The organism is Stenotrophomonas lactitubi (assembly GCF_002803515.1).
Classification (GTDB): Bacteria; Pseudomonadota; Gammaproteobacteria; order Xanthomonadales; family Xanthomonadaceae; genus Stenotrophomonas; species Stenotrophomonas lactitubi.
In genome coordinates, this window is the sequence record NZ_PHQX01000001.1 from 3,860,843 (window position 1) to 3,918,513 (window position 57,671).

The window sequence follows — 57,671 nt, forward strand, 5'->3', positions numbered from 1 at the left end:
GGAAGCCCACGCCGGAGGAGCCGCCGGTGCCGCGCTTGAAGCCGATCACCCGCATCACCGTGCGCATGTGTCGGAACCGCCACAGCTGGAAGGCCGTTTCCAGGTCCACCAGGTCCTCGCACAGCGCGTACTCGCGCCAGTAGCGGTCAGTGTCCTGGTAGATGCGTTCAAAGACCGGCTGCAGTGCGTCATCGGCCACATGCGGCTGGGTCCAGTCGTGCGCCTCGTACACCGCCGGCACGGCGTGGCCGAAGCGGGCCAGGTACTTCAGGAACTCCTCGTACAGGCTCGGCGCCTCCAGCACGGTGCGCAGCTGCGCCTGCCCGGCCGTGTCGTGCTCGAACACCTGCAGCATCTGCGCGTTCTTGTTGCCCAGCAGGAACTCGATGTAGCGGTACTGCAGCGACTGGAAGCCCGAGGACGGGCCCAGCACGTCGCGGAAACCCATGTACTCGGACGGAGTGAGCGTCTCCAGTACCGACCACTGCTCGGTCAGCTGGCGCAGCACCTGCTTGCTGCGCGCCAGCACCTTGCGGCACTGCCAGACCTCGTCGCGCTGCAGGAAACCGATTGCCGCACCCAGCTCGTGGCCCAGCAGCTTCAGCCACAGCTCGGAGGTCTGGTGCTGGATGATGAAGAGCATCTCGTCGTGATGCGGCGGACTGGACAGCGGCTGCTGCGCGCTGAGCAGCTGGTCCAGCCGCAGGTAGCCGCCGTAGGTCAGCCGCCCCTGCAGATCGGTGTGGATACCGGCTTCGAGATCGCGTTGGTTGTTGTCGACGGACATGGGCGGGACCAGATCGGGGGCGGCAAGGGTAGCGCGTTGCTGCCGCGCTGGCAGCCGCGATGACCGTACCGGGGCGTGCGGCGCGGCTGTGGAACGGCCGTTGCGCGTGGAACCGTTTGCGCCGTTCTACTGGCGCTCAGCCCAGGGCCGTTTGTGATGCTTTGCAGCAATGGCTGAATACGCTGAAGTTATTGGCATCAAGCACCCGGAAGGGGGTACAAAGGCCGGCAGGCCGTGCTGCGCCGCAGGAGAGCTTTTTCGTACGCATTCCTTAACATGGCGATTCATATCATTTGTAACTTCTCTGTCGAAGGTGCAGTACGCAATGACGGTTGCCGCTGAGTTCAAGATCGAATACCTGCAGTATCTGGACACGGACGGCACGCTCGTCCGCGATGATCTGCCCGAAGCCCTGCGCGACCCGCGCGCGTTGCTGCCGATGTTCAAGCAGATGCTGTTCGTGCGCGTGTTCGACGGCAAGTCGATCGCGCTGCAGCGCACCGGCAAGCTGGGCACCTACGCCGCCTGCCTCGGCCACGAAGCCGCGCATGTGGGCATCGGCGCCTCGATGCAGAAGGACGACGTGTTCGCACCGTCCTACCGCGAGTACGGCGCGATGTTCATGCGTGGCGTGCGCCCGCACGACGTGCTGATGTACTGGGGCGGCGACGAGCGCGGCAACGACTACGGCGGCAATGCGGCCAAGGACTTCCCGTTCTGCGTGCCGATCTCCACCCAGTGCCTGCACGCCGCAGGCGCTGCGCTGAAGTTCAAGCTCAACAAGGAACCGCAGATCGCGGTGGCCGTGTGCGGCGACGGCGGCAGCTCCAAGACCGACTTCTACGCTGCGCTGAATTCGGCCGGCGCCTACAAGCTGCCGCTGATCCTGTGCATCGTCAACAACGGCTGGGCCATCTCGGTCCCGCGTTCGGCGCAGACCGGTGCCGAGACGCTGGCACAGAAGGGCTTGGCTGGCGGCCTGCACTGCCTGCAGGTGGACGGCAACGATCTGATCGCGGTGATGGCGGCCATGCTGCAGGCGCGCGAACGTGCGCTGGCCGGCGACGGCGGCACCGTGCTGGAACTGATGACCTATCGCCTGTCCGACCACACCACCGCCGATGACGCGCGCCGCTACCGCGACGACGCCGAAGTGAAGGATGCCTGGCAGCGCGAGCCGATGCTGCGCCTGCGCAAGTACTTGACCAACGCCGGTGTCTGGAGCGAGGAAGAAGAAGCTGCCTGGACCGCCGAGTGCGGCAAGCGCGTGGACGAGGAAGTGAATCTGTACCTCAACACGCCGGTGCAGCCGGTCGAGGCGATGTTCGATTTCCTCTATGCCGACCCGCCGCAGGACCTGCTGGCCCAGCGCGCCCAGGCGATCGCCCTGGAGCAGCGCCATGGATGAGATCAAGAACGGCGCGTCCAGCGCGCACACCAACGCCGCCGACAGCGCTGCCGTCGCGCGCGGAGAACAGAACATGACCGACACCCCGATCACCCTCATCGAAGCCATCACCCAGGCACTGGCCTGGGAGCTGGAGCACGACAAGTCGGTGCTGGTGCTGGGCGAAGACGTGGGCGTCAACGGCGGCGTGTTCCGCGCCACCGCCGGCCTGCAGCAGCGCTTCGGCGCCGACCGCATCCTCGACACCCCGCTGGATGAAACCACCATCGCCGGCCTCACCATCGGCCTGGCCGCGCAGGGCATGAAGCCGGTGGCCGAAGCCCAGTTCGATGGCTTCATGTACCCGATGGTCGACCACATCATCTGCCACGCCGCGCGCCTGCGTTACCGCACCCGTGGCCGCCTGCACTGCCCGATGGTGCTGCGCGTGCCGTGGGGTGGTGGCATCCGTGCGCCGGAACACCACAGCGAAGCCAACGAAGCGATCTTCACCAACGTGCCGGGCCTGCGCGTGGTGCTGCCGTCCTCGCCGCAGCGCGCCTATGGCCTGCTGCTGGCCGCGATCCGCGAGCCGGATCCGGTGATCTACATGGAGCCCAAGCGCATCTATCGCCAGTACAAGGAAGTGGTCGTCAACGACGGCGAAGCCTTGCCGCTGGACGTGTGCTTCGTGCTGCGCGACGGCACCGACGTGACCCTGGTGACCTGGGGTGCGCAGGTGAAGGAAGCGCTGGAAGCGGCCGACAAGCTGGCCGGCGAAGGCATCAGTGCCGAAGTCATCGACGTGGCCACGCTGCGTCCGCTGGACTTCGCCACCATCGCCGAGTCGGTGGCCAAGACCGGCCGCTGCGTGATCGTGCAGGAGGCCCCGAAGACTGCGGGCTTCGGCGCGGAAATCGCCGCACGCCTGGCCGAGGAATCGCTGTACGACCTGCTGGCTCCGGTCGAGCGCGTTACCGGCTACGACACCCACATTCCGCTGTTCCGCCTGGAGATGAAGTATCTGCCGAGCGTGGAGCGGATCGTGGCGGCGGCAAAGCGCGCGGTGGCGGCAGGCTGACATGCGGGCCCGCCTTCTCGGGGCTTACCGCAGCCAGTATCCCAACCCGCTCCGGTTCCGCACCGGCCAGATCGTCGAAGTAGGCGTACGTGACGAGGAATGGCCGGCGTTTGCCTGGGTGCGCACCAGTGATGGGCGCGCCGGATGGGCACCGGTAGCGTGGTTGCAGCTGTTGGACGATGGTCGCGCAGAAGCCCTGCGCGACGATGACGCCCGCGAGCTGGATGTGGAGAACGGCGAGATGGTCAAGCTTCATCACGAACACGGCGGGTGGTGGTGGTCCGAGCGCGCCAATGGCGCGACGGGCTGGTTGCCTGCCCGCGAACTGGAACTGCTGGAAGAGAACTGCAAATGAGCCAGACCAAGAACTTCAACCTGCCCGACCTGGGCGAAGGCCTGCCGGACGCGACCATCGTCGAGTGGTTCGTCAAGGAAGGCGATGTGATCAAGCTGGACGAGCCGCTGGTCTCGATGGAGACCGCCAAGGCCGTCGTCGAAGTGCCCTCGCCGTTCTCCGGCACGGTGCTGAAGCTGTCCGGCGCTGCCGGCGACATCATCCCGACCGGCGCGGTGCTGGCCAGCTTCGCGCTGGACCCGAACCTGCCGCAGCGCGCTGACGGCCAGGACACCGGCCACAGCCACGGTCATGCCGCTCCGGCGGCTCCGGCCGCACCGACGCCGCCGCCGCTGCCGACCGCAGCCGCCCCGGTAGCTGCTGAAGAAGCCAAGCCGGCGGCCGCCGAGCGTGATGACGCCGGCACCGTGGTCGGCGCGATGCAGAGCTCCAACGCGGTGCATGCCGAACAGGCGCTGGCCGTTGGCGGCGTCAAGGCCGTACCGGCCGTGCGTGCCACCGCGCGCAAGCTGGGCGTGGACCTGAGCCGCGTGCGTGCCACCGGCACCGATGGCGCGGTGACCATGGCCGACGTCAAGCAGGCCGCTGCCGATGGCAGCGCGAAGATCGGCGCCGCACCGGCAGCGGTTGCTGCACCGGCTGCTGCCGCACCGGCTCCGGCGCAGGTGGCCGCGCCGGTACAGTCCGACGCACGCACCCCGCTGTCTGCCGCTGGCAAGCCGATGCGCACCCAGCCGCCGGGCGTGGTCGCCAAGGGCCAGCCGGAACCGCTGAAGGGCGTGCGCCGCAACATGGCCCGCGTCATGGCCGATGCGCACAGCAAGGTCGTGCCGACCACGCTGAACGACGACGCCGACATCCACGCCTGGCTGCCGGGCAACGACGTCACCGCGCGCCTGGTGCGCTCGATCGTGGTCGCCGCGCAGAAGGTGCCGGCGATGAACGCCTGGTTCGACGGTGAAGCGCTGACCCGCACCCTGCATGCGCAGGTGGACATCGGCATCGCCGTTGATACCGACGACGGCCTGTTCGTGCCGGCGCTGCGCAATGCCGACATGCTGGATGCCCGTGGCATCCGCGAAGGCGTGAACCGTCTGCGCGAGCAGGTGGAAGCGCGTTCGATCGCGGCGTCGGAACTGAGCGGCTACACCATCTCGCTGTCCAACTTCGGCATGTTCGCCGGCCGCTACGCGACCCCGGTCGTGGTGCCGCCGTGCGTGGCCATCGTCGGTGCCGGCCGTGCCCGCCACCAGATGACCCCGGTGATGGGCGGCGTGGAAGCGCACAAGGTCATTCCGCTGTCAGTGACCTTCGACCACCGCGCCGCCACCGGCGGTGAAGCGGCCCGCTTCCTGCGCGCGATGATGGATGATCTGGCGCTGGCAAGCTGATCCGGCAGGTGCCAACCTTGGTTGGCACATGAATGGAAAACGCCGGGCAATGCCCGGCGTTTTTTTGTGTCCGCTCCACTGTAGTGCCGAGCCATGCTCGGCTGCTTCTTGCTGGTCAACCGAAGGTGCGCGCAAGCACATTTGGGAATAGTTGCATGGACTTCCACGCCAGGCTCCTTAGCATCGAGCCTCCAGACCTGTCTGTTCTGCCATGTCAAATCCAACCACCATCATTGATGCGTTCCTGGCCAAGGGCGCCCAGCTGTTTCGCGAGCGGCCCTTCGGGCCATTGCCATCACCGGAAGAAGCACTGGACGACCTTTCGATTCCAGCACTGGTCTATCTGCGATGGTTGGCTTCAACGGGCGCCTTCATCGATCAGGCGGTGGGATCGACCATCGCTCGGTCAAATTCCCCAATGGAACTCGTCGCAAACCTGCACGCGGCATTTCACGGTGAGATTCCCGGCAATGCTCTCAGTGAGGATGCACTGAGCTTCACTGTCGAGTACTTCAGTCCGCACGCCGTCTACCTCTCTGACTTCTTCTCGCTTTTCCCGGAAAGTCCCCCTCCATCGCAGAACGATATGTGGTTCGGGCAGGAGAAGATGTGGAAGCTACTGGACTCACGCCATATGACATGGCGCAACGGGAAGTCCGTGCGTCGAGGACTCATCGCCGATGATGAACAAGAGGGCCAGAACAATCAGACTGCCCCGGTTGCACCGATGGACGCCGATGTCTGGATCTCGACCCTGCATGACCTGTCGAATGCAGTCGTGGACCAGAAGAGCTGCTGGGCCTATGCAGACCACTTCTACACACCGTTGAAGGATGCGCCGTCAGAAGAGGTCATCCTGGCGGTCATGAGCGAATTTCTTCGGAAACCGCCACATGATGGGTCGATCATGTGTGCAGCGGAGAACTTCCTGTCGGATATTCCATTCCCCCGCTACATCAAAGCCTATTCCATCCTCGCGCCGGACCTGCTGGACCTTTCATCGGACGCCGCGCTAAGTCTCTTCAATTATCCAGGTTGTAAACTGACGCCCCGTCATATCCGGCAATTCATCAAGGAGCTCAGGCGGTGCAATCCAGGCCGCGATGTGGTCGGAGAGCTTGCCCAGCTGGCCATTGAATGGAATTCGGAAGACGACGAGACATTTTCAATCGTCATCGAAGCAGCACAGAAGCAAGGGTAGGTCCAGGAGCCGGCAAGTACCGGCGCCCTCCCTGAATCAATTCCGCGCGACCATGCCCTCGGCGCGGCTGTAGACACGCAGGCGGTGGCCATCGGGATCGACGCCGACGAAGGTGTGGCCAAATTCCAGCGTCACCGGTGCCTGGGTGATCTGCACGCCAAGCGCGCGCCATTCGTCGTGCATGCGATGCACCGTTGCTGCATCCGCCACCACCATCGCCAGCTCGGCTGCACCTGCCTCGGCAGTGACAGGCGGCTGCACGTCATCGCGTTGCCACAGGCCCAGTGCGGCGCCATCACCAAGCAGGAACAGGGCGAAGCCGGGCGACTGCTCGACCGGTGGTTTGCCGAGGATGCCGCTGTAGAAGGTGGCGCTGGTGGCGACGTCGCGCACGTACTGCAGCAGGGTGCTGGGCTTGAACATGGGGAAGCTCCGTTGTTGGGAGCATTCATGGTGGCCCTGCCCTGCTGACAGTTCCTGTCAGCAGTGTTGAGCCTACTTTGCTGGTGTTGCTCCAGCTCCGGTAGATGTCGAGCTTGTTCGACTGCTGTTGCCCTGGCTCTGGTAGAGGTCGAGCTTGCTCGACTGCTCTCCGCGAACAGCAAGAGCAGTCGAGCAAGCTCGACCTCTACCAAGAGCAAAGAGCAAAGAGCGAAAGCGACGAGCAAGCTCGACATCTACCGAGAGCGGAGAGCAAAGAGCAAAAGCGTTGAGCAAGCTCGACCTCTACCAAAGCTGGTACGTCACGAACGGTCCAGCCAATCCGGGGCGATGCCCTGCGCCTTTTGCCAGCGCCGTAGCAAGGTGGCGCGCGGCACAAGATAGTGATCCGGCAGTGCGCGCACATGGCGGATGCGATCCAGGCGGAAATGGCGGAAGTCCTCGCGGCCCTCACACCACGCCGCCAGCATCGGCACTTCATCGAAGTATCCCAGCGCGAACGGCCAGACCACGCGCTCGCTGCGCCGCCCCTGTGCATCTTCATAGGCGAACTGCAGCCGCTGCTGCGTGCCCACGGCTTCGCGCACGGCCTGCAGGCGCGCCGGGGGCACCTTCGCCGCCGTACGCGAAGGACCCACCCGCAGGCCGCTGTCACGCAGTGCTTCGCGGCGTGCTGCCGGCAGCACGTGCGCGATGCGTGCCAACGCATCACGCGCGGCCTCGGCCAGCGCCGGCTCGGTGCGTGCCGCCACCCAGCGCAGGCCCAGCACCAGCGCGTCGATCTCCGCCGGTGGCAAGGTCAGCGGCGGCAGCACGTCGCCGGGTTCCAGCTGGTAGCCGACACCGGCTTCCCCGCGCAGGTCGGCGCCCTGTTCGCGCAGCGTTTCGATATCGCGGTACAGCGTGCGCAGGCTGACGCCCAGTTCATCGGCCAGCGCCTGCCCGGCCACCGGCCGGCGATGGCGGCGCAGCACCTGCAGCAGTTGGGTCAGACGCAGCGCGCGCGACATCAGTCCACCAGGTCTTTCGAAGCCACCACGTGCTCGCCCGGTGCCGGCGCCAGTGCCGCGTTCACCAGCGCCCGCGCAATACGCGTGGCCGGGTTGATACGCCACGCACGCGGCAGCACCGGCCGCAATGCACCCAGCACCTGCAGGGCGAACTGTTCGCCACGGCGCGCCTGTGGGCGGTGGCCGCCGATCAGGCCCGGCCGGACCAGAGTCAGCGAAGCAAAGCCCAGCGCGCGCAGGTCGCGCTCCAGCTCGCCTTTTACCCGGCTGTAGAAGATGGCCGAACCCGGATTGGCACCCGCCGCCGAATTCAGTACGAAGGCACGGGCGCCCTGGGTCCTGGCCAGGCGGGCGAAGGCGAGCGGGTAGTCGTGGTCGATCCGGTAGAAAGCCTCGCGGCTTCCCGCCTGGGCCATCGTGCTGCCCAGCGCGCATACCACCGCATCCACCGGTGCCCAGCCCGGCGCATCCGGCAACTGATCGAAGTCCAGCACCGGGGCGTGCAGTTTCGGGTCACGCAGGTCCAGCGGCCGCCGGGTCGGGGCCACCACCGCGCGGCAGCGCGGGTCGTCCAGCAGCATCGGCAGGGCCAGCCCGCCCACCAGTCCGGTCGCCCCCAGCAACATCACACGCATACCCACCTCCACTGCGGCATCCTGTCGCCCATCCTATCGGTTCAAGCCACCGCCAGTTGCGCCGATATGCTGTGACCAGCCCCCCTGCCACCCCAGGATTTGTTCCATGACGGACCAGCCCGACCCCCGCCCTGCCCCCGGCACCGCCATCGGACCGCCCGCGCGCGTGCGCGCGGTTGTCGATGACGGGCGCGGCGATCGGGTGGTACTGCAGGGAGGGAACAGCGTGGCGTTGCAGCAGCTGTTTGCCGGAGCCGATGCACCCGAGCCACTGCTGGCTGCCTTCGCCAATGGCATGGCCACCCTGCCCGGCGAGCTGGGCGACATGGGCGACCGCCTGCAGTCGGCGCAGGCCAGTGCCGACTGGCCGCGCTATGGCCGGGCGATGCGGCAGCTGATCGACAAATACATCCGCACCATCGACCAGCATTCGCCCGATGGCCAGCCCGACAGCCTGCGCCTGTCCGAACAGCTGCGGTTGCTGCTGGGCGGCGCGGTGGTGGCGCTGCTGCAGCACGATCCTGATCTGCGCGAGCAGGCGCAGGCGTTGGCCGTGCGCCTGCGCCAATGGCAACCGGGCGCGGCACTGGAGCCGATCGAACAAGGTGCGCGCGAGCTGGGTCACCAGATCGGCGTGCGCGCCGAAAGCTGGCAGGAACAGCAGGCGTTGTTGCTTGAGTTGTTCGCACTGCTGCTGGAGAACGTCAGCGAGCTGCTGGATGACCGCAGCTGGCTGCAGGGCCAGATCGCAGCCGTGCGCCAACTGCTGGCCGGGCCGCTGGAAGCCGAATCTGTCGAGCGCACCCGCGCCGAGCTGCGCGAGGTGATCTACAAGCAGGGCCTGCTGCGGCAGGGAATCGACGATTCGAAAGCAGCCATGCGTAGCCTGATGGGCGAGTTCATCGAGCGCATGGACGGCATGGCTGCCAGTACCGGTGAATACCACGACCGCATCGGCAGCTACGCGCTGCAGCTGCGCGAGGCGCGCAGCATCGCCGACCTCAACCACCTGCTGCAGGAAGTGATGCAGGACACCGGCAAAGTGCAGCAGCAGGCGGCGCAGGCGCGCGATCACCTGGCCAGCGCGCGGCAGGAAGTGGAGCGCGCCGAGCAGCGCATCAACCAGCTGGAACAGGATCTGCGCGCGGCCGGCGATCTGGCACGTATCGATCCGCTGACCCAGGCCTTGAACCGGCGTGGTCTGGATGAACTGCTGCAACGCGAGCTGGCCCGCGCCGCCCGCAACAACTCGCCGTTGGGGCTGGCAGTGATCGATCTGGATGATTTCCACCAGACCAACGACGAACACGGCCACGCCGGCGGCGACGCGCTGCTGCAGCACCTGGTGTCGGTGTGCCGCCTGCTGCTGCGTGCCACCGATGGCATCGCCCGGCTGGGTGGCGACGAGTTCGTGCTGGTACTGCCGGAAACCCCCGGCGCGGACAGCATGGCCACGGTGCAGCGGCTGCAGCGTTCACTGGCGCATCGCGTGCTGACCGTGCAGGACCGGCGGGTACCGGTGCATTTCAGTGCCGGGCTTTCGCAATGGCAGCCGGGCGACGATGCCGATACGTTGCTGCGACGCGCCGATGACGCCCTGTATGTGGCCAAGCGCGAAGGCAAGAACCGGGTGCACGCCGGATAGTCCCCGGCGCGCCGGAAACCGCTTGGTAGGTGCCAACCTTGGTTGGCACGCGCAGCAATCAAACCGCCGACCAAGGTCGGCCCCTACCGGGCAAGGCGCCGGAAACCGCTTGGGTAGGTGCCAACCTTGGTTGGCACGCGCAGCAAACAAACCGCCGACCAAGGTAGGCCTCTACCGGGCAAGGCGCCGGAAACCGCTTGGTAGGTGCCAACCTTGGTTGGCACGCGCGACAAACAAACCGCCGACCAAGGTCGGCCCCTACCGGGGAAGGAGCTGGCGCTATTTGCCGCGCAGCTTCTGCACGCCGGTCACCACCGCCAGCACGATCGCACCGGCAATGATGCCGACCACCATGTTGCCCATCGCGTTGACCAGCCAGCCCCACTGGCCTTCACCGCCCAGCGCCTGCACCGCGTGGTGCAGCGCCGGCACGTTGTGCACCAGGATGCCGCCGCCGACCAGGAACATCGCCGCGGTTCCGGCCACCGACAGGAACTTCATCAGCCATGGTGCCGACACCAACAGACCACGGCCGACCGCCGCCAGCGCCGCGCCCTTGCGCGACAGGTACAGGCCCAGGTCGTCCAGCTTGACGATGCCGGCCACCAGCCCATAGACGAACACGGTCATCGCCAGCGCGATCACCACCAGGGTACTGACCTGGTTGATGAACGACGCCGTGGCGACCACACCCAGCGACAGCACGATGATTTCGGCCGAGAGGATGAAGTCGGTGCGGATCGCGCCCTTCACCTTGTCCTTCTCCCACGCGACCATGTCCACCTGCGCATCGGCCAGCGCCTTGCGCCGCTCAGCCTGGTGTTCGGCGTCCTCGTCGGCGGAATGCAGGAAACGGTGCGCCAGCTTCTCCACGCCCTCGAAGCACAGGAAGGCACCGCCGATCATCATCAGCGGCACGATCAGCGGTACGTTCCAGCCACGGCTGTGCAGCCAGGCTTCCAATGCGCTGATCGCCAGCGCAGCCGGCACCAGGATCACCTTGTTCACCAGCGAGCCCTTGGCCACCGCCCACACCACCGGCAGTTCGCGGTTGGCGTTGACGCCGGTCACCTGCTGCGCGTTCAGCGCCAGGTCGTCGCCCAGCACGCCGGCGGTCTTCTTGGCGGCGACCTTGGTCAGCACCGAGACGTCGTCGAGCAGGGAGGCGATATCGTCGAGCAGGGCAAACAGGCTGGCACCGGCCATGGGGGATCCAGTAAAGGGAATGAGCGGATTCTGACCGATCCTGCGCCGCCTGCGGTAGCGGGTTCACCGCGCGCCTACCGCCGCGCAGGGACACTGGCAGCGTATTCCGATCCCGCCGGGCATGGCCCGGCGCTACCCGGTCGCCAGATCACGGCCGCCGGGGCGTCGCTTTCGAGGAGTTCTGTTTGAGCAAGCCGCCCGCCGCCACAGGCAATCCCCCGCTGATCCGGGGCATGAACCGGCGCAGCCAGATCCTGCGCCTGTTGATGCGCTACCGCCATTCCGGCGTGTTCTCCGGCATGAACCTGGACGCTGCCGGCAGTCACACCGATGTGCCCCCCGACGGCAATCCCGAGCAGTTCGTCAGTGACCTGGAAGCGCTGGGGCCAACCTTCGTCAAGCTCGGGCAGATGCTGTCCACCCGCCCGGACATGGTACCGGTGGAGTTCGCCACCGCGCTGGAGCGGATGCAGGAGAAGGTCGCCGAGATCCCGGTGGAACGCATTCATGCCATCGTCGAACAGGAACTGGGCGCGCCTGTGAACAAGCTGTTCGCCGCATTCGATCCGCAGCCGCTGGGTTGCGCGTCGATCGCCCAGGTGCATCGCGCGGTGCTGCATGACGGCCGCGAGGTCGCGGTGAAAGTGCAGAAGCCGGAAGTGGCCGCGCAGCTGCGTTCGGATCTGGAAGTGCTGCGCAGCTTCGCCCTGGCCGCCGACCATCTGACCCAGATCGGTCGCCGCGTGCGCCTGCGCGACTGGCTCAACGAGTTCTCCAAGACCCTGATGCAGGAGCTGGACTACCACGCCGAGGCTGAGAACCTGTCGCGCTTCGGTCGCCATCTGAAGCCGTTCCGGCGCCTGTGGATTCCGCAGCCGCTGTGGGATTACTGCAGTCATCGCGTGCTGACCATGGAACTTGCCAGCGGCGTACGCGTGGATGCCATTCCCGATGTGCGCCGTACCGAACAGGCGATGGACCCGCTGGCGGCGGCGCTGATCCGCGGCTATCTGGACCAGATCTTCGTGCACGGCGAGATCCATGCCGATCCGCACCCGGGCAATCTGCGGGTACTTCCCGATGGGCGCCTGGCGATCTTCGATCTGGGCATGGTCGCGCACATGCCGCCGCGCCTGCGCGAGCGACTGCTGAAGATCCTGTTCGCCGCCGTCGATGGCCGTGGCGAGGAAGTGGCCGACGACCTGATCAGCATCAGCACCCGGCTGGAGGCGTTCGATGAAGAGCGTTACCTGCGCGAGACCGGCCAGCTGATCGCGCGCTATGCGGCCAGCGCGAATTTCTCCGAAGGACGTGTGGTGCTGGACATGGTGCGCATCGCCACCTCGTCCGGATTGCGTACGCCGCCGGAGCTGAGCCTGCTCGGCAAGGCGCTGCTCAATCTTGAAACCGTATGCCGCCTGCTGGCACCGGACCTGGATACGCGGCGCATCGTCGAGCGCCAGTTGCAGCATGTGATGCGCGCGCGCCTGAAGAAATCGCTGTCGGCGGCCAACCTGGCCAGCGAAGCCATGGAGGTGCAGCAACTGCTGCGCGACGGACCGCGCAAGCTCTCGGACATCATGGCGCTGCTGGCCGAGAACCGCCTGCAGATGAAGGTGACCGGGCTGGAAGAGTCGCGACTGATGGAGAACCTGCAGAAGATCGCCAACCGTGTTGCGGCCGGCATCATCAGCGCAGCGTTGATCATGGCGGCGGCGATGATGATGAAGATCGATACCGGCTGGCATGTGCTCGGCTATCCCGCCATCGCCTTGGTGCTGCTGTTGATCGGCGTGGTGCTTGGGCTGGGCATCGTGACCAGCGCATTGCTGTTCGATCGGCGTGCGCGTTCGCGCGAGGAACGTGGACATCGATAGCGTTGATGCATTGTCGTATCCACGCGTGTGGTGGATCTACGAAAACAGCGCATTCATGCGGTTTTTAATGCAATCGAGCGTGAGTTTTCACGCTCGATTTACGTTCGCGGCGCGATATCGCACGCGCGATTTCAACAAACATTTCAGTCAGGTTCGTGCATGCACTATCGGGTCATCGGCCTGTCATGCAGATGTGCTTGCAGCAGCGCCGGTCGGATGGACACGCGTCGGTACGACGTCCATCGCCACCCCGTCACTGCCGAAGCTGCCCATGCTCTGGATTCTGCTGCTGTCGCTGTTGTTGTTGTCCTGGTTGTTCCTCGCGTCCGCAAAGTGGGTGTGGTGGAAAGCCGGCTTGTTCTCGCTGTTGCTGCTGGCGCTCAGCGCCTGGTGGCTGATCGACAAGCTGTCCGGTGACGGACTCAACGCCGCTACCCTGTACCACCTGGGTGCGGACATGGAAGGCGCCGGTGTCGCCGACTTCAAGGGCTATATCGCCGGCTTCATCGTGCTGGCTGCTGTGTCGCTGCTGCCGCTGTTCGCGACGCGGGTGAAGCGTTGGCGCCGCCCCACGGCCGGTGGTGCGTGGTTTGCCGGTTTCGCCGCGCTGTGGGTGGCCACGATCATGATCAGCCCGCTGGCGCGCGATGGCCAACGCCTGTACCAGCAGCTGCGCCCGGTGGATTTCGCCCGTATCGCCCCCGAATACCAGGTGCCCACGCAGGCTCTGCAGCGCCCACGCAACATCGTCTGGATCTACGGCGAGAGCCTGGAGCGCACCTATCTGGATGAGGCCGTGTTTCCCGGCCTGATGCCCAATCTCAACCGCTTGGCGGCCAAGTCGCTGGATGTGCGCGGGCTGGCCTCAGCCGAAGGCGGCGGCTGGACCATCGCAGGCCTGGTGTCGTCGATGTGCGGCGTGCCGCTGACCACCTCGCAGGGTGATGAGAACAGCATGGACCGGATGGGCAGCTTCCTGCCCAAGGCCGTGTGCCTGGGTGACTACCTGAAGCAGCAGGGCTACACCAACCATTACCTGGGCGGTGCCAACGGCCAGTTCGCCGGCAAGGGCCAGTTCCTGGCCAGTCATGGCTTCGATGAAGTACATGACCTGGCCTGGTTCAAGCAGCAGAAGAAGATCGGCCGCATCCACTACTCGGCATGGGGCGTGCATGACGACGTGCTGCTGGACACTGCCTACCAGCGCTTCGAGCAGCTGTCGCGGCAGGACACACCGTTCATGCTCACCACGCTGACCATGGACACGCACCACCCGGCCGGGCATCTGCCGGTGGCATGCAAAGGCACGCGTTACCAGAGCCAGCACGGCAACATCAGCATGCTCAATGCGCTGAAGTGCACCGACCGCCTGATCTCGCAGCTGGTCGAGCGCATCCAGGCCAGTCCGTATGGCAAGGACACGCTGATCGTGATCGCTTCAGATCACCTGGCCATGCCCAATGACCTCAGCCATATCCTGACCAAGCAGAAGCGCGAGAACCTGCTGCTGTTCCTCGGTGACGGCGTGGCCCCGCGCCAGCTGGCGGCCGAAGACGGCTCGACGCTGGACTCCGGTGCCACCCTGCTCAGCCTGCTCGATCCGAACCTGCAGACGATGGGCTTTGGCCGTTCGCTGCTGGACGAAAAGCGCGCGCCGAGTGCCAGCGCCGCCGCACGCCACGATGGCGGCCGCGACTATCCGCAGTACCTGGCCTTCGCCCGCTCGCTGTGGCTGGGTGAACCGACCCGGCAGCTGAAGATCGACGGCGATGACCAGGTCGTGGTCGGCCTGCAGCACGTGCAGCCGCCGGTGCTGCTGGAGTACGACAAGGACTGGGACCTGAAATCGGTGTACCTGGAAAACACCTCGCGCCAGTTCGACGATGCTGACCCGGACAACACACTCGCCTACGTCGATCGCTGCACCGCGTTCGAGGATGGCTCAGCCGACGGCGACTGGTGCGCACTGCTGGTGAACCGCGACAACGGCATCAAGCTGTACCGCGATGGCCAGCTGCGCACCGGCATCGACGTGGATGCGCCGCTGGATGCGTTCCAGGGCCCCCGCCCCAGCGTGCGCCAGGCACACATGATCACGCAGAAGGGCCGCCGTACCCGCGCCGGCCAGTACATGCTGCAGCTGGTGGCGAGTACGCGCCCGGATCGCGGCTTCTGGATCGAAGCGGTGTCTTCGCAGCGCAAGGTGGTGCTGGCCCAGCAGTGGGTGCAGCCCGATGCAGACGGCAAGATCAACGTGTCGTTCGGTCTTGACCACGAAGTGGACGATCTGGAAATCCGCGCGTGGTTGAACCACGCCGAGAAGCTGGCAGTGGATACGTTCGCACTGGTGCCCTCACGCGGGCGACCGCGGGGGTAAAGGGGGTTCGGCAGGGCTGCGCCCTGCACCTGCAGAATCAACGGCAACGGCAACTTCAAAAGCGGGCAACCCGTGGGATGGCGGGGCACTGTGGGTTTGCGGGGCCGCCGCAAGTACGTCCGTGTAGGCTTGGTCGCCGCATCCATGCGGCTCACACCCCGCAAACCCACAGTGCCCCACCTTCGACAGTTTCCCGGTGGTCAGTAGATCCACGCCATGCGTGGATGAATGTCCATCGAAATCGAATATTTCGACAATTGAACGAAAAGAATCCACGCATGGCGTGGATCTACGTGTCGACCAAGGTCGACACCCACCAACCGCAGCGCGGTCGACACCCACCGAGAGCGCGCCGTGCCATTCCGACAGATCGCGGGAAACTGTCGAAGGCGGGGTGGGTCCGGTTGCGGGGGTGTAAGCGCCATGGATGGCGCGCCCAAGCCTACAGGGACGTACTTGCGGCGTCCCCCGCAACCGGACCCACCCCGCCATCCCACAGGAAACCCGCTTTTGCTTCGGCAGTTGCTGTTGCCGTTGCTTCGGCTTCGGCAGGTGCAGGGCGCAGCCCTGCCGACCCACCCTCTTACTGCTGCGGATCTCGGGTGATGTGGATGTCTGTTGGCGTGGACAACGGAATGTCCCGCTCGGCCAGGATCTGCAACAGGCTGAAATACAGATCACTGCGCGTGCCATACACCTGTCGCGGGCTGGCCACGTAGGCGAAGCTGTTGATGGTGATCTGGCCGCCAGCGATGCTGTCGATGTACACCGACGGCGCCGGCTGCTGCAGTACCGTGTTGTGGGCACCGTAGGCATCCAGCAGCGCCTGTCGCAGGCTCGCAACGTCGGTGCTGGCCGGCACCGCGAACTGGATCTGGATGCGGCCCTGGTTGTTGCCCATCGTCATGTTGCGGATGGTCTTGGTGATCAACTCGGAATTGGGCACGATCAAGGTGGATTTGTCGCTCACCTGGATCTCGGTCGAACGCACGTTGATGCGCTTGATATCACCTTCCTGGTCACCCAGCTTCACCCAGTCACCGATCTTCACCGGCCGCTCGGTCAGCAGGATCAGGCCGGAGACGAAGTTCTGGATGATCGCCTGCAGGCCGAAGCCGATACCCACCGAGAGCGCGCTGACCAGCAGCGCCAGGTTCTTCAGGTTCAGGCCCATCGCGGTCAGCGCCCACAGGCCCACCAGGATGATGCCGACGTAGCCGGCGATGGTGCTGATCGAATTTCGTGCACCCAGGTCGAGTTCGGTCTTGGGCAGGTAGGTATCGGTCAACCAGCGCTGCAGCAGTTGGGTCAGGCCCATGCCCACCAGCAGCACCAGCACGCCGGTGACGATGCGGCCCGGCTGCAGCGTCAGGTCCTTGTTGATCTCGATGCCATTGGCCAGCGAGGCAATGCGTTCAACGATCGTGCCGATGTTGCCGAACGGTGCGGCCAGCGCCAGCAGGGCGATCAACACTACCAGGGTGCGCAGCATCGCCGACAGCAGCACGCCCGCCTGTTCCAGCTTCGACACGCTCAGGCCGGTGCTGAGCAGGATGGTCTGGCCAACCTTGCTGTCGGCGTTGAGCAGCCAGGTGGAGAAATCGTCGACGAACTTGAACAGCAGCGTTGCCGCCAGCACCACGATGCTGCCGCCGATCAGCTGCTGGTTCACGAACTTGGCGAAGTTCACATAGCCCAGCAGGGTGGCGATGATCGCGGCGACCACGGCGATGTTGCCGGCCACGCGGGCCAGCACCAGCCAGCTGCTGCGTCGTACCGGCAGCTGTGCGCCAAGACCGTCGGCCTGTGCTTCCAGCTTCGCCTCGGCCTCGGCGGTCTGCCGCCGATGCAGGCGCGCCAGGGTCACCAGCATGGCCATGATCAGGCCCAGGTAGGTCAGTGCGATCACGCCGTCCAGCGCCACCGTGGTGACATCGCTGGTGCGCGTGGCGCGATCAAGTGCCACCAGCACCGTGCTCAACCAGGCCAGTGCCGCAGCACCCCAGGCGTACTTGCGCAGTTTCAGCGCGGCAGTGTCGTCGAGGTTCAGCAGCCGCCAGGAAGGCCGCTTGGGCACCAGCAGGCAGGCGCTGAGCGCGGAAATGAAGGCCGCCGCGAACGTCGCCGCCTGCACACCTTCAGCCACGCTCTGCAGTCGCGGCGGAATCGCGCCGATGGCATCCAGCGCGGCCACCAGCACCACCACGGCGTAACCGGGCAGCAGGGTGCCTACCAGCAGCAGCCACATGGCCAGGCCGGAGCGGCGCAGGCGGCCGTCGGGGGCGCGCTCGGACGCGGCGAACCGGCGCCCCAGCGCGCGCAGCCACAGGCGCAGCGGGAACATCATCACCAGTGCCGCCGCCAGCCCCAGCAGCAGCGTGCCCCAACCATGGGTGGCGATGGCCGTGGTCAGCGCAGCACGGCCCTGCTGGGCCAAGGGCGTGACGCGGGCGATGTCGTTCGGCAACTGGTCGGCCACCTGTCGCCACAGCGTTGGCGACAGCGGCGAGGCGACCTTGCGCCCCAGTTCCTCGGTGCGCTGCGCGTTGCGCTGCTTGTCGATGTCCGCGCTCAGCTGCTGCGCACGCACGGCGCTGGACTTCGCCTGGGCAATCGATGCCACCAGGGCATCGCGCTGGCGGGTCAGCGTGCGCCGCTGCGCGGCCAGCTCCGGCGGTTCAGTGGTGTCCTTGGGCGCATCGCCCAGCTGCGTCAGCTGCTCGTTGAGCTGGTCCAGCTGCGGCTGCAGGGTCTTTTCCAGCGCCTCGGCATCGCGCTTGGCCTGTGATGCAGTTTCCGAAAGCGTGCCCAGCGTTTCGGTGGCCTCGGCGTCAACGCGCTTGCGTGCAACATCCTTCAGCGTGCTGTCGATCTGCGCCAGCTGCTGCTTCGGTGTGGGGTCGTCATCCTGGGCCAGCGCCGGCACAGCCAGCAGCAATGTGCAGCACAACAGCAGGCCCAACCAGGGGCCACGCACCAGGATCGTTCGGAAGAAGGAAGACAAGCCAGCCACACCGGTTCACGCGGACCACCGCGCCTGCGCGCGACTATACGGCAGGTGCTGTAAACGGCGGATGCGCAGGCGCTGGCGGGGGCGGCGGCTCAGTACTTCAGCCGCAGCTCTTCCACCTGTGGCTGCTGCAGTGCGTACCACTCCTGGAATTCTTCCTCGGTGATCTCGTCCGGTGCGTACACCGCGATCGGGTGCCAGGCATGGTCGGTCGGCAACGGCTGGCGCGGCCCGGCGCGCAGGCTGTAGTCCACGCCTTCGTAGTCCACCAGATCGTCGACCTGCGGCCACTGCTCGCGGGCGAACTGGGTTTCACTCTTCAACAGGATCACCTGGTACATCGGCACCTCCACTGCGGTTGGATCGGAAAAACGCGGCGCTGGCGGAAGCATACCGCTGCGCCGATGACGGCACGCGCTCCGCCGGGGCGACGGAATGTTCTGGACATGGCCCTCGCCCCGGCTTCACCCGCCCGTGGCAGTGTCCTCGTCATCGTGGAGGCCCTCTCCTGCCACGCCTGACAATGACCGACCTGCCGCCCCTGAAGACCGTTACCGACCTCAAGCTGCCCCGCTACCTGGGCACCTGGTACGAGATCGCCCGCCTGCCGATGCGCCACGAGCCGGAGGGCTGCACCGACGTATCGGCGCATTACACCCTGCTCGACAGCGGCAACGTGGGTGTCACCAACCGCTGCCGCATGGACGGCGAGGTCGAGGAAGCCACCGGTGAGGCGTGCGCGATCGACAACGACAGCGCGCGGCTGGAAGTCAGCTTCCTGCCCAAGGGCCTGCGCTGGCTGCCCTTCGCCAAGGGTGACTACTGGGTGATGCAGGTGGCGCCGGACTACAGCGTTGCACTGGTCGGCAGCCCCGATCGCAAGTACCTGTGGCTGCTGGCGCGTGAGCCCCGGCTGGATGCCACCGTGCAGGAACATTATCTGGCAGCCGCACGCCTGCAGGGCTTCGATCTGTCCGAACTGATCCAGACCCCGCATACCGGCCACCCCACTGCCTGAGCACCAACGCGCATGGACCTGAAGAGTGGCTACCCGTGGTGGGCGGTGCGCAACGGCCTGATCCAGGCCTTTCCGCCGCTGGAACAGGATCTGCAGTGCGATGTACTGGTGGTCGGTGGCGGCATCACCGGCGCGCTGATCGCCGATGAGCTGTCGGCCCATGGGCACGACGTTGCAGTGATCGAGCAGCGCGACATCGGCTGGGGCAGCACCGCAGCCAGTACCGCGTTGCTGCAGTACGAGATCGACACCCATCTGCTGGAGCTGACTTCGCAGTATGGCGAAGACGCTGCGGCGCTGGCCTACCAGGCATGCGCGGATGCGATCCCGGCCCTGCGCCAAGTGGCACGCGGCCTGAAGGACGTGGATTTCAAGCAGATGGACAGCCTGTACCTGGCCAGTCGCCGCCGTGACGTACCGCGGCTGATGGCCGAAGGCGAGGCGCGCCGTGGCATCGGCCTGGATGCGCGCTGGCTGGACCGGGAGGCGCTGCAGGAACGTTTCAGCGTCGATGCCGGCGGCGCGTTGCTGACCCGCCAGGCCGCGCGCGTGGATCCGTACCGTCTGGCCTATGGCCTGCTCGAGCGTGTGCGTCGGCGCGGCGGCGTGGTCCACGACCGCACCGTGCTGCATGACCTCACCCCCAGCACGCGCGGCGTGACTGCGCGCACCGAATCCGGCATGCAGATCCGCGCCCGCCACGTGGTGCTGGCGATGGGCTATGCCAACCAGCAATGGCTGGACCCGCGCGTAGCCCGCAACCGCAGCAGCTACGCCTTCATCACCGACCCGATCAACGCCGACGAACTGGGCTGGCTGCAGCGCACGATGGTCTGGGAGAGCGCGCGTCCCTACCTGTACCTGCGCGCCACCGGCGACCGCCGGCTGCTGGTGGGCGGGCTGGACGATGCCATCGATATTCCCGCCCGCCGCGATGGCCGGGTGGAAAGCAAGGCCCGCAAACTGATGAAGCAGCTGCTGCAGTGGTTCCCGCACCTGCAGCCGACGCCGGCGTTCTCGTGGGCGGGCACCTTTGCCGAGACCGCCGACGGCCTGCCGTTCTTCGGGCCGCATAAGCAGTGGGGCCCGCGGGTGCAGTTCGCCATGGCCTACGGCGGCAACGGCATCACCTATTCAATGATCGGTGCCGGGCTGCTGCGGGCCGGGATCGAGCGGCGCCGACACCCGCTGCAGGAGCTGTTCGGATTCGGGCGGTTGTAGCGTGCAGCCAGGCATGGCCTGGCTCTACCGCAAGCGGGCGCCGACAGGCATCATTCAAGCAACGCCTGCTAGCGTCGGCCTGTACCGCCGCGTGCTGCGCGGCCCCTCTCCGTTGGAGCGCCGTCATGATCCGCCCCCTGACCCTGCTGCTGTGCCTGGCCGCCCTGCCCGGGACCGCGTTGGCGCAGTCCGCCGCCGGCGCCACCGCGCCGCAGGCCTCCGGCCTGGACCTGTCCGTGCCGCAGACGCCGATCCGCTATCTCAACGATCCGACCCTGCAGCAGGATCCGCCCGGCACTTTCTACGGCGACAAGACCGGCCCGCGCGTGAATGGCGACGGCAGGATCGCCGACGTGACGGATGACAAGGTCAAGGTGTCCGGCAGTTTCACCACCGGCATCGGCTACGCCAAGAATTACGGCAACACGCATTACAACGCGGCCACGCTCAACCTCAGCAAGAACTACACCAACGATGAAGGCAAGACCCGTGGGGTCAACGTCAACATCCACGTGAGCGAAGGCAAGGGCCCGGGCTTCTTCGGGCCGTATGGTGGTGGTGGCTACTACGGTGGTGGCCCGGGCTACTGGGACTACCCGCCGCCTTACGGCTGGTAAGGGCTTGGTAGTGCCGGCCGCTGGCCGGCAACCTCCGGATGTCGGAAACACCGTGCAGCCGCCGGCCAGCGGCCGGCTCTACCCGCCATCAATCGGTAGGTGTCGACCTTGGTCGACACGCTCTTCCGGCCCTGTGCCGACCAAGGTCGGCATCTACCGAAGCGCAGCTCAATCCGGCCAGCGGCCGGCTCTACCCGCCATCAATCGGTAGGTGTCGACCTTGGTCGACACGCTTTTCCGGCCCTGTGCCGACCAAGGTCGGCATCTACCAAAGCGCAGCTCAATCCGGCCAGCGGCCGGCTCTACCCGCCATCAATCGGTGGGGGTCGACCTTGGTCGACACGCTTTCCGGCCCTGTGCCGACCAAGGTCGGCATCTACCGAAGCGCAGCTCGACCCGGCCAGCGCCCGGCTCTACCCGGTAGCTGTTGACCTGGGTCGACACACCCACCCCAGCAGGCATCAATCCAGCCAGCCATCGCGCTCGCTGTGCAGAATGCGGCCGTCATACCCACTCAGGCGCACTTCCACGCGCTGGTTGCGGGCATTGCGGGCTTCCAGCGACCACGTCGCACCGTCGCGTTCCAGCGAATGGATCTCACGCAGCCCCTGCGACTGCGCCTTGGCCAGCATCTGTTCGGTACTCAGCAATGCGCGGCTATCGTGCTCGTCGAAGATCTCGCCGGTCTTCGGGTCCACGTACACCTCGCTGAAGCGGCCGTCGGCACGGCTGACATCGGCTTCCCACAGGCCGTCATCCCGCTCGATCTCATGGATCTGGGTGTAGCCGGCCTTGCGCAGGGTCTGTTCGACCTGGGCCATGCCCAGCGGTGCGGCCTGGGCAGCGGGAGTGACGGCGAACGCGACGACAGTGGCGAGGGTGAGCGACTTCAACATGGGGGTTCTCCTGTTTGGTGCCGGACCATCCCGGCAACGCCACGATGCGCCGCGCGGTTAACAGCCACTTAGCCAGCGCTGTTAGCCAACCGTTAGTCGGCGGCGGCACACTCGCGCCTGTTCCCCATTCCCCATCATCCACGTGCCGATCCTGTCTTCCCTGTCCCTTCTGCTGGCGCTGGCCAGCGCCCCGACCGCCACCGGCCCTGCCCAGGACCCGGCGCAGCAGGTCGCGCGCCGGGCCGTGCAACAGGGCCGCTACGTGCCGCTGGAAAGCGTGGTGCGCGATGCACTCAAGCGCCACCCCGGCCAGCTGCTGGAAGTGGAGCTGGACGATGGCGTTTACGAAGTGGAGATCCTGCGCGCCGACGGCGTGGTGGTGGAGCTGGACTATGATGCGCGCAACGGCAGGCTGCTGAAGACGGAGCTGGACGACTGATGCGCATCCTGTTGGCCGAAGACGATGCTGCATTGGCCGAGCGCCTGCAGCCGCTGCTGGAGCAGGCCGGTTACGTGGTCGACGTGGTTGCCGATGGTCGCCAGGCCGAGGAGATCGGCCAGGTGGAAGACCTGCAGGCCGCCATCGTCGATCTGGGCCTGCCCGGGCTGGATGGCCTGAGCGTGATCGAGCGCTGGCGCGGCAATGGCCGCGACTTCCCGGTGCTGGTGCTGACCGCACGCGGACGCTGGCACGACAAGCTGGCCGGCTTCGATGCCGGCGCCGACGACTACCTGACCAAACCCTTCCAGGCCGACGAACTGGTGCTGCGCCTGCGCGCGCTGATCCGTCGCAGCCATGGCCACGCCAGCCCGCGCCTGCAGTGCGGCCCGCTGCAGCTGGACGTCAATGCCGGGCGCTTCGACCTGGACGGCCAGGCACTGGCGCTGAGCCCGCAGGAGTTCCGCCTGCTCAGCTACTTCATCCACCACAGCGGCCAGGTGATCGGCCGCGACCGTCTGGGTGAGCACGTGTTCGATGGCGGCCACGATCCCGATTCGAATGCGCTGGACGTGCTGCTGGGGCGCGTGCGCCGCAAGCTCGGCACCGACCTGATCCAGACCGTACGCGGCCAGGGCTGGCGGTTGGCCGCGCCGTGAGCCGGCAACCGTCACTGCGACGCCGACTGCTGCTGGCCGGTGGCATCGGCCTGCTGCTGGTCTCGGCACTGGCCAGTGCGCTGCTGGGCGAACTGTTCAAGCGCAGCGCGCGCGACCGCCTGGACAACGAACTGCAGCAGGACATGCTGACCCTGCTGGCGCAGGCCGAGATCGATGCCGATGGCCAGCTGCAGCTGCGCCAGGAGCCCAACGACGCGCGCTTCCAGCGCGTGTTCTCCGGTGCTTACTGGCAGATCGCCGATGGCAGCGGCAAGGTGCTGCTGCAGTCGCGTTCGCTGTGGGACGAGACGTTGCCCGTGGCCGCCAATGGCGCAGCCGTGCGCAATCTGCCTGGCCCGCTGCAGCAGTCGCTGCGCGCGCGCGTGCAGCAGGTGCGCCTGCCACGCGCGAACGAACCCTATGTCGCCGTGGTCGCCACTGATCGCAGCGCACTGGACGCGGATGTGGCCTCGTTCCGCCAACGCAGCGCGATGGCGCTGGCGGTCTTGGTCGCCGCGTGGCTGGCGGTACTGGCCAGCCAGGTGCATTTCGGCCTGCGCCCGCTGCAACGTCTCGGTACGCAGCTGGAGCGTGTGCGCCGCGGCGATGCACAGCGCATCGATACGGCGGGGCTGGGCGCTGAAATCGCGCCGCTGGGTGACGAGCTCAATGCGCTGCTGGACCACCAGCTACGAATGGTGGCGCGCGCACGTACCAGCGCACAGGACTTGGCGCATGCGCTGAAAACACCGCTGAGCGTGCTTGCCGCCGAAGCCGATGGTGAAGGCCGCGAATGGCGTACCACGCTGCGTGAGCAGGGCGCGCGCATGCAGGCCAGCGTCGATCGCTATCTTGCCGCCGGGCTGACCGCTGATCATCGCGAACGCACGCTGGTGGCAGCGGTGGCGCAGGCGATGTGCCGGTTGATGGCGCGGGTGCATGGCGAGCGTGCGTTGCAGTTCCAGGCCGAGGGTATTGCCAGCGACCTGCAGTTCGCCGGCGCCAGCGCCGACCTGGAAGAAATGCTTGGCAACCTGCTCGACAACGCCGGCAAGTGGGCACAGCAGGACGTGATAGTGACGGCGCGTGCGGACGAAGGGCAGTTGCGCATCGACGTGCGCGACGATGGTCCAGGCCTGGCAGCCGAGGCGTTGGCGCAGGTCACCCAGCGCGGCGTGCGGTTGGATGAGCGCGAAAGCAGCAGCGGCCTGGGGCTGGCCATCGTGGGGGATATCGCCGCCAGTTATGGCGGGCGGTTGGCGTTGGAGAATGCGCAACCGGGGTTGCGCGCGACGCTGTGGTTGCCGGTGGGGTGACCTGCCGCTGCGCTCGCCGGGCATGGCCCGGCGCTACCGGATCACGCGCCACCCGGTAGATGTCGACCTTGGTCGACACGCATCAAGAGCGCCGACCAAGGTCGGCATCTACCAAAGCAGTGCGTCAGTTCCGTGGGTTATCGTGCGCCCCGGTAGGTGTCGACCTTGGTCGACACGCATCAAGCATCAGCGGTGATGCATCCACCAGCAATCAATCGCGTCCAGCACGATGTGGATCATCAGGCCAATCCCCACCAGCCGCGTCTTCTTCGGCACGCACAGGCCCGCATACACGGCAATCGCCGGCGCGGTGTGCAGCGGGTGGAAGCCGATGCTGCAGCGGTTCGGGGCGTAGATCGGGTCGGCCAGCAGATGGTCCAGATCGATGATCCAGCCCAGCAGCAGCAACAGCCACGCCGAGGCGAAACGCTTGCGCCAGAACAGCCATGCCAGCAGGGCTGGCACGGCGGCATGCAGGAACAAGTGGAAGATCGCGCGGGCGCTCATCAGACGGGACTCATCACCGCCGGTAGCGCCGGGCCATGCCCGGCGTTCCCGTCACCCTCAGATCAGCGGTTCGTCGGACAGGTAGGTGTAACCAGTCAGGCCCGCTTCCAGCGCTTCGGACAGTTCCTGCGCGCGCTCCGGCGACAGGTCTGCCGATGCCACGCGGTCGGCGTAGGCTGCACGCAGGTCATCCAGCTTGTAGCCCACGTAATCCAGCATCACATCGGTGGTGTCGCCGCGACGCTGCTGGGTAATGGCATAGCCATCGGCATCGGCCAGCACTTCCACCGCATCGGTATCACCGAACAGGTTGTGGATGTCGCCGAGGATTTCCTGGTAGGCACCCACCATGAAGAAACCGATGCGGTAGCTCTCGCCGTGCTTGATCGCGTGCAGCGGCAGCGAGCTGTCCAGGCTTTCGTTCTCGACGTAGGTCTTGACCATGCCATCGGAATCGCAGGTCATGTCGGCGATGATGCCGCGGCGATCCGGCGTTTCGTTCAGGCGCTCGATCGGCACGATCGGGAACACCTGGTCGATCGCCCACGCATCGGGAATCGACTCGAACACGCTGAAGTTGACGAAGTACTTGTCGACCAGGCGCTCGTTCAGTTCATCCAGTGCCGGGCGATGGCTCTTCTCGTCGTAGCTCAGGCGCGCACGCACACCGTGGGCGATGGCATAGAACAGATCGTCGATCCGCGCACGCTGCGGCAGGTCGATCTGGCCCAGCGCATAGCTGGACAGGCCTTCGGCGTGGAAGTGCTGCGCTTCCTGGAACAGCTCCACCGCCGGACGCACGTCCAGCTCCTCGTGGATCTCGCGCAGGTGGCGGATCGAAGCCGGCTCGTCGTCGTGCTGATCCGGCACGCGGCCTTCCTGCGCCTGTTCCACTTCGGACACGTTGGCGATCAGCACCGCGTGGTGCGCGGTCATCGCGCGGCCGCACTCGGTGACGATGCGCGGCGGGGTCAGGCCGTGTTCTTCGCAGGCGTTGGCCAGCGGCTGCACGATGTTGCTGGCGTACGAATTCAGGCCGTAGTTGATCGAGCAGAAGCTGCGCGAACGGGTGCCTTCATAGTCCACGCCCAGGCCGCCGCCGACGTCGACGTGGGTGATCTTCGCACCCAGCTGTGACAGCTCGACGAAGTAACGGGTGGCTTCGCGCATGCCGTTGGCAATGTCGCGCACGTTGGAGATCTGCGAGCCCATGTGGAAATGCAGCAGGCTCAGGCAGTCGGCATATTCGGTATCGCGCAGCGACTTCCACAGGTCCAGCAGCTGGCGCGGGGACAGGCCGAACTTGGCCTTGTCGCCACCGCTGTTCTGCCACTTGCCGGCGCCCAGCGAGGCCAGGCGCATGCGCACGCCCAGGCCCGGCTTCACGTCCAGCGCCTTGGATTCTTCCAGCACCAGCTTCAGCTCGGACGGCTTCTCGATGACGATGAAGGTCTGCAGGCCCAGCTTGCGGCCGATCAGGGCCAGGCGGATGTACTCGCGGTCCTTGTAGCCGTTGCAGACGATCAGGCCACCCGGGCGCGACAGCGCCAGCACGGCCATCAGTTCCGGCTTGCTGCCCGCTTCCAGGCCGAAGCCCTCACCGTGGTGGCTGGCCAGGGTACCGGCCACGCCGCGGTGCTGGTTCACCTTGATCGGGTACACAGCGGTGTAGCCGCCCGGGTAGTCCCAATCCTGCTGGGCCTGGGCGAACGCCGCCTGCAGCTTGCCCAGGCGCTGGCCGAGGATGTCCGGGAAGCGCACCAGCAGCGGCAGCTTGGCGCCGGCCGCGCGCGCGGCATCCACCACCTTGGGCAGCGACACCACCGGGCCATCGGCCCCGGTCGGTCTCACCACCATGTGCCCGGCCTGATCCACGTCGAAATAACCATCCGCCCAGTGCGGGATCGAGTAGGTCTTGCGGGCTTGGTCGAGGGACCAATCGGTCATTGCAGTCGGCCTTGTGGCAAATAAAAGGGGGGGCATGATAACGCCTATATGCCCACAGGTTCGTTATCATGCGCGCCCGCGCCCGCGGCAGGTTCCAACCTGAACGGGCCGATCCGTCCGGATGCGTGGCACCCCGCCTTCAGCCCGGCTCCATCCCCTCCGAACAGGAATGCTTTCCCATGACTGACAACAGCAACTGGTACATCGAACACTTCGAGCGCACCGGCTCGGCCATCGGCTACCGCATCACCGGCAAGCTGGACGAAGTGCAGTCGCCGTTCCAGAAGATCGAGATCTTCCAGACCACCGACTGGGGCAACCTGATGACCATCGATGGGGCCATCATGCTGACCAGCAAGGACAACTTCTTCTACCACGAGATGATCAGCCACCCGGTGCTGTTCACCCACGCCGCGCCCAAGCGCGTGGTGATCATCGGCGGCGGCGACTGCGGCACCCTGCGCGAAGTGCTCAAGCACAAGGGCGTGGAGAGCGTGACCCAGTGCGACATCGACGAGCAGGTGACGGTGATGGCGCGCAAGCACTTCCCGGAACTGTGCGATTCCAACAACGACCCGCGCGCCGAGCTGATGTTCGATGACGGCGTAGCCTACATGGCCAACTGCCCGGCCGGCAGCGTGGACGTGGTGATCGTCGATTCGACCGATCCGGTCGGCCCGGGCGAAGGCCTGTTCAACAAGGCGTTCTACGAGAGCTGCTTCAAGGCCCTGAAGGACGACGGCATCCTGGTGCAGCAGTCCGAGTCGCCGCTGATGCAGCTGGAACTGATCAACGAGATGCGCGCCGAGATGGGCAAGGCCGGCTTCGGCTCGTTCAAGACCCTGCCGTTCCCGCAGCCGTGCTACCCCACCGGCTGGTGGAGCGTGACCCTGGCGCGCAAGGGCGACAGCAGCTTCGACTTCCGCCAGGCCGATTCGGCCGCCAAGACCTTCGACACCCTGTACTACACCGCCGCGCTGCACACCGGCGTGCTGGTGACCCCGCCGTTCGTGAAGGCGGCGCTGAAGGGTTGATCGGAAAGCGTGCCAACCAAGGTTGGCACCTACCAAAGCAAAAACCCGCGCTGGCAGCAGCGCGGGTTTTTCGTTTTCCGGTAGCGCCGGGCCATGCCCGGCGGCGGTTCGCTCAAAGCGCCCAGATACCAGCGATCACCGCCACCACCAGGCCCCACTTGATCACCTGGTAGGCCACCACGCTGCGCTCGCGCAGGGCCTTGGCCTTCAGCCGCACCTTGTAGACGCTGCCGAAGGCCTTGTTGACGCCACCGGTCGGGTCACCCGGCAGGTTCGGCGAGGCACCACCGGCCAGCAGCGTGGACGCCACCAGGCGGTTGAACAGGCCCGGCAGACCGAAGCGCAGCGGGCGGGCGATATCGCAGAACAGGATCACCCGGTCATCGGGCGTCTCGTTGTGTGCGTGGTGGATGTAGGTCTCGTCGAACATCATCCACTCGCCGTCGCGCCAGCTCTTCTTGATGCCGTCCACTTCGATGTAGCAGGCATCGTTGTTGGGCGTAGCCAGGCCCAGGTGCAGGCGCAGCGAACCGGCGAACGGGTCGCGGTGCGGGCGCAGCTCGCTGCCCGAGGGCAGCTGCGCGAACATCGCCGCACGCACGTCCGGCAGCGATTCCAGCAGCGCGGTGGTCTTCGGGCACATCGCCTTGGCCGACGGGTGCGAGGGGCCGTACCACTTCAGGTAGAAGCGCTTCCAGCCGCGGCGGAAGAACGAGTTGAAGCCGGCATCGTTGAACGTGCTGGAGGCAGCGATCGCCTGCGCATCGCGCAGCGCCAGTGCCTCGTCGCGGATCATCTGCCAGTTCTGCCGCAGCGGCTCCAACTGCGGGAACTCCTTGCCCGGGTCCAGGAACGGCGTGGTCGGCACCTTCGAGAACATGTACATGACCACGTTGATCGGGGCCATGAAGCTGGAGTGGTCCAGCAGCTGGCGCGACCAGCGCGCACGGACCTTGCCACGGAAGTGGATGTACAGCACGCAGGACACGAACAGCGCCGCAAGTACGATTTTGATGATCAAAACACTTTCCTCCAGCACGCGCCGGACAGGGAAACAGGGCGATGCGGCCGCAGGGCCGGCATCAGTGGGGGAACGCGGCAGGAGACGGGGACGTGCCGGGTGGGTGCGGCCGTCGATGTCGCGTGTAACAGCTTATGGTCGGCAGGCCGTGCGTCGGGGTCAAGCCGGGCGTGCGCGGCGCACAGTTGTGTGCCGTGAGCGCTGCCGGCCGAATTTTCAAGTTATTGAAATGCAATCACTTTTCAGAAAGTGAGACAGAATTGTCCGAATGTATGTGACGAACTGTTCCAGCCACGACGCCGACATTTCTCCGACAAATCGTGGAATAGCGAACTCGCCGGTACTAAAATTGACTTAACGAAAGTTTAGCCAGTTCCCCCAGTCGTACCGGTTCGCTTGACGCTTCAGCGCCGCCCACCGGGTCGCCCGAGACCCCAGATGATCCCTTCCATTACTCCCTCCCCGTCCTGCGGCGATGACGCCGTGGCGCCGCTGCTGCTCAAGCGCGGTGAACGTTTCCTCGCCCCCGATGTCTACCGCACCTGCCTGGACGGTCGTCCGGCCGTGGTGAAGGACTACTCCCGCTACCGTGGCACCCCGGTGTCGCCGATCGCCCGGCTGATGGTGCGCCGCGAAGCGCGCATGCTGGAGCGCCTGGGCGGCTGGAAGCACGCCCCAGCCCTGCTCGGCACCCTCGGTGGCCTGGCGCTGGGCATGGAATTCATCCCCGGCCAGACCCTGAGCACCGCGCAGGCCGTGGGCAATGAAGTGTTTGAACAGCTGCAGCACGCGATCACCCGCCTGCATGCCGCCGGCATCACCCACAACGACCTGCATGGCACCAACGTGGTGGTCAGCGCCGGCGTACCGGTGCTGCTGGATTTCACCTCGGCCTGGCGCGTACCGCGCTGGCTGCGCCGCAACCCGCTGAGCCGGCAGCTGAGCCGCAGCGACATGAAGAACCTGCTGAAGATGCGCCAGCGCGTGACCGGCCAGGCGCCGAGTGCTGCACAGGCCGCGCTGGTGGCTGACCCGGGTTGGGTGGCAGCCGTGCGCCAGGGCTGGAAGCGGTTCTACAAGTGGGCCAAGCGCCGGTAGAGGTCGAGCTTGCTCGACCGCTTCACCCGCTTTACCGGTTTACCTGTAGAGGTCGAGCTTGCTCGACCGCTTTTCTGTAGAGCCGAGCCCACGCTCGGCTGCTCTTTGCACCAGCCGAGCGTGGGCTCGGCTCTACAAAAGCGGCTTACAGCGCGTCCGCGTCCAATTCACCCGTACGAATACGCACCACGCTACCCAGGTCGTACACGAACACCTTGCCGTCGCCGATCTTGCCGGTGCCCGCCGCCTTCACGATGGCCTCAACCACCACCTCAACCTGATCGTCGGTCACCGCCACTTCCAGCTTCACCTTCGGCAGGAAGTCGACCACGTACTCGGCGCCGCGGTACAGCTCGGTATGGCCCTTCTGGCGACCGAAGCCCTTCACTTCCGTCACCGTGATCCCGGTAACCCCGCGCTCGGCCAGCGCTTCGCGCACGTCGTCGAGCTTGAACGGCTTGATCACCGCCATGACCATCTTCATCGTCTATCTCCTGTATTCCGGCGTGGAGGATAGCGCCTGAACGCGGCCGGTGCGAAACCCGCAGCGCCTGTCCGGCGGGCCGGGGCCAGCAGTATCCTTATCGCCGAACAGCCGTGGCCGCGCCGGACGCGCAGGCCCACCACCCCACGGAGCACCCCATGATCGACCTGAACCAAATCGATGACCTGGCCCGTCGCCTCAGCGACCTGGTGCCGCCGGGCCTGCGCGAATCGCGCGAGGAACTGCAGGCCACCTTCAAGAGCGCGCTGCAGGCCGGGCTGGCCAAGCTGGACCTGGTGACGCGCGAGGAATTTGAAGTGCAGCGTGCGGTGCTGTTGAAGACGCGCGAGAAGCTGGATGCGCTGGAAACGGCGGTGCGCGAGCTGGAAGGCCGCAGCAAGGCAGAATGAAAAAGGAGGCACGCCGCGCCTCCCACTTACAGAGTATTTCCCTGATGGGGCCTTGCCGCAAGGCCCGCCCGGCGCCCTAGACTCGCCGGCCTGTCGATCCGCAGGACAGGTAGGGGTAGTGCCGATGGCACAGGACACCGACTGGACACCCGTTTCGCATGACACCTACGACCAGGTCGCCGGGCCGTTCTATCACGGCACCCGCGCTGCCCTCGTGGTGGGCGAGCTGCTGAGCGCGGGCTTCCGGTCCAACTATCGCGACAGCGTGGTGATGAACCACATCTACTTCACGACGATTGCCAAAGGTGCTGGACTGGCTGCGGAGATGGCCCGGGGTGAGGGGCGACCGCGTGTGTATGTGGTGGAGCCGACCGGGCCGTTTGAAGACGATCCGAACGTGACCAACAAGAAGTTTGCGGGGAATCCGACGCGGTCGTATCGGAGTGCGGAGCCGTTGCGGGTTGTTGGGGAGATTACGGAGTGGGAGGCCTACGATGCGGAGTTTGTTCGGCAGTTGAAGGCGTTTGTTGCTTCGGGGAGTGGAGAGATCATCAACTGATGAGATGGAGAAGGCCCGCTTTGGCTGGCGGAAGAGCAATGGAGCAGGTACTCGGAGCATGTTCTCTTTCAGCCAGCGGCAGACGCAGTTTTCACCACGTCACTCGGCCGCACCAAGAGCGCCACCGTCTTGAACGCTCATGCACTTAGCTGCGCATTGGGCTAGGCAACTTCTCTGCATGCTCCGGCAACAATTGCCAAGAGCCTTTCGAAATAATCAGTATGGCTGCGAGCGTGATCAAATGCTGACGCGGAGCGTGGCGGCGTAGGGTTGGCACGATACTGCCTCCAATAGCACTTGACCTTATGGCGCGAGTCTGTCCAGCTCGTCAGCACACAAGCGCTTTGAGGAAGTCCGTTAACGCAGTCTTCGGATCGTCCTCATCTGACACGATCATCTCAATGCCCCAGTGCCTCAGCACCTCTTCTGCCGCAGGGTTCGGACGGTTGGTGAAGACATACGACTTGGGTCTCGCCGATGCCAGAGGTGACAGTCTCCAGATCTCGGTCAGGCGATAGAAAAGGAGCCGAATATTGAAGTCATTTAGGCTGTAGCCGATGAAAAGGATGGAGTTGCTCAGCATGTCGTTGCGAAGTTTGATGTCCAGAGGTGTGTCGAAGCTCAGCCGCCGGTAGTAGCTGGTCTCGTCGAGGACGATGGATTCGTCCGTTGCGAAGTCACCGTGGAACTTGATGATCTGCCGATGGCCGTCCCTGACAGCGACCATGTCCGCTACGCTGGCAATCTTGTCGTACTTCACTCCAAACTCGGTGTGGGCAATCTCAATCCACCGGTCGTAATTGGTGGTGTAGATCCGGGAGAAGTTCCCCTTGGCGATGTGCTTGTGAATATCGGAGGCCTTGATGTTCGTAGAAGGCTTGTGCCATTCAACATCCATCCAGCTCCGAAGCTCGCCAAGCCCCCCTCTCTTCTTTCTGTAAAACTCAGCGAGTGTCTGATGGTCCCCGTAGGTGGCAAACACGGCCGGATCGTAGCCCAACTCCTGGGCGATCCGGGCGATCAACTCACTCCAAGTAGGCAGACCAAGATTTGCGGATACCCCCGCCCCCACGAACAGAATTAGTTTGCCGCTGCTATGGGCTTCTAAAAGTTCAGTTCTCATGTCATGGCTCTCGAAGCTTTAAGGTGATCGGCAAACTTGTCCAACGCTAGGCGACGCATGGATATTTCGTCCTTCCCTGCACCCATTTCGGCAAAGGTCTTCGTGTGCCCGTCGGGGATGAAAACGCAGTCCCACTGGAAGTCTTGCGGCCCAGCAGGCGCGCGCGGAACTCTCCCCTTGATTACGCCTTCAAAGAGGTGCATCTGGCGTCCATCGCAGTACCCAATGACCGACTTGGCGACAACTTTGTCGTCTGCCAGAGCAGCTACGAGGTCCGCGAATCCTTTAACTTTCAATTGGTCCCAAAAGATCTGAGTCAGGCCTGCAGGAAGTCCATTCAGTCCGGTGAGGTACAGCCCTGTGTGCTCGACGAATAGAGGGCGACCGATCTGTCGGAACGCCTTGATCAGTTTGTCTCGCACGAGCGCGTTGACATCCTGCGTCTGTAGTTCCTCGATCTTTCTGGAGAGCGATACAACGTCCACGCCGACAGGCTCGAGAATGCGTCGCACCTCTCTGATCTTGTGCTCGTTGCCTGACATGAACCGAATCTTCAACTCAGACCCTCCATGAATGAAAATCGCTTGGCCATCTCGTATTGCTGCTGCATGTGCCGAACAGAGAGTCCTTCGGCCATCGCAGCGGCTTGGTCGTCGGCCAAACCACGCTGATGAATCGCTGGGTTATCCGAGCAGATCACGAAAGGCACACCGCGGCGTTGGAAATCCTGCAGAGGGTGAGCCTCGTTATGGGGAACAGCGCCTGTCAGCCGATTGCTTATCGGACAGACCTCGACGCAGACGCCCCTATTAGCAAGCAGGTCCATTAAATCCGGATCCTTGCTGGCCGCCGTGCCATGGCCGATCCGATCAGCGTGGAATAGTTCCACGGCCGCGCGCACGTTTTCCACGCGGCCTGTCTCTCCCGCATGGATCGTGATTCCAAAGCCGTATCGGTCCTTGGCCTCACGGAACATTGCAGGCAGCACTGCGGAGTAGGGCGTGTCCTCATCCCCCGCAAGGTCAAGCCCCACGACATCTCTCGGTCGTCCGATGTCCTCGTAGGCCTGCAGCAGGGTGGCGAGATTAGATGCGTCGTAGTCGCCCCGCGTCACGGTCAGGATCAAGCCACGCCGTATTCCGTGGCGCTGAGCCGCGTTGCCTGTCGACTCTATGAGGCGTTCCATTGCCTGCGCCGGCGTGCAGCTCTGAAGCCCTGACAAGTAGAGGACGCTGCTGCGCAGCTCGACGAAACGGACCGCGTTATCTGCCAGGCTCGCAAGAACAGCATAGGCTAGGCGGTCAAGGTTTTCGATCTTCCTAGGGAATAGCCGAAGCACCTGCCAAGGCGTAAGGTACTCCGCCAGCGAATCGCAAGGGGCAATGCGTGTCATGCTCCGTTCGAAATCGAACCCAGCCGGAAAGAAGGTTGCCTCGTCGGCCATGATCTCCCGGACCACTGACGTGGGGACCGCCCCGTTCAAATGCACATGGAGTTCCCCGCGATCATGCACGTGGGCAAGCGCTCCGTCGTCGTCGATTTCGTTAGCCATGCCCTGCACACCAAGCAAATTGAGTTGATGCTGATTCAATCTCCGTCCCTAGATCTTTTTTGGGGCTTCCACTCATTCTAAACGTTGCATTTGGATGGAAGGCCGTCGCGAGATGAAACCACCTTCTTCCTCGCCCCCTATGCCCGCTAGCCTCCCTCTCCGGCACGAAACGTCTTCGACGCTCACCGGAGCTCACTCGGAATGTTGCAGCAAGCAATCGGCGGGATGTGGAAGCCTGAGAAAATACAGAATATTGCACGACGCCCCCCCTACCTTGCACGGCGTCATACAGGCATAAGCGACCACATCTCAACAAGAACCGAAGCTTCGACATGGCCAGAAAAGGAATTGGCAATCAATCGCCATCCACCGCAGAGAGGTTGACTATCTATTAAAATGACACATCAACCTACTGCACTTTAATTAATTTTCGCGCCCAGGGGAACCGAAGTAAGTTGCTTCACATCGAGAAGTAAGGCGACTTCGCATTTTTCCATCACTATCCGCCTCCTTATCCACCAGCCCCATATCTTTCAACTTGCTTGTCCTACGCCCTACCATTTGATGGGTAGTGTCAATTAGCGCAGAAATTTCGCCGGCGCGCATTTCTCTCTGCTCTTCATTGAGAGTGCTAATTATCTCCAACTCAATCGGCTCCAGCATGATCTCTTTATCAAGGCGCGCCACCTCATCCTTGAAATCATCCGAAAGATTTACAACCGAGCAAGTCCCTTCCCTGCAATCCGGGCATCGCCACTTAAAGAATTCAAACTTATCTCGATTATCCATAGAGTGACACATTCCACATGTATCACAACGAATAGTCTGATTGCTTGACAAAAATTGATGAATAGCGCGGGTGTACTCAAAGCAACGCTGCTGGAAATAATGCCTAAATGGGCGACCCTCTGGATAACCCCAACTCATCCGCTCATTTTCACACAACCCAAGAAATAGCGAGTACACCACGATCTCTCGATTATCCTTGGCTCGCATCTTCTTGTAACGAGAAACAAAAAAATTAGACTCTAGAGATGAAAGCATATCCTCCAAACCCGGACTAACGGTAAAGTGACTTGTAGGCGGATTAGCGCCAAGACTTGCAAAATAGTCACCCCCAACCTCTTTGGATATTATTCTGCGCTTCACCTCCTTCGCCTCATTAATTAGACAGCTCAGCAGCTGGCTTTGATTATGGCGATCAAGCTTGTTCTCAAAAGGCTCCAATGCGTAACGATTAAGGCGATCAAAGTACTTAGAAATGGTATTTTCGTAGTATTTGCGAGAAGCCAGACGAATAGATGCGGCCGTTATTTTTTGACCTTTAGAAATTCTATCAAGATACAGAAGATGCAGCAAATGGCCCATTATTCTAGGCACGTTAAATGACGCCTGGAAAATCAAACGCATTAAATCGTCGCGAGCAGCATCGGATGAAAATTCAAAATAACTAGATAGATCTTCCCCAAAAACCTTAAAGCGAGTCTCCAAAAGTCTTGCCGCATAAGAGGATGCCGAGCGCTCCATCTCTTGCACTTCAGACGCCTCGTAAAGATCAGAGAAGTCCAGGCTAATAGTATCAGCCTTCCCCGGGTCAATTTTCCCGTAATAAACCCTCCCCGGATATCCAGCAACCTTCAGCTTAACCGATTCATTGCTGGAATTATTCAAAGGAGACAAAACGACATCCACAAAAAGTCGCTGATCTATAAAGCTCAACTCTGAAAAATCGTCAAAGAATGCCACTAGGCGGGCGAGGCCAGCACCAGCTATCAGCCCTTGAATATCCTCAATTATATCCGCAAAAGGGAATGACTTGACGACAACATCAGAGTATTCATTATAAAAATCGCTATCATCCAGTGTTCTATCGAAGTCAGTCAAAGATTCACTAATATTTGCACTCAACTCAGCCTTGGCTGGCGACAGCCTCGCCGCCACTTTCGCAGATTGATCAATCTTCTGCGAATTCTCCTGCTGCTTCTTTATACGCAGCTGGTGGCTGATTTTTTGCAGGACTGGAATCTCGTGCTGCTCAAGCTTTGCCCCTTTAATTCCATCTGCAAGAGCAGTAAGGCTAGAGATCAAATCATCATACTGACGCTTCATTCCGGACAACCAGCGATCCCACAGAGACAGCCGCTCACATGCTGAGCTTACTTCCTTAAGCAAGCCCGCAATGACTTTTCCGAGCATCACCTTCCTAAGCATGTGAGAGCGATAGGCGACGGGGGAAATATTGTTGGACGCCAAGTCGACGACCGATATATCAGCCGCATCAACCACGTCATATATGGACTTTACATCGATATAAACCGAAATAATATCCTTCTTGTCGCGAAGCGTAGACTGAGCGCGAGCAAAAACGGTGCTCTTCCCCGTACCTTTTCGCCCCAAAAGAAAAGTTGTATTTCCAGACAATACAGACTTGAGAACCGCCTCTCCGGGAAGCGGATCAACATAAAGCAGGTCAACAGGCTTGCCGTTAGTTTCAGGCTCGAAATCCTTAAGCTCTGCACGTCTATATTGACGAAGTGATTCAGCAATTTTCGAGAACTTCTCTAGATTCATTAAAGTACCATCCAAGTTTGAAATCCAGGACCCGCAATCCCGCGAGCGCGACGCTTTCTGTTATATCAAAATGAATTCGCGAGCACCATATCCACCGGGGGGGGGGCTTGGCCTAAAAAAATAGCAAGCAGCCTGAATCTCCGCACATAGTATGGCCCCGCAAGCACCCTTCCAGTTCATGCGGCGTGTAAAGCTCTGTAAAGTCGGAAATTCTTGTTTTCCCGCTGCTTTCAACGGCAAGGCAGGGCGGAATCAGAGGCCCTGTTGCAAAGTGACTCCTCTCGGCACCACCGTCCACGAGCTTCGGATATCGGCTAGAAGCGGACACCACACGGGCCTGTTCCTGATCCGCGCAAGTAGGCGGCATTTCTCGGCTCCATCTCATGGGCCTCCCGGCAATATTGCTACAGGAACGATGTCGCAAATGCCATGCCGCGAATCCTCCTTCAGAGGAACTGGTCAACAAAACCTCATGAGCACCGAAGCCTTTGTCCTCCAACGGCTCTTGCAGCACGTCCACCCATGCCACAATGCCAAAAACGTCTCGGGCTTTGGCGGCATTGCCCCCACCCCTTGGCATTTCCAACAACATCAGGCAACTCTGGCAGGGCCACCGAAAAGGGGTGGCCGGGCGTCGAAAACCCGATTGCTGTTGTTGTTTACGCTTGTCAGCCGGCACCACCCCGCGTGGTGCCGGCTGACAATCCGTCTGCCGGCTATGGCGGGCGGTGCGTGGGGGTCTTGTACCCGCCGGCCTTACAACAGCAACCGGTTTTCGAGCCACGCATCGTCCGCCACCTTTATCGGTGGCGGCTTCTGCCTGCTTGCACGGAGCCTGCCATGACCACGCCGCACTCCCCTCCCCCGCGCCCCATCCAGGAGGCGCCCTCGCCCTCCCCTGCGCTGGACCCCAACAGCCTCATCGCCATCCTGCGCAGCATCGGCGCAGGCGCTGCAGCCGACGGCCAGCCCTGGCCCGAACGCCATCACCTGCGCAGCCGGCAGATGCAGTTGTCCGACGCCGACTGCGCCCTGACGGGCCAGCGCATCGTGCAGGAGATCCTGCTGGCGGCCGAGCGCACGCGTCAGAACGGTGAGCCCGACCAGTACGTGGGCGACCGGGTGATGGAGGGGCTGGTGATGGCCGATATCGCACTTACCGCCTTCATCCACGAACGGGTGCGCCCACAGGACTGAGGGCGCGCTGGTGGGCGTGACGTTCTGTTTGCGTGCGGGGTGATGAATGAAGAAACGCGGATTTGCCGCGGCGGCGGTGTGCATCGTGATGATCGGCGCGATATGGGCGGGCTGGCCCGAGCCAGCGGGCGATCAGGTGTGGGCGTACCAGAAGCTGCAGCCAGCCGACTACCGGCTGCTGCACAGTGATGCACTCGGCTTCGTTACCGCCAAAGCGGATGAGGGCTTTCAACTGCACACACGCTATGCCGGGGTGACGTCCTTCGAGATCCGATGCAAGGGCGTTCTGGTGATGGACGTGGAGAACGCCCCCTCACGCGTGCTGATCCGGATGCCTGCCGATGCACTGTGGCGGGCGCCGGATATCGAGCGCCTGCGTCTCAGTTTCGAGCGATGGTTGGACTATCACCAGAGCCAGGGCGGGTTGCTGGTGGAGAGTGGAGGAACATCGTGGATCGAAGCGCTGTTTGGGCGCTTCAATGAGTCCGTGCCTGATGAGCAGCGTTGCGTGTTTTGAGCCCCACGACGCCGCTGGCCGGATTCCCCTTTGCCATTCCACCCGCCATACGAGGTCGCCAACAATCATCGAGCCAACTACGGTCGGTCTTGGAACTCACTCGCGACGTTGATGGAGCAGATCCAGCTGTGCCTGAATTGACAGCGGCCACTCGCGGTAATGCTCCATCGTGGCACCAGCCAGCAGGCAAGAAACACCCGCCAATCAACGAGCTTTCGGGCGGGTGTCAGGACGCGTGAGAGACAGGCTGGCCAAACGACGGCGGGTCTGTCCACAGCGCTGCTCCGCTTGATACGGTCGAATTCCGCTGCTCAATCTTGGGGGACGTCGGCCCGAAGCCTATTCTGGCGCAGCACAAGGCCATAGCTTAGCTCCCCTTAGCTTGGCCGCCTGAATCGCCGCGACGACATCCCGCCTGATGAGAATGGCATTGGAGGACTGGTGGCCTGCCCCAAAGAACTGCTCGCTTCGGAAGATGGGAAGATCTGGAGCCCCAACTGGCGCCGGGAGGAATCCTCGCTCTGGGCCCATGTAGCGAACGCGCCCGCATTTCGGACAACGAACCCCCAAGTCCTCCTCAATCTGCAACACCACGCTCGTGTCAGCGCGTAGCTGCACGATGTGATCAAGAACATTCCCCTTTGTATCCTCAACCGGCCACGTCTCAATGCAGAGTGGAGCAAGGTGCGCTTGCCATACCTCCCTATGCATGAAAATCGCATCTTCAACCCAGAACAGTTTGAGGAATGCGTTACGCCCCCACTTCAATGACTTCCGCACACGAAAAGGCGCAATTTGGACAGCCCAAGCTCCGCACTCATCACAGTATTTCGAAGTGTCATAACTCTGCGCCAGGAAGCCAAAATCATCCTCTGGCTGAGGATACCCATTTGCATGAGTAACCAGCAGTTCGCAATAATCCGCAGCGGCAATCTCAGCGGCAGAAAAATCCGTCGTTACAAGGGAAGATCCGCCCCATTCCCTGATCAGCGAAGAAACACCAGCCCATTCTGGAGCCCCTTCCGCCGAGTGGACGACACCAATGATGCACTCCCCATTGAAGTCAGATGGCGGATCGACAGCGACGCCGATCTGCTCGAGCTCCAGCGCACGTTTGGCTGTCCAGCGAAAGGTGAAGCGGTATTTTACCTTCATGGATTAATGAACCTCAAAGACCCAGTTCCTTAAGGAACGCAGGATAATTCGCATAAATTTCGCGGGCCTTGTTCATAACCTGATCAGCACTCAACTGCCTGTAGTTGCTTCCATATGGGAAAGCTCTCCGCCACGCATTCGTAAACGGTTGATGCTCCGCTTCCGTAACCGCGACGGAGAGCATCTGAGATTGCTTCTGCCCCACCACTCCGGCAAGCCTCTTCTCAATGAGATGATGGCTCTTCAGCCCTGTCCCAGCCACCGCCCTGCGCAGCGCATTATAGGGCATGACTCCGAACTCAGCTGCTCGTGAAAGATTCCCAAAGCCCTTCGCCGCATTGGCTTCGCGCGCCACCACAATGACGGTGGCAAGCTTGACGCCCCCCGCAACCGTTGTCCCGGACGGAGAGTTCATCAACGGAACGACGATCGCTTCCGATACCGCGTCGAAATCGGTCAAGCTCCCCTGTCCGGTGAAGAAATTTCGTTCCGCGAAGTATTCCGCGAAGGCATCCAGTCCTGTCGCCTTGACCGTCTCCGCAGGTGCGGGAGCACTAGGGTCGTACTTGGGAATGCCTCCGGCCGTGTACTGCGTGGTGCTGAGACTGTCTCCTGCAAACCCAGTGCCATTGCACATGTGGGACCCAGTCGCCTGATCGCACGCGCCCGTGGGATCAGAGAATCGGAATGGGTTGTTGCTGGCGTACCGATACCGATTGAAGTTTGGCCCCCCGGAGGTGCTGGATGCCAACGGGTCGGTAGAAATGAACCTCGCCAGCTGCGGGTCATAGTAGCGCCGCCCCATGTAGACGAGTCCCGTGTCTACGTCTGCAAGGTGACCCGAGTAGCCTGGAATCTTCGCAGCAGGTGCTGCGTCTGCCTCACCATACGGCGACCAGAAGTGACGGGTTAGAACCGCACCATTGGTGCCACTGGTGGCCGCCAAGGTGTTGAGCGCGTCGTGATGAAGGTAAGTGAGCGTCGCGCCAGCTGAAGAGCTGGTGCGAATCGCCAGCAGTTGCTTGCCCAGGTAGATGTAGTCGGACGTTTCCCCACCCTGGGTGGATTCGATCAGCTCCCCGCCTACCAAGTACTGCCAAGTGCGATCTGGGATGTCTGATGCGTCTACGAGACCCCCGGACGCCCCTCGGTCCTCGGCAGGTTGGATCGGCCTTCCGTCTAGAGGAAGCTTGATCGGTTCCTCCAGTCCCAGGATGTGTGATGTGCTGCCTGAACTGCCCGAAGCAGATGCGCGCAGCCCTGCTCCGTCGTAGAAGTACTTCTGCACATTCCCAGCGGCGCGGAGCTGACCGCCCACGTCGTAGGTGAAAGCCTGGCCGTTACGGATCGCCAGATTGCCGGCCGCGTCATAGGAGAAGCCAGAGACGCCATTGCCACCGGGGTCCCGCAGCAACTCCAGGCGATTGCGGGCGTCGTAGTGGAACGTCCGCTCCCGCTTTCCCGGTAACCGCATCGAGACGATGTTGTCCAGCGTGTCGTAGCCGAACGTGTACTGCCCATTGCCACCATAGGCTGGAGCACTGGCTTGAATCAGTCGGTCGAGGCGGTCGTAGCCCAGGCTGATCGTCCCGGAGTCGCCGCGCAGGCCATCGCGAATCTGGGTGATGTTTCCTGCTGCGTCATAGCTGTAGTTCAGATCGACCGCACCGCCGTCGACGATGCGGCTGGTCAACTGTCGCGCGTTCTCGGTTACGCCACGTACGATGCCATTGCCGTAGGTCAGCGCGATGGCTTGACCACTGGGAGAGTAAGCGATGTTGCTGGCGAGCACGGCGCCAGTGCCATCTTGTAGCCGAATGGTCTGACCCAGTGCGTTCAAAGACTGCCGCACGGAGTAACCATCGGGATAGTCCGTACGGATATGCTGCCCCAGTGGATCGTAGCCAAATGCCAAGGAACGGGCGGTTGCGTTGCCCACCACACGGCTCTGACTGGCCACCGATCCGAGTGAGTTGTAGGTGCGGGTGGTTACCACCGTCACCCGATCCTGATTGAAGACGCGTTCGGTCTTCAGCTGACCTGTAGGCGTGTACTCAAGTTGCTGATCACCTAATCCATCGGGGTAGACCACAGCCCGTAGACGATTGCTTGTGTCGTAGTCGCGTGAAACACGGCGAGCCGCAACTTGGGGCGCGTCGCGGTTGCATTCGGTCAGGCTGGGTAAATTCAGCCCGATCGCGCTCCAGGCAAGATTCCCGGCTGCATCGTAGCCAAACACGGTTGCCCCGGTTTCAGGTTCGAGGACCTTGCACAGCCGGAGGTTGTCGTCGTAGACGTATCGCCGGGCCACCGTTGGGGCTGGATTGTCTGGATTGGCCGGCACGGTAGGAGCGGCCTTGGCTGTGGCAACCGCAGTGGCAATCGCATCGCCAGCAACCGAGAGCGTAAACCGGCTCGTTCCGGCGCCGATTGGCACAACAACGGAACCGCTGGCTCCACTGCCTACCGCCGAGCCGCCATCACGCCTTAGCTCTGCGCGTGAATCCGTGGCCGACCAGGCCAAGGTGATGTTGCAGGTCTGGGCATCCGATGCAATCTGGCACATGGCTGGAGACGCGGACACCGTGCCAGTGGGGGCTGCAGGAACCACAAAGGCGCCCGAGCCGCCAATGGTGTTGTTGGGTTGTCCAACGGGGGAAATTCCATGGACATAGATCGATTGCCCGGCGCGCTGGCGGCGCTGCTCGTTGCTCATTGGAAGCGAGAAGCGATGATTGCCTCCAGCCTTGCAGGACGTAGCCACGGCCGGCTCACTCGCCAAGTCGGCCTTGCCGGTCAGGAAGATCGCCCCCCCACCACCGGCGGCTCCACCGGTGTAGACATGAAGGTCAATCGACGAAACAATGCCCGTGGAGCACGCCCAGCCTCGGATCTGACCATCGCCGGTGACGCCATCGATGTTGCCAATGACCTTTGACGGTGGTCCGGTGACCGTGACCTGGACATTGTCGCTTTCCCGGCCGAACCATTCTTTGCCTTCTTCCAGCAGCCTCCATTGGAAGCTGTAGACACCGGGCAATGGTGGAGCAACCACATCGAACTCAAAGAACGCGGGTAGCTGTGGAATCACATCATTTGGGACTGGAACGCGGTGCCTGCCCCAACGAAGATTGTCGTTGGGATTCCATGAGCCCAAGGCATAGCCCGCCGAGGCCGACCAGGTGGTGTTGCCCGTATTGACGAATTTGAGCTTGACACGATAGGTCCGTCCAGCCTCCATGCTGGTCGGAACGTCCTGCTCATACATGACCCCACGATTGAGTCTTCCGGTCGTCTCAAAGGTTTGCTCGCCACTGGTACCTCCGAAGCGGACACCGTTGCGATTCATTTGCCACTGGAGCGTGGTCGGCCCATTCTCACTGGCTGCAGCGCCACTGAAGGTAAATGTTGCCGTCCCGCCCGGAGCGACATCATGGGGAACGGCGACGTCGGCGATACTCAGCCTGACGGCACTGGAGACATAGCGCTCGGCTTGCCCGAGACGGTAGCCATCCCCTGATCGCCACGTCGTGTTCCCTGTGTTCCGGAACGTGACGGTGCCGCTGAACGGTGTTCCTCTATCAGCCGAGTTCGGCCAGCTCGCGGAAACATACTCCGCCCCGTCAAATGGGGCGGGTGGCGCGGCTACCGTGATCGTGATGACAGGCGACGTCAGGTCCCGCGTGAACTCATCGCCATTGACATTGCGTATGGCGAACGCCTTGAAAACATACTGGTAGCTTCCAGGCGAGATGCCATTTTCGGTGTATGTCCCATTCGGAAGCCGCGAGATCACCTGGCCATTGCGCGTGAGTTGTATGTCCGACAGGTACTCGGCCTTGGGACCGGTGCCTCTGACGCCACTCTTGAGCTGCAACTGATAGGTCGCAGGCGCCGTATAGGAGGTCTGAGCCGGCCCGGTGAGCTCAATCCAAGCCTGGGCCTGGGCCACCTGGCAAAGGAAGATGAGGACTAGCCCCAGCAGAGCCGCTGCGGCCATGCGCAGTTTTTCAGCGTTCACGCTTGCCATCCTTGACATGTCTTTAGTTGGCGGACTGGGCTACTTCGGTGGTAAGGCCAAAAGCATTTCGTTTGATGCTGACTCTGCTGCCATCGGCGCGAATGATCTGCGCAGGCTTCTCGTAGTCCGGGCCATCAAAGGCATCGAACCGGGTGATGGTCTGATGGCCGAGGGGGTCAATCAAGGTGGTCGTGGCATTGCTGCTGTAAGCGAAAGTCGTGATCAGCAGGCCCTGCTCGCTATCTTGGGACGAGGAGGTTTTCCTCCCGAGCGCGTCGTACTCGGTCCAGGTGCCGGTTGCTACACCGCTTTCCCTCGATGGATAGGAAGCAAAAGTCTGTCGGCCTTGGCTATCGTAGGAGTTCCTGACCCAGCGCTGGCTTCCCGCCACATCATTTGCATCGTATTCACGAACCAGCAGTGGTTGCCAAAGGGCGTCGAGGTAAGTTTCTTGGCGGCGTGCCCCCTGAGCGTTGTCGACCCGCCAATGCCCGGGTGAAAGACCATATTCATCCACGGTCATCGGCCTGAACGAAATGGTTGTCTTGGCCCACTGGTTCTCATCGACCGGCGGTTGGACTTCCCGCACGCGACCCATCGCATCGTGAAGATAGGAGGTAGTTCTTTGTAACGCGTCCGTGGTGGAAGTGATCCACCCGTTCCCATCGGCCGAGATGCGGTTGGTGGTGCCATCGGGATTGATGACCAATCGCGGCACGCCGCGATACCAGTCCTGGATCTTCGTTTCGTTCCCCTTTCCATCACGCACGGTGCTGATCGTGCCATCTGAGGCATACGAAACACTCTGCAGCAAAGCCCCAGCCCGATAGACAGCGTTGGGCTTGGCCATGGCGTCATAGGTGTACTGCGTGGTGGTCTTCCCGGACGCCGCCTCCTTGACGCTCAATACCTGATCCAGGACCCAAGGGCTCGCCGTATCCAGATGCTCTCGTAACTCGGCCTTGGTCCCGGAAGGGCCGGTATAGGCCACACGTGCTGGGCGGGCATTGCGGTTGAAGTCGCTGTAGACCACGCGATAGGTATCACCATCCTGGGAGAACTGGCTCTCGCTCAGCGCGCTGAGCGTACCTGCCAGGAACTGGCCCGCCTGGATCCCGATCGATCGACCTACGCGTACAGGAAAGGGCCCCGTCTCGGAACCAAACGTATAGGTGTAGAGCTCGTCGCGCTGTACTTGGCCCGCTGCGTCCAGAGTCTGCTTTTGCAGAAGCTTTCGCTCATTGAGGCCTGGGTTAGCGCCATAGCGCTCGCGAATCTGTGTTCCATCCGGCTTGGTTAGGCTGGACCAGCGACCGCTTCCCGGCAACTGCAGGTTGTAGCTTCGCGTGCTGACCATAGGGGCTAGGCCAGGCCCCGTGATAGTGCGCCGTTTCAGTGACCAAGCTTGGTAGAACGGCGGGAGGAGGCCGTTACAGGGATCGGAGCGGATGAACAATTCCATTTCAAAGTCGAATACGCCTCGGGCACCCGAGGGAGAGGCCACGGTCATCTGCGTGGGAGGGGGCTCACTACCGGCCCGAATCTCGCACCCGCCCTCATCGTCGGCTTTACGGATAGGGAAACTGGACTGGAGGCGTCCGCGATGGCTGTAGGCCCACGCTGAGCCATCCGGAAGCGTGACCTGGGACAAGCCGCCGTCATTTCCGTCTGTGTCTCCCACATAGGCATACCGCCACACACGCCCATTGGCCGTTACCGTGGTCACCCGACCGTCTGCATCGTAGCTCAGGTCGATGCGGCGATTATCACTGGACTCGATTCTGGTCAGTTTATCCCCGTTGTAGCTGTAGGACACCCAATTCCCATAGCGATCCTCCACACGCGACGCCAGCAGATAGACCCGCTTGCGTCCCACCGAACGATTGGCGGCGCCGTCGCTGAACTGAGCAGTCGCGTAGGGCCTTTCCACACCCCAGTCGAAGAAGTACTTCTTTCCATCGGGTGTATGCCCAACGAACGCCTCGCCCGGATAACCGTTGCGCGTTGCCGCCAGGCAGGTGAACCGCGCCCTGGAGGCTGTCATCCATTTGGGTGCCTCCAAGCCCGGTGCGGAGGCGTAGGACGGATCGTCAGCTATCAGAAGCTCATCGCCATTGCCGCCACTCCACTTCACGTCGATACCGAAACCGATGTTGGTGTAGCCCCAGGTCTCTAGGAGAAACGGGGCAGTGTTGACCGAGCAACGCTGCGTAGTCTGCGCGCCTCGATCGCCCGTAATCCATCCAGCGCCTTTGGTCCACACGCCCGACATGTGAGGAACAACGATTTCCCAATCATCGAAGAGCGTCAGCCCTTTGGCCTCGCTATAGCGTGATCCTCGGTTGACCGCCTCAACCCCAAATCGCCGAGCGATGCTGACCGGAAGGTCGAAATTACCAGGTATGGACACGTCCTCAACAAGGAACTCAGTGCTACCGTCGAAGCCGGAGGTTCGATCCCCGAACACCTCATCTGCGGATATGGCGGCGAGCGACTGCGCGCTTTTTACCCTCTTCTCATACTCTTGAGAGTTGAAGAGTCCATCTTGGGCCGAGACGTGGAACCCGGCTCCCAGCGTAAGTGCTAAGCCCGCGATGAGCGAGCAAAGCCGTGGGTTGCGATAAGTAGTGCGGGGAGTCTTTCCCTCCCGCCTGTCCTTGGCAGAAATCATGTCCGCTACATCCTTAGGTGAAGGGTAACAAACGACTCAGCTTCCGTTCATACGAATGATTAATTCATCTTACACATCCTTGTCAATACCCGATCTTCACATTCAGACCCAGGCCGACGCGAGAACGGCTTTGTGCACTGATTGTTCAGCCGTTGACTCTGCATCTCTGAGGGACTTCCTTCAATTCAATTAGCAGTTGCCCTGTTGGGTAGCCAGCATGATCGATGCAGTCTGGCGAGCGCCGGATATCGAACGCGTGCGCATCAGCTTCGAGCGTTGGATGAACTCTCAGCGGAAACTGGGACGGTTGCTCCAGGAAGACGCAGAGCCATTGTTGGTCAAGGCGTGCTCTGGGTGCTTTGGCGAGCGTGCACCAGGCGAACACCGTCCAGAATCCCCCTAGCCGCTTCACCAGCAATCCCCGATAGCTCCCCGCAGATCGCCGCCTCACCATCAAGCGTCCCTCCGCAGGAAGCCACACATGAGCCTGGCGCTGGTCCACAGCCGTGCCCGCGCCGGGGTCGACGCCCCGCTGGTGCGCATCGAAGTACATCTCTCTGGTGGCCTACCCGTCACCCAGATTGTCGGCCTGGCCGAGACCAGCGTGCGTGAATCACGCGAGCGTGTACGCGCTGCCCTGCTCTGCGCGCGCTTCGATTTCCCGCAGCGGCGCATCACCCTCAACCTCGCCCCCGCCGATCTTCCCAAGGAAGGCGGACGCTACGATCTGGCGATTGCCTTGGGCATCCTCGCTGCCAGTGGCCAGGTCGATCCGCAGTCGCTGCTGCAGTACGAGTTCATCGGCGAGCTGGGCCTGACCGGCGAGCTGCGCCCGGTGTCAGGCGCGCTGCCCGCCGCCATTGCCGCCGCCGAAGCGGGGCGCATCCTGATCGTGCCCCCGGGCAATGCCGCTGAAGCCGCGCTGGCCCAGCACGCCGATGTGCGCGTGGCGCGCACCCTGCTGGAATGCTGTGCGGGGCTGAGCAACCCGCGCCTGCTGCCACAGGTGGAACGCGTGGACACCACACCGCTGCCACTGCCGGATCTGGCCGACGTGCGCGGGCAGGCGCTCGCGCGCCGGGCGTTGGAAGTGGCGGCGGCCGGTGGCCATCATCTATTGCTGATCGGCAGCCCCGGCTGCGGCAAGACACTGCTGGCCTCGCGCCTGCCCAGCCTGCTGCCGGATTCTGAAGAGATCGATGCGCTGCAGTTGGCGGCCATTACCTCGGTCAGCGGCCAAGGGCTGGACCCGAAGCGTTGGCGGCAGCGGCCGTTTCGCGCGCCACACCACAGCGCGAGCGCGGCGGCGTTGGTGGGTGGCGGCAATCCGCCCTGCCCTGGCGAGATCTCGCTGGCGCACCATGGCGTGCTGTTCCTGGATGAACCCCATCTTTAGCATTTGCCCACATTCGTCAAACAGGACTAATGTGTGAAAAACCAGCACTCTGACCGAGCAAATGCGACCGGGAGGATCATGACACTTGTCACATCACCGAGCTGTTTCAAAGCGTACAAGAGCCCTGCAATCTGCGACCAACTACGGGCGACTCTTCAGGCAAGCAAGTCTGCCGACATAATTCTCTGCCTTCTGAGCGCGTATCTCGAACTCACCGAGCAGAACCTACTTGTGTGCGAGCGCGCCAGCAAAGGATGGAGACTGGCGGCCAAAGGTTTCTATGGCGCGCTGTACTCAGAAAAGTTCTACAAGCTGGGAATATCTACACGATACAACTACGCGCTAGCCTTCAAACAAGCGATTCTTGCCAATGACCCAGGATTCGAACCACCTCCGTTCAGCCTCGCCATAGAGGCACACCCCCATATCCACGCCGTGGTCAATTCATTTGAGAGCTGCGAGCTAAACGAGGAACGGAGGAGATTCTGGAGAGGCTGGACGATTAGAAATAGAAAAGGAAAGCCTTCTAATTTGCCACTGTATGACATCCATACAAAATACGGGGAAGCCTTCTGCGACGGACTCTACGAAGCGCTAGCTCAGTGGTACTCCCAGACGCTGATGGACGGGCCCGTCGGCGTCAACTTCCTGACAGCTCACTTGGCCGGTCAACCTGATTCCGTAAATCCCGACAGCTTTCAAAATTCTGCCTGGATGACGCAATTCACTCGCGAGCTCTTCGTGGCCTTCTTTAAGCAGTCGCACGAAAAGTCGACATCCATGCAGGTAATCAAACGTCAGTGGGCTGAGCTATGTAGAACGCTTGAGAGACACATCCTTGGCGTGATCTGGTCTCCACCCGATGCTCCCATTCCACGCCCGCCCACTCCTCGCGTCCACGAGAGAATGCGGCGCATAAAGAAGTCAAAGGATGGTACAGACTACAAGTCGAAACTCTTGACCGACATCCCGCTACACCTAGAGGACAGAGCAGCAAAGGAGGCAATCTTAGAGAGGTTCCAACGCGACCTTCAAGCAGTTGAGTCATGGGCCACGGCCCAACGCTCGCGCATCATGTCCGGGTACGACCTTCTGAACTTCCTCACCCTTGAGATGAGGCATAGCGCAAGACCTAGAGAGCTGAACTCTCTCCCGAAGAACGCCACCATAGAAGAAGAAGTAGTCGCCACTGCCCATAGATTTGAGGCACGAGCGATGGCACATGTTACGTTCCCGGCAAGGAGGATTCCCTACCAAAGGATGGCCGGCAAGGTCCTTGGAATCGTTACATCTGCCGACCTACTGGCCTACTCAACTCTCTTGATAATTAACCACCCGTCCATCACGCCTGCATTTCTTGAAGAATTGGTAGTCGTTGGAACGAGCGAAGACCCACAGGGAACAATCGACATTGATGGCTGTTCCTATCTGATAGGGGTAAAGCGTAGGAAGGGGCCAGACCTGGCTGAGCAGCGAGTACTCCTCAATTCAACGACTAAAAAGCTGGTCGATGAAATTGTAAGGCTTACCAGGATCCAACGAAGCATCCTGAAAAATGAAGGAGACGAGAACTGGCGTCGACTATTTCTCCATTCTGCGACACCACGGCACCCGATCAGGACGTTCGATGCAGTCAAGCATGCAAACACCTTGACTGACCAGCTGGCTGCTGAACTCCGCCACCACTGCAATTCGGATGAACATGCTCGCGAGTTGGCTGAGCGCTTCTCACTGTCCAGCCTCCGTTCAAGTGCTGGCACGCTCGTGTACCTTGAGTCTGGCAGCCCACAAGCGATGTCGCGGGCACTCGGTCATGATACTTACTGCCCTCGACTGCTCGATCACTACCTTCCACGCGTGATGAGGGAGTTCTTCGAAGAGCGCTGGATTCGAAACGTGCAAACCTCAATCATCTGTCAAGCTCTTGTAGGATCGGAGCTGCAGCTCCCGGCATCCGGATTCACCTCCATAAAGGAGCTTGACGAGTTCATGCACCACTATGCCCTTGAGTACCCGAACGACAGCCAACCCTCAACCGAGGGTACAGTCGCTGCCGTTGATTCATCCAACGAGAGCCGAAAGATCCTGTTCAACATCGACCAGCAAGTCATGACGGTACTGGTGAGCTTGCAGCTCGCGGTCGATCAGTCGCCCGGCTCGTTTGGCAGCAGGGCTCATTGGTGGGCTGAGATTTCTAGAAAGATCAGACCTGACTTGGAAGAGCGCCCCGACCTGGCACCGGTCCTCGCCCGAGCTGCTGCTTTGGCTGACCCCAGCATCGTGATGGGCCTTGCACTTGCGTGATAGGAGTGCCACAGCGACATGAGTGAAAACCAGCTCCACCCAGACCTACTGTTCCTTGAAGCGTACATTTCGACGAAGGGACATAGGTACAGAAGCCCCCGATTCCTCGCGCCCTGTACATACCCCTCGGAGGTGTGGTCCTTCAATTGCTCATATCCTTTCGTAATCGACTGGAGGGTTAGAGTCGGAGACTCAAGCGCACTGCTAACTTCCCCGGAGCACGAGGAGCTCTGGCATGTCTTTCGATCGTGGCTCTCCGTGCAGGGACATCCAGATACGTCGAGAACTGTTTTATCGAAAGAATCGCTTTACAATCGCCTCCGTTACACGTTGTCACTTATTGACTACCTTCTTATCAACGCAAGCATACTGGGCATAGATAAGCATGGAATATCCGCAGTCACGAAGAACGATTTAGTTGCCCTACTTGAAGGCCTAGCGCGCGACCGTATCAGCACAGTCATCTACGGGTGGCCGGAGAGGCTCTCACAGCTGCTCCGAAGTTTTATCGCGGAAGATGAGCTTGCTGGCTTTGATCTAGATGCGACAGCACTCCCCCACAGCCCGGACATCCCCCCGGAAAGGCTGACCGACCTTGACGATGCTGACATCATCAAGGCGCGATGCGCACTCTGGAGGCGCGGCTATTACACGCACGCGCTGCGTAACATCAACCTAGACGCGTTCCGGCCTGACTCTCGCCGCCTTTGCTCGATGTTGCTGCCCAACGGAATAGTTAGCAACCCGAGCTTTCCAATCGCTCCTGAGCTCCTGATCCACTCAGGACAGAAGCGGATGAGGGAACACGCGGCTATTCCAGTTCGAGCAGGTGCGGAGAATATCGGCAGAGCCCAGTCTATAGAGGTGTTCAAGAGCATTGTTGAGTCACTGGCTCTACTTGCTCAAGATGGACTGCCCTCTGCAGATGTACCATCCCGCCATGCAATGACCTCTCATTCGATCATTCCAGGTAGGTTCAAGACTGTGCCGGCGACGACGGTGCTACTTGCGTTCAGAAGAGCCACTGAGTTTGTACTTCAGCACGGAAGTGATCTAGTCGATAGCTATCTAGCCGTCGCCGCTTCAGCAGTAAGTGCAGACGTGAGCATCTCAACCCTCTCTCGCACACATGGAATCTTGGACCTCATCACTCCAGGATGCCGGACGCTTGGAATCCGTCGCTGGTCGATTCTGGCGAGCGGTCCCAAGGAAACACAGTCAGACCTTCGAAGTTATCACCAAGACTTGCGAGCGAATGTCGGTTTGGTTGAGGCGCTACGGGTTCTATACGGCGCCTGCCTCGTCTTGGTTGGGTCGCTATCAGCCAGACGTGACGGCGAGCTCTGCGACCTCATTGCCGGGAAGTCCATCGATACATCGGGCGAGTGGCTGTACATTGAGAATCGAAAGTCGGGGCCAATTGGACTTCGCGCCACCCATCGAGTCCCACTCCCCTCACTTGCCTCTTCGTGCATCCGGTTGCTCGAACGACTTCAGAACGGCCTTATTTCTATAGGCATTCTTTCTTCACCGACCAAGCTGTTCGCCTACCCTAGGAGCCGAGGATTCGGGCTAGTAGCGTGCAAGACCTCGTTCACTGAGCCCGCCCTGGATGCTTTCTGTGACTGGGCCGAGCTACCGCTCAACGAGTTGGGACAACGAAACTACCTGAGACAGCATCAGCTGCGACGCTTCTTTGCGATGGCCTTTTTCTGGGGAAACGGCTTTGGTGGGCTGGATACACTCAGATCATTCCTCGGGCACATGGATGTTTCGCACGTCTATCACTATGTCAGCGAAGCTACCCCAGGCGCCGTCCTCACTGGAATAAAGGCACAGTACGTGAAGGACGCGCTCGGCTCAGGCGTGCGAGAGGACTTGGTTGGAGACGGTGTTAGGCGAATGCTTAGAGAGCGCTTCGGCACATCAGAATTTCATTTGATCAGCGGCGACGACCTTGAGAGCTACGTTCGGCACATGATTGACAACGGCGCCATTTCCGTTGAGCCCGTCTTTCTGGACCGCGAGGGGAAGTACAAGATCCTGGTTGAGATACATGCAGCGTCCACGGTGCACGGAGATCATCATGCCTAAGCGGTCAACTAAGGACGACATTTCTAGCCTCACGGCTTTGGTTGAACTGCTACGTGGAGTTGTGAGCGGCATCTGTGAACCTGATGACCGGCTGTGCAAGGCAGTTCGGTCGCAATCCTCTCTGGCTGCCTACTCACGCCCTGATGGCACTGTAGTCTCGATGAGCTTGAACCATCAGAAGCTCACCGCTAATGCTGTGCTTGGTGGCTTCTCCGTCCTGGATCGCCTACGAAGAGAGGCACTCTCAAGTCTTGAGTTAAAGCAGCGGGCTAGCGCGGCCCGCACTCGAACTACGCGCAAAGACGTAGAGAACTTGTTGGCTGCACTCAAGCGAGAGAACCAGATTCTTCGCGAGGATCTCTTTTTGATGCAGCGCGCATTTGACATACGTTGCTCTCAGGCGAGGCGATATGCCTTGGCGGCCGGCCAACCCACGATTTCCGTGTGCGCTAAGGAGCAACTTGAGCTGGACAGGGGCCTTTCGGTTCGTCGGATAGTCATTGAGCCAAGCAACGTGGTACAGCTTCGAGGTAAGCATGGAAAAAGATAGGAAGATGTACACGCTTAGCTCGACACTGGTACTTCCACACTTTGTTGACGCCAACGGGAAGCTCACCGTGCAAGCATCGGGAGACGTTCCAATTTTCCAGTGGCCTGATGGGTCATGGAATCATGAAGCGAATAGATTCATGAGGGAGCTGATGGAACGACGGCTCTCCAGGCTGAATCGCGGGGGATCGCTCGCGACCTTCGCCGCTCACATTTCGCATCTTCTCCGCTTTGTTTGGGAACGAGATCTCATGCTGTCGGAGATTACAGATTCTGAGTTCACAACATTCATGAACGCCCTCTCGCAGCCCCGGTCTGGGCGGAACTCAAATACAGTCAGGGAGATAGGGCGGACGTGTCTGCAGCTCATTAGATCTGTCGCAGCTCATGCTGGTGAAGTAGACGCAGTCTCCGAGACCGGCCGCATTAGAATTTACGTTACGAAGACGAGAGCTGGCCGACGAGAAGCGCGTAGTGGAGGCGGCTCGATTAACCACGCTGCCTTCCCACGGCGCGAGACTCGACATCGCCGTATGCCTACGACGAGGGCTGCCATTGATGCTCTGATCGCAGCTAGCGATAGCGTTTCCACTAGCGCCCATCAGAAGATGCGACGTTTGACAATGCTCCGCCTGATGGAGATCACTGGTGCCCGACGGGGTGAGCTGACCTCGCTAACAACCGAATCAGTGAAGTCTGCAATGGCGATGGAGAAGCCTATGCTAAGACTTATCACGCTGAAGACACGCTCAGACACGCCTCCTAGTCGCCTGATCCCGATCACCAGGCGAGACATCGAGTTCGTCAACACCTACATTGAGATCTATAGAGCCAGAATCGTTTCAAAGCACCTAAGAACCGGCGACCACGGCTACCTCCTGGTCAACGGAAGAAGCGGGCGGCCACTTCAGCCAGGAACGTTGACGCTCGAGATTTCCAAACTGGCCGCCGCGGCCAATCTGAAGACGAGGGTTTCGCCGCATCTCTTCAGACATCGTTTCATTACACGCCTGTTCGTCGCCCTGATTGAGCAGCATAAGATGGAGAACGAAGACCAGTTGCGGCAGGCCTTGTTAGAAGGCGAAACACTGCGGTTCAAGGTCTCTCAGTGGACAGGACACCGCAATCTGGCGTCGCTCGACCACTACATACACTTGGCTTTTGATGAATCCATTAGCAGTCGTGGCATCGACTTGGACGAGTGCATGACCAACGCAATTTCATCATCCGTCGGCACCACGAGGTCGCTTTCGTGATCAATGGGCCAAGCAACTTTTTTGACGACAGATGCTTGGAAACTCAGCGATCCAGGGCCGCAAAGATCTCAGAAACCCTTAGATCCAGGCCGCTGCATATCTTGCTAAGCGTGGCGACCGTGAGGTTCTTAGTTCCACGCTCGATGTGACCATAGTAGGCACGATGCATGCCGATTGCGTCAGCAAACGCTTCCTGGCTCAACCCCAAAGAGGCGCGGCGCACTCGCATAGCCCTCCCAAGACCTCGCAGTAGCTCATGGTCATCCATGGGCTACAAGCTATGGCGTTGATACTTTTAAGACTACACCTTTAAAGGTAGGCTACTTAAAAGTAGAGGTCAACTGCTATGTCTTTTTTTCTGGTCTGCCCAGAGCTCGACTTCACACTAGAGCTTCAACTTACGACAACCGCAGAAGAGCAAATGATCAAGCAGATCCTGCGTGTTCAGGACGAGGGCGACCTCACCAGATTCGAGTTGCGCCTAGCGACTGAACTGGGAAAAGTCCTCCCTGAAGCAGTCGACTGGGACATCAAGCCGCCCACGAGGGCGCAGCTTGCGCTAGCACAGTCGCTGGCCAGGCAGGCGGGCTGTCCAGTCTCTGACGTGGCGCGATCCTCTAGATTCGAGATGCATCAGTTCATCGCCACACTGTCAGAGCTTAGAAGACTCAACACACTGGGTGCGAAGAAGACAAGCACAAGTGTTAAGGCCTCAGGAAGGGGCAGGACCAACAGAGGATAGGCTCAGGAAGCCCTCTCATCTCCCAGGCAGTCGGAGGACAGTCGGTCGCCCTACCGAATCAATCATCGTTAGCTGCGTGGCAGGGCCACCTCGAGGAGCGCTTAGCCGTCACGCTTCGTCTCCTGCGCCGCTTTCGGCGCGGAGCGCGCGTCAATTCTCGCCTTCGATCCGAACGCACAAGGAAGAGAACCCAAACAATGAATGAGACGGGAAAGATCAATACCATCCCAGTAAAGATGCCCATCTGGGCCGACAGGCTCAATCCATCCATGCCGCTCTGCCCTCATAAGGATTAAATCGGCTGCCACGGTTGATCGGCCTGCAGGGTGGACTCGTAGCCGACAATGCTGAGTGCGATACCAGCGTATGCCGCGACCACTCGTTGGCAATGGTACTCGATGGACTTGCAGCCAAGTGCGGGCGCTATGGCTGCATTCAAGTAAAAGTTCTTCTACAGAGCTATCGGTCGAACGCATCCTGCGGTCGGCATGGCTGCATTCACCTATGGGCTCCGTGATCGGCCCTGCGCTCAACTGCTTCGGTCAGCGGACTTTTTCAGCAAGCCCGGGAACGCGAGGAGCGATCTAACTGCAGTGACTGTTCGCTCAATCTCAACGAAGTCCAGACGTATGCTGCGTCCTCCAAAGCGCATTTTGATGCGATCACCTCGAGTCCCGGCCAGTGCAAATGGGACAAGCACCCATTCATCCATTCGCCCAATTGTGCGTGTACCCGAGAAACAGGAGCCTTGCTGATGTCTACGATCAATGAGCCTTGGGATGTGACGATTGCCCTGCGAGATCTGTCCGTCGGTCTGGCAAAGCACGTGCACGCCGCGACCGTCCCAACACACCATGAGTTGAACGAGTGGCTGCACTACATCAACCGAGCGGCTCCAGTGTATTGGGCACTTGAAAGCGCCTGCGAAGACATTGTTGAGGATGGGGTTACGGAGTCCCGAATTGAGGCGCTAAAGCAAGCCCTGACCTATGCCCAAGGACAGGTCGAGTACTGGCATAGGAAAGATCGATGGTAGATCAGCTCAACCTTGTTTCGGGGTGCGCAATGTCGTCCTAGAGAGTGTGCTGTGCAGGCAATAGGAGTGCCGCGGCGCTTGGTTCTCGCTCAGGCTCTGCTTAGCAACGATACTTTCATGAAGGAATTATCGCCTGCCTGAAATCACGCGAAGCCTCAATTTTGGCGGCTACCCTGCTGCTTTCAGAGAAGGGCTGCTCTTGGCCGCAAGGCGTCATGCGACCCATGGCCGCCGTTCACGGTTACGTCCAACATTGCCCCGAATCTCATTGCTACTCAAAACCGGGTGCACGTCGGGTGGCAAGTCGTCCTACGATGCCGGCCCCTCTTCGTCAGCCTCCTCGTCGTCAACAACACCATCTGCCTCCCCGGCAACGAATCCGCACATCTCCATGAACATCCAGGCGCGCATCCAGTTGTTCACCTCGTCGACTTTCAGGGTGCTAGCGTCTTCGTCGCTTCCGCCCGCCTTGCGGATGTACAACGCTTGTAGGGAGGCCACGTACGCCTCGCGGAAGATGCCGGTCGGGCGAAAGCCAAAGTTGTGCGTGAAGACCACTTCTTGAAGCTCGTGAACCATACCCTCCCATAGAGGCACCTCGCGCTCGCATTCGGTCCCGTGCGCCAGGCAATCGTCAATCGCGCGCTTGGCGAGGCGCAGCAGCCGACCATCGAAGGCGTACCGCGGGCTCTCCATGAAAATCGAGCGATGCTGTTCGTCCATCTGCTCGAGCATCGGGACTGAGCGCTCGGGATCGGCCACCAGGAACGGGTTGACGGCACAGACAATCAGGCTATTGCGGTAGTACCGAGGGAGCTCTTTCCAGGGCTTGCGGACGAACACGAATCCGTGCAGCTGCTCGGCCTCCATTAACTGCGCGGCATACGTACTCAGGGCGCCCAACGCCTCGCGGGTGTATTCGTTGAGGTTTCCCTCATCCTCCTCACTGTCGTACCAGCCTTCTAGGTCGTGGAACGAGGCGACAACGCAGCCCATCGCCTGGTGCGATAACAGCCTATTTGCGAAGTAGCGGAAATCCTCATCTGTCGGGACATACAGCTCCAGCTTCAAGTTTTCAAGCGTCTGCTCCGAAAAGACTGGGCGGTAAGCGATGACGTCCCGATTGGAGATGAGCAGGTCATACAGGTACGCATGGCGAGTAATTTTCGCCCCCATGGGAGCCACCAAAACGTTGACGATGTCTGCCGGCCCCGAAAGCGCAAACATTTGGGCGATGTAGTTGCTATAGGCTAGTAACTCAGAGAACGCGTTCCGTTCGGATGAACTGCCGACCTTGAGCTCAAGTACGAAAATGCCGTCTTCGTGGTAGCCCAACAAGTCGAGCTGCATCGGCTTGGTACTGTCCGTGGGCAGGTCGACTTTGCTACCGACGAACGTTCCGTAGCGAACGCTATCGTGGATGCGATCGATGCGCTGCAAAGCGCGCTGCTTGATGATGCGCCACAGCTCGAAGCTGCCCTCCTCATCTTCCAATTCGGGCAGTAAGGCGCGGCCTTCCAAGGCTTGAGTCAGCTCGGTCGAGTCCATGACGACCGTTTCCATGCCCATCGCCAACAACTGCTCGTGTGCTTGTTCTTCAGAAAAGGGGATGGCCACTCAATCGCTCCCGTTGTGGTTCGCCGATGATGACATCATCGAATGCATCCATGGCACCGCCGAGCGCCTGACGACATCCGACGCTCGCTGGCGCAGCGACGGCTCAACACGGCATTCGATGTCTCCTTTTGGCCGAAAGCGGACGTTGCATCACGCTAGAGACTGCGAAGCGCCAGGAGCCATCACGGCCACTGTCTCATGGCCTACCGGAGGTTCCGCTGCACGCAGGCTTACGGAAACA

At 61.9% G+C, this 57,671-nt stretch carries 46 protein-coding genes and 1 pseudogene (1 of these 47 cut by a window edge); 26 read left to right on the top strand and 21 right to left on the bottom strand.

Annotated elements, in window-relative coordinates:
* Positions 1-787 carry the 5' portion of a tryptophan 2,3-dioxygenase gene (locus CR156_RS18190; protein WP_099819712.1) on the bottom strand. 89 nt of this gene lie to the left of the window's left edge, so only the first 787 of its 876 coding nucleotides appear in the window; its start codon is at positions 785-787; its stop codon lies beyond the left edge, outside the window.
* A 325-nt stretch (positions 788-1,112) separates the two neighbouring features.
* Here CR156_RS18190 and pdhA point away from each other — a divergent pair, with 325 nt between their 5' ends.
* The 5 genes from pdhA to CR156_RS23005 all read left to right on the top strand — a co-directional run bounded on the left by pdhA (position 1,113) and on the right by CR156_RS23005 (position 6,202).
* Complete coding sequence (pdhA, locus tag CR156_RS18195) at positions 1,113-2,195, top strand: pyruvate dehydrogenase (acetyl-transferring) E1 component subunit alpha (protein ID WP_032976633.1); 1,083 nt, start codon at positions 1,113-1,115, stop codon at positions 2,193-2,195.
* Positions 2,188-3,255 carry an alpha-ketoacid dehydrogenase subunit beta gene (locus tag CR156_RS18200; protein ID WP_089237416.1) on the top strand — a complete coding sequence of 356 codons (1,068 nt, stop codon included), beginning with the start codon at positions 2,188-2,190 and terminating at the stop codon, positions 3,253-3,255. Before pdhA ends, CR156_RS18200 begins: the two co-directional genes overlap by 8 nt.
* Position 3,256: 1 nt before the next feature.
* Positions 3,257-3,610 carry an SH3 domain-containing protein gene (locus CR156_RS18205; protein WP_100553840.1) on the top strand — a complete coding sequence of 118 codons (354 nt, stop codon included), beginning with the start codon at positions 3,257-3,259 and terminating at the stop codon, positions 3,608-3,610.
* Complete coding sequence (locus tag CR156_RS18210) at positions 3,607-5,001, top strand: dihydrolipoamide acetyltransferase family protein (protein ID WP_089237418.1); 1,395 nt, start codon at positions 3,607-3,609, stop codon at positions 4,999-5,001. The genes CR156_RS18205 and CR156_RS18210 overlap by 4 nt, the downstream gene beginning before the upstream one ends.
* A 211-nt stretch (positions 5,002-5,212) precedes the next feature.
* Positions 5,213-6,202, top strand: a complete 990-nt coding sequence (locus CR156_RS23005; RefSeq protein ID WP_100553841.1) for a hypothetical protein — start codon at positions 5,213-5,215, stop codon at positions 6,200-6,202.
* 36 nt (positions 6,203-6,238) lie between these two features.
* Here CR156_RS23005 and CR156_RS18220 read toward each other — a convergent pair whose 3' ends face one another.
* The 3 genes from CR156_RS18220 to CR156_RS18230 form a co-directional block, all read right to left on the bottom strand.
* Positions 6,239-6,625 carry a VOC family protein gene (locus CR156_RS18220; protein WP_100553842.1) on the bottom strand — a complete coding sequence of 129 codons (387 nt, stop codon included), beginning with the start codon at positions 6,623-6,625 and terminating at the stop codon, positions 6,239-6,241.
* A 320-nt stretch (positions 6,626-6,945) separates the two neighbouring features.
* On the bottom strand, positions 6,946-7,653 hold the full coding sequence (locus CR156_RS18225; protein WP_100553843.1) for a helix-turn-helix transcriptional regulator: 708 nt from the start codon (positions 7,651-7,653) through the stop codon (positions 6,946-6,948).
* Positions 7,653-8,288, bottom strand: coding sequence for a Rossmann-fold NAD(P)-binding domain-containing protein (locus CR156_RS18230; RefSeq protein ID WP_191077700.1), 636 nt, complete (start codon positions 8,286-8,288; stop codon positions 7,653-7,655). The genes CR156_RS18225 and CR156_RS18230 overlap by 1 nt, the downstream gene beginning before the upstream one ends.
* A gap of 106 nt (positions 8,289-8,394) precedes the next feature.
* Between CR156_RS18230 and CR156_RS18235 the strand changes: the two genes are divergently transcribed.
* On the top strand, positions 8,395-9,933 hold the full coding sequence (locus CR156_RS18235; protein WP_100553845.1) for a GGDEF domain-containing protein: 1,539 nt from the start codon (positions 8,395-8,397) through the stop codon (positions 9,931-9,933).
* A 279-nt stretch (positions 9,934-10,212) separates the two neighbouring features.
* On the opposite strand, the gene CR156_RS18240 is transcribed toward CR156_RS18235, so the two are convergent.
* Positions 10,213-11,139, bottom strand: coding sequence for a DUF808 domain-containing protein (locus CR156_RS18240; protein WP_100553846.1), 927 nt, complete (start codon positions 11,137-11,139; stop codon positions 10,213-10,215).
* 233 nt (positions 11,140-11,372) lie between these two features.
* Here CR156_RS18240 and CR156_RS18245 point away from each other — a divergent pair, with 233 nt between their 5' ends.
* Positions 11,373-13,016, top strand: a complete 1,644-nt coding sequence (locus CR156_RS18245; RefSeq protein WP_230112444.1) for an ABC1 kinase family protein — start codon at positions 11,373-11,375, stop codon at positions 13,014-13,016.
* 271 nt (positions 13,017-13,287) lie between these two features.
* Entirely contained in the window at positions 13,288-15,393 is a 2,106-nt protein-coding gene (locus tag CR156_RS18250) for a phosphoglycerol transferase I (RefSeq protein ID WP_100553848.1), read from the top strand.
* Positions 15,394-15,976: 583 nt separating this feature from the next.
* Here the strand turns inward: CR156_RS18250 and CR156_RS18260 are convergent.
* On the bottom strand, positions 15,977-18,406 hold the full coding sequence (locus CR156_RS18260; protein WP_165781008.1) for a DUF3772 domain-containing protein: 2,430 nt from the start codon (positions 18,404-18,406) through the stop codon (positions 15,977-15,979).
* A gap of 89 nt (positions 18,407-18,495) precedes the next feature.
* Positions 18,496-18,744 carry a hypothetical protein gene (locus tag CR156_RS18265; protein ID WP_100553849.1) on the bottom strand — a complete coding sequence of 83 codons (249 nt, stop codon included), beginning with the start codon at positions 18,742-18,744 and terminating at the stop codon, positions 18,496-18,498.
* 182 nt (positions 18,745-18,926) lie between these two features.
* On the opposite strand from CR156_RS18265, the gene CR156_RS18270 reads away from it, so the two are divergent.
* The 3 genes from CR156_RS18270 to CR156_RS18280 all read left to right on the top strand — a co-directional run bounded on the left by CR156_RS18270 (position 18,927) and on the right by CR156_RS18280 (position 21,259).
* Positions 18,927-19,421 (top strand): lipocalin family protein, encoded by a 495-nt coding sequence (locus tag CR156_RS18270; RefSeq protein WP_100553850.1) that lies wholly within the window; start codon positions 18,927-18,929, stop codon positions 19,419-19,421.
* A 12-nt stretch (positions 19,422-19,433) separates the two neighbouring features.
* A complete protein-coding gene (locus CR156_RS18275; RefSeq protein WP_100553851.1) occupies positions 19,434-20,642 on the top strand; it encodes an NAD(P)/FAD-dependent oxidoreductase in 1,209 nt (402 codons plus the stop codon).
* Positions 20,643-20,767: 125 nt separating this feature from the next.
* A complete protein-coding gene (locus tag CR156_RS18280) occupies positions 20,768-21,259 on the top strand; it encodes a hypothetical protein (RefSeq protein ID WP_099819724.1) in 492 nt (163 codons plus the stop codon).
* A 461-nt stretch (positions 21,260-21,720) separates the two neighbouring features.
* Here CR156_RS18280 and CR156_RS18285 read toward each other — a convergent pair whose 3' ends face one another.
* Positions 21,721-22,155: a PepSY domain-containing protein gene (locus CR156_RS18285; protein WP_100553852.1), complete on the bottom strand. Its 435-nt coding sequence runs from the start codon at positions 22,153-22,155 to the stop codon at positions 21,721-21,723.
* 148 nt (positions 22,156-22,303) lie between these two features.
* Here CR156_RS18285 and CR156_RS18290 point away from each other — a divergent pair, with 148 nt between their 5' ends.
* Genes CR156_RS18290 through CR156_RS18300 form a run of 3 tightly spaced genes read left to right on the top strand, consistent with a single transcriptional unit; the run spans position 22,304 to position 24,569 of the window.
* Complete coding sequence (locus CR156_RS18290; RefSeq protein ID WP_089238156.1) at positions 22,304-22,594, top strand: PepSY domain-containing protein; 291 nt, start codon at positions 22,304-22,306, stop codon at positions 22,592-22,594.
* Positions 22,594-23,253, top strand: a complete 660-nt coding sequence (locus CR156_RS18295; RefSeq protein ID WP_089237460.1) for a response regulator transcription factor — start codon at positions 22,594-22,596, stop codon at positions 23,251-23,253. Before CR156_RS18290 ends, CR156_RS18295 begins: the two co-directional genes overlap by 1 nt.
* The gene (locus tag CR156_RS18300) at positions 23,250-24,569 is read left to right on the top strand and encodes a sensor histidine kinase (protein ID WP_100553853.1); all 1,320 of its coding nucleotides are present in this window, start codon (positions 23,250-23,252) and stop codon (positions 24,567-24,569) included. Before CR156_RS18295 ends, CR156_RS18300 begins: the two co-directional genes overlap by 4 nt.
* A gap of 186 nt (positions 24,570-24,755) precedes the next feature.
* Here the strand turns inward: CR156_RS18300 and CR156_RS18305 are convergent, their stop codons facing one another.
* Complete coding sequence (locus CR156_RS18305) at positions 24,756-25,076, bottom strand: DUF6122 family protein (protein WP_033832425.1); 321 nt, start codon at positions 25,074-25,076, stop codon at positions 24,756-24,758.
* Between the two features lie 57 nt (positions 25,077-25,133).
* Complete coding sequence (gene speA / locus CR156_RS18310) at positions 25,134-27,023, bottom strand: arginine decarboxylase (RefSeq protein WP_099819728.1); 1,890 nt, start codon at positions 27,021-27,023, stop codon at positions 25,134-25,136.
* 179 nt (positions 27,024-27,202) lie between these two features.
* Here speA and speE point away from each other — a divergent pair, with 179 nt between their 5' ends.
* Positions 27,203-28,057, top strand: coding sequence for a polyamine aminopropyltransferase (gene speE, locus CR156_RS18315; protein WP_100553854.1), 855 nt, complete (start codon positions 27,203-27,205; stop codon positions 28,055-28,057).
* A 112-nt stretch (positions 28,058-28,169) separates the two neighbouring features.
* On the opposite strand, the gene CR156_RS18320 is transcribed toward speE, so the two are convergent.
* A complete protein-coding gene (locus tag CR156_RS18320; protein ID WP_049465655.1) occupies positions 28,170-29,075 on the bottom strand; it encodes an aspartyl/asparaginyl beta-hydroxylase domain-containing protein in 906 nt (301 codons plus the stop codon).
* 441 nt (positions 29,076-29,516) lie between these two features.
* On the opposite strand from CR156_RS18320, the gene CR156_RS18325 reads away from it, so the two are divergent.
* Positions 29,517-30,176, top strand: coding sequence for an RIO1 family regulatory kinase/ATPase domain-containing protein (locus tag CR156_RS18325; protein WP_089237465.1), 660 nt, complete (start codon positions 29,517-29,519; stop codon positions 30,174-30,176).
* 145 nt (positions 30,177-30,321) lie between these two features.
* Here the strand turns inward: CR156_RS18325 and CR156_RS18330 are convergent, their stop codons facing one another.
* Positions 30,322-30,660 carry a P-II family nitrogen regulator gene (locus CR156_RS18330; RefSeq protein WP_032977217.1) on the bottom strand — a complete coding sequence of 113 codons (339 nt, stop codon included), beginning with the start codon at positions 30,658-30,660 and terminating at the stop codon, positions 30,322-30,324.
* 158 nt (positions 30,661-30,818) lie between these two features.
* Here CR156_RS18330 and ubiK point away from each other — a divergent pair, with 158 nt between their 5' ends.
* Both ubiK and arr read left to right on the top strand, forming a co-directional pair.
* Positions 30,819-31,070, top strand: coding sequence for a ubiquinone biosynthesis accessory factor UbiK (gene ubiK, locus CR156_RS18335; protein ID WP_089237467.1), 252 nt, complete (start codon positions 30,819-30,821; stop codon positions 31,068-31,070).
* Between the two features lie 124 nt (positions 31,071-31,194).
* The gene (gene arr / locus CR156_RS18340) at positions 31,195-31,629 is read left to right on the top strand and encodes an NAD(+)--rifampin ADP-ribosyltransferase (RefSeq protein ID WP_100553855.1); all 435 of its coding nucleotides are present in this window, start codon (positions 31,195-31,197) and stop codon (positions 31,627-31,629) included.
* Positions 31,630-31,957: 328 nt separating this feature from the next.
* On the opposite strand, the gene CR156_RS18345 is transcribed toward arr, so the two are convergent.
* From CR156_RS18345 to CR156_RS18360, 4 genes are all read right to left on the bottom strand, one after another.
* Positions 31,958-32,752, bottom strand: a complete 795-nt coding sequence (locus tag CR156_RS18345; protein ID WP_100553856.1) for an SIR2 family protein — start codon at positions 32,750-32,752, stop codon at positions 31,958-31,960.
* Entirely contained in the window at positions 32,749-33,309 is a 561-nt protein-coding gene (locus CR156_RS18350; protein ID WP_100553857.1) for a non-canonical purine NTP pyrophosphatase, read from the bottom strand. The genes CR156_RS18345 and CR156_RS18350 overlap by 4 nt, the downstream gene beginning before the upstream one ends.
* Complete coding sequence (locus CR156_RS18355) at positions 33,306-34,343, bottom strand: adenosine deaminase family protein (protein ID WP_207764210.1); 1,038 nt, start codon at positions 34,341-34,343, stop codon at positions 33,306-33,308. Before CR156_RS18355 ends, CR156_RS18350 begins: the two co-directional genes overlap by 4 nt.
* 384 nt (positions 34,344-34,727) lie before the next feature.
* Positions 34,728-36,875, bottom strand: a complete 2,148-nt coding sequence (locus tag CR156_RS18360) for a PHD finger domain-containing protein (protein WP_100553859.1) — start codon at positions 36,873-36,875, stop codon at positions 34,728-34,730.
* Positions 36,876-37,715: 840 nt separating this feature from the next.
* On the opposite strand from CR156_RS18360, the gene CR156_RS18365 reads away from it, so the two are divergent.
* The gene (locus tag CR156_RS18365; protein WP_100553860.1) at positions 37,716-38,072 is read left to right on the top strand and encodes a hypothetical protein; all 357 of its coding nucleotides are present in this window, start codon (positions 37,716-37,718) and stop codon (positions 38,070-38,072) included.
* 46 nt (positions 38,073-38,118) lie between these two features.
* A complete protein-coding gene (locus CR156_RS18370) occupies positions 38,119-38,589 on the top strand; it encodes a cold-shock protein (protein WP_100553861.1) in 471 nt (156 codons plus the stop codon).
* Between the two features lie 339 nt (positions 38,590-38,928).
* On the opposite strand, the gene CR156_RS18375 is transcribed toward CR156_RS18370, so the two are convergent.
* Genes CR156_RS18375 through CR156_RS18385 form a run of 3 tightly spaced genes read right to left on the bottom strand, consistent with a single transcriptional unit; the run spans position 38,929 to position 46,436 of the window.
* Positions 38,929-39,744 carry a hypothetical protein gene (locus CR156_RS18375; protein WP_100553862.1) on the bottom strand — a complete coding sequence of 272 codons (816 nt, stop codon included), beginning with the start codon at positions 39,742-39,744 and terminating at the stop codon, positions 38,929-38,931.
* Between the two features lie 13 nt (positions 39,745-39,757).
* Entirely contained in the window at positions 39,758-43,774 is a 4,017-nt protein-coding gene (locus CR156_RS18380) for an RHS repeat domain-containing protein (RefSeq protein WP_409349561.1), read from the bottom strand.
* A 13-nt stretch (positions 43,775-43,787) separates the two neighbouring features.
* Positions 43,788-46,436 carry an RHS repeat domain-containing protein gene (locus CR156_RS18385; RefSeq protein WP_100553864.1) on the bottom strand — a complete coding sequence of 883 codons (2,649 nt, stop codon included), beginning with the start codon at positions 46,434-46,436 and terminating at the stop codon, positions 43,788-43,790.
* Positions 46,437-46,917: 481 nt separating this feature from the next.
* Here CR156_RS18385 and CR156_RS18390 point away from each other — a divergent pair.
* The 4 genes and pseudogenes from CR156_RS18390 to CR156_RS23010 form a co-directional block, all read left to right on the top strand.
* Positions 46,918-47,820: pseudogene (locus tag CR156_RS18390) on the top strand (YifB family Mg chelatase-like AAA ATPase); the annotation flags it as partial.
* A gap of 90 nt (positions 47,821-47,910) precedes the next feature.
* Entirely contained in the window at positions 47,911-50,136 is a 2,226-nt protein-coding gene (locus CR156_RS18395; protein WP_133120109.1) for a hypothetical protein, read from the top strand.
* A gap of 18 nt (positions 50,137-50,154) precedes the next feature.
* Positions 50,155-52,230: a hypothetical protein gene (locus tag CR156_RS22785; RefSeq protein WP_133120110.1), complete on the top strand. Its 2,076-nt coding sequence runs from the start codon at positions 50,155-50,157 to the stop codon at positions 52,228-52,230.
* Between the two features lie 1,082 nt (positions 52,231-53,312).
* Positions 53,313-54,035, top strand: coding sequence for a tyrosine-type recombinase/integrase (locus CR156_RS23010; protein WP_165781009.1), 723 nt, complete (start codon positions 53,313-53,315; stop codon positions 54,033-54,035).
* 43 nt (positions 54,036-54,078) lie between these two features.
* Here the strand turns inward: CR156_RS23010 and CR156_RS18410 are convergent, their stop codons facing one another.
* The gene (locus CR156_RS18410; protein WP_100553868.1) at positions 54,079-54,303 is read right to left on the bottom strand and encodes a helix-turn-helix transcriptional regulator; all 225 of its coding nucleotides are present in this window, start codon (positions 54,301-54,303) and stop codon (positions 54,079-54,081) included.
* Between the two features lie 153 nt (positions 54,304-54,456).
* Between CR156_RS18410 and CR156_RS18415 the strand changes: the two genes are divergently transcribed.
* Positions 54,457-54,777, top strand: a complete 321-nt coding sequence (locus tag CR156_RS18415) for a hypothetical protein (RefSeq protein WP_133120112.1) — start codon at positions 54,457-54,459, stop codon at positions 54,775-54,777.
* Positions 54,778-55,531: 754 nt separating this feature from the next.
* Positions 55,532-55,813 carry a hypothetical protein gene (locus CR156_RS18420; protein ID WP_100553870.1) on the top strand — a complete coding sequence of 94 codons (282 nt, stop codon included), beginning with the start codon at positions 55,532-55,534 and terminating at the stop codon, positions 55,811-55,813.
* Positions 55,814-56,122: 309 nt separating this feature from the next.
* Here the strand turns inward: CR156_RS18420 and CR156_RS18425 are convergent, their stop codons facing one another.
* Positions 56,123-57,430 carry a hypothetical protein gene (locus tag CR156_RS18425; protein ID WP_207764211.1) on the bottom strand — a complete coding sequence of 436 codons (1,308 nt, stop codon included), beginning with the start codon at positions 57,428-57,430 and terminating at the stop codon, positions 56,123-56,125.
* Positions 57,431-57,671: the final 241 nt, after the last annotated feature.

Coding starts and splice junctions, on each gene's coding strand:
- CR156_RS18200 (WP_089237416.1), top strand. CDS start 2,188: ATGGATGAGATCAAGAACGGCGCGTCCAGCGCGCACACCAACGCCGCC.
- CR156_RS18380 (WP_409349561.1), bottom strand. CDS start 43,774: ATGGCAAGCGTGAACGCTGAAAAACTGCGCATGGCCGCAGCGGCTCTG.
- CR156_RS18410 (WP_100553868.1), bottom strand. CDS start 54,303: ATGGATGACCATGAGCTACTGCGAGGTCTTGGGAGGGCTATGCGAGTG.
- speE (WP_100553854.1), top strand. CDS start 27,203: ATGACTGACAACAGCAACTGGTACATCGAACACTTCGAGCGCACCGGC.
- CR156_RS18395 (WP_133120109.1), top strand. CDS start 47,911: ATGACACTTGTCACATCACCGAGCTGTTTCAAAGCGTACAAGAGCCCT.
- CR156_RS18235 (WP_100553845.1), top strand. CDS start 8,395: ATGACGGACCAGCCCGACCCCCGCCCTGCCCCCGGCACCGCCATCGGA.
- CR156_RS18420 (WP_100553870.1), top strand. CDS start 55,532: ATGTCTACGATCAATGAGCCTTGGGATGTGACGATTGCCCTGCGAGAT.
- CR156_RS18270 (WP_100553850.1), top strand. CDS start 18,927: ATGACCGACCTGCCGCCCCTGAAGACCGTTACCGACCTCAAGCTGCCC.
- CR156_RS18225 (WP_100553843.1), bottom strand. CDS start 7,653: ATGTCGCGCGCGCTGCGTCTGACCCAACTGCTGCAGGTGCTGCGCCGC.
- CR156_RS18295 (WP_089237460.1), top strand. CDS start 22,594: ATGCGCATCCTGTTGGCCGAAGACGATGCTGCATTGGCCGAGCGCCTG.
- CR156_RS18330 (WP_032977217.1), bottom strand. CDS start 30,660: ATGAAGATGGTCATGGCGGTGATCAAGCCGTTCAAGCTCGACGACGTG.
- CR156_RS18220 (WP_100553842.1), bottom strand. CDS start 6,625: ATGTTCAAGCCCAGCACCCTGCTGCAGTACGTGCGCGACGTCGCCACC.
- CR156_RS18370 (WP_100553861.1), top strand. CDS start 38,119: ATGAAGAAACGCGGATTTGCCGCGGCGGCGGTGTGCATCGTGATGATC.
- CR156_RS18250 (WP_100553848.1), top strand. CDS start 13,288: ATGCTCTGGATTCTGCTGCTGTCGCTGTTGTTGTTGTCCTGGTTGTTC.
- CR156_RS18375 (WP_100553862.1), bottom strand. CDS start 39,744: ATGAAGGTAAAATACCGCTTCACCTTTCGCTGGACAGCCAAACGTGCG.
- CR156_RS18365 (WP_100553860.1), top strand. CDS start 37,716: ATGACCACGCCGCACTCCCCTCCCCCGCGCCCCATCCAGGAGGCGCCC.
- CR156_RS18230 (WP_191077700.1), bottom strand. CDS start 8,288: ATGCGTGTGATGTTGCTGGGGGCGACCGGACTGGTGGGCGGGCTGGCC.
- CR156_RS23005 (WP_100553841.1), top strand. CDS start 5,213: ATGTCAAATCCAACCACCATCATTGATGCGTTCCTGGCCAAGGGCGCC.
- CR156_RS18245 (WP_230112444.1), top strand. CDS start 11,373: ATGAACCGGCGCAGCCAGATCCTGCGCCTGTTGATGCGCTACCGCCAT.
- pdhA (WP_032976633.1), top strand. CDS start 1,113: ATGACGGTTGCCGCTGAGTTCAAGATCGAATACCTGCAGTATCTGGAC.
- ubiK (WP_089237467.1), top strand. CDS start 30,819: ATGATCGACCTGAACCAAATCGATGACCTGGCCCGTCGCCTCAGCGAC.
- arr (WP_100553855.1), top strand. CDS start 31,195: ATGGCACAGGACACCGACTGGACACCCGTTTCGCATGACACCTACGAC.
- CR156_RS18345 (WP_100553856.1), bottom strand. CDS start 32,752: ATGAGAACTGAACTTTTAGAAGCCCATAGCAGCGGCAAACTAATTCTG.
- CR156_RS18325 (WP_089237465.1), top strand. CDS start 29,517: ATGATCCCTTCCATTACTCCCTCCCCGTCCTGCGGCGATGACGCCGTG.
- CR156_RS18280 (WP_099819724.1), top strand. CDS start 20,768: ATGATCCGCCCCCTGACCCTGCTGCTGTGCCTGGCCGCCCTGCCCGGG.
- CR156_RS22785 (WP_133120110.1), top strand. CDS start 50,155: ATGAGTGAAAACCAGCTCCACCCAGACCTACTGTTCCTTGAAGCGTAC.
- speA (WP_099819728.1), bottom strand. CDS start 27,023: ATGACCGATTGGTCCCTCGACCAAGCCCGCAAGACCTACTCGATCCCG.
- CR156_RS23010 (WP_165781009.1), top strand. CDS start 53,313: ATGCCTACGACGAGGGCTGCCATTGATGCTCTGATCGCAGCTAGCGAT.
- CR156_RS18285 (WP_100553852.1), bottom strand. CDS start 22,155: ATGTTGAAGTCGCTCACCCTCGCCACTGTCGTCGCGTTCGCCGTCACT.
- CR156_RS18360 (WP_100553859.1), bottom strand. CDS start 36,875: ATGAATCTAGAGAAGTTCTCGAAAATTGCTGAATCACTTCGTCAATAT.
- CR156_RS18385 (WP_100553864.1), bottom strand. CDS start 46,436: ATGATTTCTGCCAAGGACAGGCGGGAGGGAAAGACTCCCCGCACTACT.
- CR156_RS18240 (WP_100553846.1), bottom strand. CDS start 11,139: ATGGCCGGTGCCAGCCTGTTTGCCCTGCTCGACGATATCGCCTCCCTG.
- CR156_RS18265 (WP_100553849.1), bottom strand. CDS start 18,744: ATGTACCAGGTGATCCTGTTGAAGAGTGAAACCCAGTTCGCCCGCGAG.
- CR156_RS18305 (WP_033832425.1), bottom strand. CDS start 25,076: ATGAGCGCCCGCGCGATCTTCCACTTGTTCCTGCATGCCGCCGTGCCA.
- CR156_RS18205 (WP_100553840.1), top strand. CDS start 3,257: ATGCGGGCCCGCCTTCTCGGGGCTTACCGCAGCCAGTATCCCAACCCG.
- CR156_RS18415 (WP_133120112.1), top strand. CDS start 54,457: ATGATCAAGCAGATCCTGCGTGTTCAGGACGAGGGCGACCTCACCAGA.
- CR156_RS18275 (WP_100553851.1), top strand. CDS start 19,434: ATGGACCTGAAGAGTGGCTACCCGTGGTGGGCGGTGCGCAACGGCCTG.
- CR156_RS18210 (WP_089237418.1), top strand. CDS start 3,607: ATGAGCCAGACCAAGAACTTCAACCTGCCCGACCTGGGCGAAGGCCTG.